The 57,671-nt window shown below is 32.4% G+C and carries 59 protein-coding genes (1 of these 59 running past the window's edge); 13 read left to right on the forward strand and 46 right to left on the reverse strand.

Annotated elements, in window-relative coordinates; translation table 11 throughout:
• Positions 1 to 157: 157 nt before the first annotated feature.
• Positions 158 to 970: a LysM peptidoglycan-binding domain-containing protein gene (locus NSR03_RS09610; RefSeq protein ID WP_021339391.1), complete on the forward strand. Its 813-nt coding sequence runs from the start codon at positions 158 to 160 to the stop codon at positions 968 to 970.
• A gap of 320 nt (positions 971 to 1,290) precedes the next feature.
• Here the strand turns inward: NSR03_RS09610 and NSR03_RS09615 are convergent, their stop codons facing one another.
• From NSR03_RS09615 to NSR03_RS09635, 5 genes are all read right to left on the reverse strand, one after another.
• Positions 1,291 to 2,298: an inorganic phosphate transporter gene (locus NSR03_RS09615; RefSeq protein ID WP_002508369.1), complete on the reverse strand. Its 1,008-nt coding sequence runs from the start codon at positions 2,296 to 2,298 to the stop codon at positions 1,291 to 1,293.
• A 13-nt stretch (positions 2,299 to 2,311) separates the two neighbouring features.
• The gene (locus NSR03_RS09620; RefSeq protein WP_002508370.1) at positions 2,312 to 2,929 is read right to left on the reverse strand and encodes a DUF47 domain-containing protein; all 618 of its coding nucleotides are present in this window, start codon (positions 2,927 to 2,929) and stop codon (positions 2,312 to 2,314) included.
• 564 nt (positions 2,930 to 3,493) lie between these two features.
• Entirely contained in the window at positions 3,494 to 4,522 is a 1,029-nt protein-coding gene (locus NSR03_RS09625; protein WP_340719218.1) for a sensor histidine kinase, read from the reverse strand.
• A complete protein-coding gene (locus NSR03_RS09630; protein WP_002508372.1) occupies positions 4,515 to 5,189 on the reverse strand; it encodes a response regulator transcription factor in 675 nt (224 codons plus the stop codon). Before NSR03_RS09630 ends, NSR03_RS09625 begins: the two co-directional genes overlap by 8 nt.
• A gap of 16 nt (positions 5,190 to 5,205) precedes the next feature.
• Positions 5,206 to 6,123, reverse strand: a complete 918-nt coding sequence (locus tag NSR03_RS09635; RefSeq protein ID WP_069820620.1) for a 3-beta hydroxysteroid dehydrogenase — start codon at positions 6,121 to 6,123, stop codon at positions 5,206 to 5,208.
• A 121-nt stretch (positions 6,124 to 6,244) separates the two neighbouring features.
• On the opposite strand from NSR03_RS09635, the gene NSR03_RS09640 reads away from it, so the two are divergent.
• The gene (locus NSR03_RS09640) at positions 6,245 to 6,751 is read left to right on the forward strand and encodes a GNAT family N-acetyltransferase (protein ID WP_002508374.1); all 507 of its coding nucleotides are present in this window, start codon (positions 6,245 to 6,247) and stop codon (positions 6,749 to 6,751) included.
• Positions 6,752 to 6,981: 230 nt separating this feature from the next.
• On the opposite strand, the gene NSR03_RS09645 is transcribed toward NSR03_RS09640, so the two are convergent.
• From NSR03_RS09645 to NSR03_RS09700, 12 genes are all read right to left on the reverse strand, one after another.
• On the reverse strand, positions 6,982 to 8,013 hold the full coding sequence (locus tag NSR03_RS09645) for an alpha/beta hydrolase (protein ID WP_021339389.1): 1,032 nt from the start codon (positions 8,011 to 8,013) through the stop codon (positions 6,982 to 6,984).
• A gap of 273 nt (positions 8,014 to 8,286) precedes the next feature.
• A complete protein-coding gene (locus NSR03_RS09650) occupies positions 8,287 to 9,354 on the reverse strand; it encodes a YkvI family membrane protein (protein WP_069820619.1) in 1,068 nt (355 codons plus the stop codon).
• A 466-nt stretch (positions 9,355 to 9,820) separates the two neighbouring features.
• The gene (locus NSR03_RS09655; RefSeq protein WP_002508377.1) at positions 9,821 to 10,321 is read right to left on the reverse strand and encodes a hypothetical protein; all 501 of its coding nucleotides are present in this window, start codon (positions 10,319 to 10,321) and stop codon (positions 9,821 to 9,823) included.
• A gap of 172 nt (positions 10,322 to 10,493) precedes the next feature.
• Positions 10,494 to 10,856 carry a dihydroxyacetone kinase phosphoryl donor subunit DhaM gene (gene dhaM / locus NSR03_RS09660; protein WP_069820618.1) on the reverse strand — a complete coding sequence of 121 codons (363 nt, stop codon included), beginning with the start codon at positions 10,854 to 10,856 and terminating at the stop codon, positions 10,494 to 10,496.
• A 2-nt stretch (positions 10,857 to 10,858) separates the two neighbouring features.
• Complete coding sequence (gene dhaL / locus NSR03_RS09665; protein WP_021339386.1) at positions 10,859 to 11,434, reverse strand: dihydroxyacetone kinase subunit DhaL; 576 nt, start codon at positions 11,432 to 11,434, stop codon at positions 10,859 to 10,861.
• Positions 11,435 to 11,474: 40 nt separating this feature from the next.
• On the reverse strand, positions 11,475 to 12,440 hold the full coding sequence (dhaK, locus tag NSR03_RS09670; protein WP_021339385.1) for a dihydroxyacetone kinase subunit DhaK: 966 nt from the start codon (positions 12,438 to 12,440) through the stop codon (positions 11,475 to 11,477).
• A 167-nt stretch (positions 12,441 to 12,607) separates the two neighbouring features.
• Positions 12,608 to 13,624: a FecCD family ABC transporter permease gene (locus NSR03_RS09675; protein ID WP_002508381.1), complete on the reverse strand. Its 1,017-nt coding sequence runs from the start codon at positions 13,622 to 13,624 to the stop codon at positions 12,608 to 12,610.
• Entirely contained in the window at positions 13,621 to 14,622 is a 1,002-nt protein-coding gene (locus NSR03_RS09680) for a FecCD family ABC transporter permease (RefSeq protein WP_002508382.1), read from the reverse strand. Before NSR03_RS09680 ends, NSR03_RS09675 begins: the two co-directional genes overlap by 4 nt.
• 9 nt (positions 14,623 to 14,631) lie before the next feature.
• Positions 14,632 to 15,435: an ABC transporter ATP-binding protein gene (locus NSR03_RS09685; protein ID WP_069820617.1), complete on the reverse strand. Its 804-nt coding sequence runs from the start codon at positions 15,433 to 15,435 to the stop codon at positions 14,632 to 14,634.
• A 457-nt stretch (positions 15,436 to 15,892) separates the two neighbouring features.
• Entirely contained in the window at positions 15,893 to 16,729 is an 837-nt protein-coding gene (locus NSR03_RS09690) for a YitT family protein (RefSeq protein WP_021339384.1), read from the reverse strand.
• A gap of 568 nt (positions 16,730 to 17,297) precedes the next feature.
• Complete coding sequence (locus tag NSR03_RS09695) at positions 17,298 to 18,527, reverse strand: NupC/NupG family nucleoside CNT transporter (protein ID WP_021339383.1); 1,230 nt, start codon at positions 18,525 to 18,527, stop codon at positions 17,298 to 17,300.
• A gap of 386 nt (positions 18,528 to 18,913) precedes the next feature.
• The gene (locus NSR03_RS09700) at positions 18,914 to 20,635 is read right to left on the reverse strand and encodes an ABC transporter ATP-binding protein (protein WP_046465059.1); all 1,722 of its coding nucleotides are present in this window, start codon (positions 20,633 to 20,635) and stop codon (positions 18,914 to 18,916) included.
• A 240-nt stretch (positions 20,636 to 20,875) separates the two neighbouring features.
• Between NSR03_RS09700 and pbp4 the strand changes: the two genes are divergently transcribed.
• Positions 20,876 to 22,168 (forward strand): penicillin-binding protein PBP4, encoded by a 1,293-nt coding sequence (pbp4, locus tag NSR03_RS09705; RefSeq protein WP_069820616.1) that lies wholly within the window; start codon positions 20,876 to 20,878, stop codon positions 22,166 to 22,168.
• A 230-nt stretch (positions 22,169 to 22,398) separates the two neighbouring features.
• On the opposite strand, the gene tagD is transcribed toward pbp4, so the two are convergent.
• From tagD to NSR03_RS09725, 4 genes are all read right to left on the reverse strand, one after another.
• Positions 22,399 to 22,797, reverse strand: a complete 399-nt coding sequence (gene tagD, locus NSR03_RS09710) for a glycerol-3-phosphate cytidylyltransferase (RefSeq protein ID WP_021339380.1) — start codon at positions 22,795 to 22,797, stop codon at positions 22,399 to 22,401.
• A 92-nt stretch (positions 22,798 to 22,889) separates the two neighbouring features.
• A complete protein-coding gene (locus NSR03_RS09715; RefSeq protein WP_069820615.1) occupies positions 22,890 to 23,948 on the reverse strand; it encodes a glycosyltransferase family 2 protein in 1,059 nt (352 codons plus the stop codon).
• The gene (gene tarB, locus NSR03_RS09720; RefSeq protein ID WP_031266024.1) at positions 23,945 to 25,036 is read right to left on the reverse strand and encodes a teichoic acid glycerol-phosphate primase TarB; all 1,092 of its coding nucleotides are present in this window, start codon (positions 25,034 to 25,036) and stop codon (positions 23,945 to 23,947) included. The genes NSR03_RS09715 and tarB overlap by 4 nt, the downstream gene beginning before the upstream one ends.
• Positions 25,037 to 25,188: 152 nt before the next feature.
• The gene (locus NSR03_RS09725; RefSeq protein ID WP_002508391.1) at positions 25,189 to 25,989 is read right to left on the reverse strand and encodes an ABC transporter permease; all 801 of its coding nucleotides are present in this window, start codon (positions 25,987 to 25,989) and stop codon (positions 25,189 to 25,191) included.
• Between the two features lie 394 nt (positions 25,990 to 26,383).
• On the opposite strand from NSR03_RS09725, the gene tagH reads away from it, so the two are divergent.
• Positions 26,384 to 27,178 carry a teichoic acids export ABC transporter ATP-binding subunit TagH gene (tagH, locus tag NSR03_RS09730; RefSeq protein WP_002508392.1) on the forward strand — a complete coding sequence of 265 codons (795 nt, stop codon included), beginning with the start codon at positions 26,384 to 26,386 and terminating at the stop codon, positions 27,176 to 27,178.
• Positions 27,179 to 27,256: 78 nt separating this feature from the next.
• Here tagH and tarA read toward each other — a convergent pair whose 3' ends face one another.
• On the reverse strand, positions 27,257 to 28,003 hold the full coding sequence (gene tarA, locus NSR03_RS09735) for an N-acetylglucosaminyldiphosphoundecaprenol N-acetyl-beta-D-mannosaminyltransferase TarA (protein WP_021339617.1): 747 nt from the start codon (positions 28,001 to 28,003) through the stop codon (positions 27,257 to 27,259).
• A 242-nt stretch (positions 28,004 to 28,245) separates the two neighbouring features.
• On the opposite strand from tarA, the gene NSR03_RS09740 reads away from it, so the two are divergent.
• Positions 28,246 to 28,995 carry a M50 family metallopeptidase gene (locus NSR03_RS09740; RefSeq protein ID WP_021339616.1) on the forward strand — a complete coding sequence of 250 codons (750 nt, stop codon included), beginning with the start codon at positions 28,246 to 28,248 and terminating at the stop codon, positions 28,993 to 28,995.
• 103 nt (positions 28,996 to 29,098) lie between these two features.
• Here NSR03_RS09740 and NSR03_RS09745 read toward each other — a convergent pair whose 3' ends face one another.
• Positions 29,099 to 29,743, reverse strand: a complete 645-nt coding sequence (locus NSR03_RS09745) for a metal-dependent transcriptional regulator (protein WP_002508395.1) — start codon at positions 29,741 to 29,743, stop codon at positions 29,099 to 29,101.
• 120 nt (positions 29,744 to 29,863) lie between these two features.
• Here NSR03_RS09745 and NSR03_RS09750 point away from each other — a divergent pair, with 120 nt between their 5' ends.
• From NSR03_RS09750 to mntC, 3 genes are read left to right on the forward strand one after another with little or no spacing between them, the layout of a single operon-like run.
• Positions 29,864 to 30,586 carry a metal ABC transporter ATP-binding protein gene (locus NSR03_RS09750; RefSeq protein WP_002508396.1) on the forward strand — a complete coding sequence of 241 codons (723 nt, stop codon included), beginning with the start codon at positions 29,864 to 29,866 and terminating at the stop codon, positions 30,584 to 30,586.
• Positions 30,587 to 30,609: 23 nt separating this feature from the next.
• On the forward strand, positions 30,610 to 31,446 hold the full coding sequence (locus tag NSR03_RS09755; protein ID WP_107510615.1) for a metal ABC transporter permease: 837 nt from the start codon (positions 30,610 to 30,612) through the stop codon (positions 31,444 to 31,446).
• Complete coding sequence (gene mntC, locus NSR03_RS09760; RefSeq protein ID WP_021339614.1) at positions 31,443 to 32,375, forward strand: manganese ABC transporter substrate-binding lipoprotein MntC; 933 nt, start codon at positions 31,443 to 31,445, stop codon at positions 32,373 to 32,375. Before NSR03_RS09755 ends, mntC begins: the two co-directional genes overlap by 4 nt.
• 756 nt (positions 32,376 to 33,131) lie before the next feature.
• On the opposite strand, the gene NSR03_RS09765 is transcribed toward mntC, so the two are convergent.
• From NSR03_RS09765 to NSR03_RS09805, 9 genes are all read right to left on the reverse strand, one after another.
• On the reverse strand, positions 33,132 to 35,183 hold the full coding sequence (locus tag NSR03_RS09765; RefSeq protein ID WP_021339613.1) for a cation:proton antiporter: 2,052 nt from the start codon (positions 35,181 to 35,183) through the stop codon (positions 33,132 to 33,134).
• A 422-nt stretch (positions 35,184 to 35,605) separates the two neighbouring features.
• Positions 35,606 to 36,052 (reverse strand): Na+/H+ antiporter subunit G, encoded by a 447-nt coding sequence (locus NSR03_RS09770; RefSeq protein ID WP_002508400.1) that lies wholly within the window; start codon positions 36,050 to 36,052, stop codon positions 35,606 to 35,608.
• Complete coding sequence (mnhF2, locus tag NSR03_RS09775; protein WP_021339612.1) at positions 36,027 to 36,329, reverse strand: Na+/H+ antiporter Mnh2 subunit F; 303 nt, start codon at positions 36,327 to 36,329, stop codon at positions 36,027 to 36,029. The genes NSR03_RS09770 and mnhF2 overlap by 26 nt, the downstream gene beginning before the upstream one ends.
• On the reverse strand, positions 36,326 to 36,808 hold the full coding sequence (gene mnhE2, locus NSR03_RS09780; protein ID WP_002508402.1) for a Na+/H+ antiporter Mnh2 subunit E: 483 nt from the start codon (positions 36,806 to 36,808) through the stop codon (positions 36,326 to 36,328). Before mnhE2 ends, mnhF2 begins: the two co-directional genes overlap by 4 nt.
• Positions 36,808 to 38,313 (reverse strand): Na+/H+ antiporter Mnh2 subunit D, encoded by a 1,506-nt coding sequence (gene mnhD2 / locus NSR03_RS09785; RefSeq protein WP_021339611.1) that lies wholly within the window; start codon positions 38,311 to 38,313, stop codon positions 36,808 to 36,810. The genes mnhE2 and mnhD2 overlap by 1 nt, the downstream gene beginning before the upstream one ends.
• On the reverse strand, positions 38,300 to 38,650 hold the full coding sequence (gene mnhC2 / locus NSR03_RS09790; protein WP_002508404.1) for a Na+/H+ antiporter Mnh2 subunit C: 351 nt from the start codon (positions 38,648 to 38,650) through the stop codon (positions 38,300 to 38,302). The genes mnhD2 and mnhC2 overlap by 14 nt, the downstream gene beginning before the upstream one ends.
• Complete coding sequence (mnhB2, locus tag NSR03_RS09795) at positions 38,647 to 39,072, reverse strand: Na+/H+ antiporter Mnh2 subunit B (protein ID WP_002508405.1); 426 nt, start codon at positions 39,070 to 39,072, stop codon at positions 38,647 to 38,649. The genes mnhC2 and mnhB2 overlap by 4 nt, the downstream gene beginning before the upstream one ends.
• Positions 39,059 to 41,455, reverse strand: coding sequence for a DUF4040 family protein (locus NSR03_RS09800; protein ID WP_021339610.1), 2,397 nt, complete (start codon positions 41,453 to 41,455; stop codon positions 39,059 to 39,061). Before NSR03_RS09800 ends, mnhB2 begins: the two co-directional genes overlap by 14 nt.
• Positions 41,456 to 41,478: 23 nt before the next feature.
• Entirely contained in the window at positions 41,479 to 42,030 is a 552-nt protein-coding gene (locus NSR03_RS09805) for a tyrosine-type recombinase/integrase (protein ID WP_021339609.1), read from the reverse strand.
• Positions 42,031 to 42,178: 148 nt separating this feature from the next.
• On the opposite strand from NSR03_RS09805, the gene sroA reads away from it, so the two are divergent.
• Positions 42,179 to 42,385 carry a sigS mRNA-stabilizing protein SroA gene (gene sroA / locus NSR03_RS09810; RefSeq protein WP_002508408.1) on the forward strand — a complete coding sequence of 69 codons (207 nt, stop codon included), beginning with the start codon at positions 42,179 to 42,181 and terminating at the stop codon, positions 42,383 to 42,385.
• 16 nt (positions 42,386 to 42,401) lie between these two features.
• Complete coding sequence (locus NSR03_RS09815) at positions 42,402 to 42,620, forward strand: DUF2922 domain-containing protein (RefSeq protein ID WP_031266061.1); 219 nt, start codon at positions 42,402 to 42,404, stop codon at positions 42,618 to 42,620.
• Between the two features lie 140 nt (positions 42,621 to 42,760).
• Here NSR03_RS09815 and NSR03_RS09820 read toward each other — a convergent pair whose 3' ends face one another.
• The gene (locus NSR03_RS09820) at positions 42,761 to 42,994 is read right to left on the reverse strand and encodes a hypothetical protein (RefSeq protein WP_021339607.1); all 234 of its coding nucleotides are present in this window, start codon (positions 42,992 to 42,994) and stop codon (positions 42,761 to 42,763) included.
• A 230-nt stretch (positions 42,995 to 43,224) separates the two neighbouring features.
• Between NSR03_RS09820 and NSR03_RS09825 the strand changes: the two genes are divergently transcribed.
• The 3 genes from NSR03_RS09825 to sarA all read left to right on the forward strand — a co-directional run bounded on the left by NSR03_RS09825 (position 43,225) and on the right by sarA (position 45,946).
• A complete protein-coding gene (locus tag NSR03_RS09825) occupies positions 43,225 to 44,154 on the forward strand; it encodes a DMT family transporter (protein WP_046465056.1) in 930 nt (309 codons plus the stop codon).
• A 108-nt stretch (positions 44,155 to 44,262) separates the two neighbouring features.
• Positions 44,263 to 45,210, forward strand: a complete 948-nt coding sequence (locus tag NSR03_RS09830; protein WP_256092598.1) for an efflux RND transporter periplasmic adaptor subunit — start codon at positions 44,263 to 44,265, stop codon at positions 45,208 to 45,210.
• Between the two features lie 361 nt (positions 45,211 to 45,571).
• Positions 45,572 to 45,946 (forward strand): global transcriptional regulator SarA, encoded by a 375-nt coding sequence (gene sarA, locus NSR03_RS09835; protein ID WP_021339604.1) that lies wholly within the window; start codon positions 45,572 to 45,574, stop codon positions 45,944 to 45,946.
• Between the two features lie 266 nt (positions 45,947 to 46,212).
• Here the strand turns inward: sarA and NSR03_RS09840 are convergent, their stop codons facing one another.
• The 13 genes from NSR03_RS09840 to NSR03_RS09900 all read right to left on the reverse strand — a co-directional run.
• Positions 46,213 to 47,025 carry an alpha/beta fold hydrolase gene (locus NSR03_RS09840; RefSeq protein WP_021339603.1) on the reverse strand — a complete coding sequence of 271 codons (813 nt, stop codon included), beginning with the start codon at positions 47,023 to 47,025 and terminating at the stop codon, positions 46,213 to 46,215.
• 208 nt (positions 47,026 to 47,233) lie between these two features.
• Positions 47,234 to 47,944, reverse strand: a complete 711-nt coding sequence (locus tag NSR03_RS09845; protein ID WP_002508415.1) for a hypothetical protein — start codon at positions 47,942 to 47,944, stop codon at positions 47,234 to 47,236.
• Between the two features lie 151 nt (positions 47,945 to 48,095).
• Entirely contained in the window at positions 48,096 to 48,602 is a 507-nt protein-coding gene (locus NSR03_RS09850) for an SA0570 family protein (RefSeq protein ID WP_021339602.1), read from the reverse strand.
• A 132-nt stretch (positions 48,603 to 48,734) separates the two neighbouring features.
• Entirely contained in the window at positions 48,735 to 49,532 is a 798-nt protein-coding gene (locus tag NSR03_RS09855; protein ID WP_069820613.1) for an alpha/beta fold hydrolase, read from the reverse strand.
• 3 nt (positions 49,533 to 49,535) lie between these two features.
• Entirely contained in the window at positions 49,536 to 50,234 is a 699-nt protein-coding gene (locus tag NSR03_RS09860) for an HAD family hydrolase (RefSeq protein WP_021339600.1), read from the reverse strand.
• Between the two features lie 74 nt (positions 50,235 to 50,308).
• A complete protein-coding gene (locus NSR03_RS09865) occupies positions 50,309 to 51,259 on the reverse strand; it encodes a FecCD family ABC transporter permease (RefSeq protein ID WP_021339599.1) in 951 nt (316 codons plus the stop codon).
• A gap of 140 nt (positions 51,260 to 51,399) precedes the next feature.
• Entirely contained in the window at positions 51,400 to 52,287 is an 888-nt protein-coding gene (locus tag NSR03_RS09870) for an ABC transporter substrate-binding protein (protein WP_021339598.1), read from the reverse strand.
• A 199-nt stretch (positions 52,288 to 52,486) separates the two neighbouring features.
• A complete protein-coding gene (locus NSR03_RS09875) occupies positions 52,487 to 53,257 on the reverse strand; it encodes a MerR family transcriptional regulator (RefSeq protein WP_021339597.1) in 771 nt (256 codons plus the stop codon).
• Between the two features lie 60 nt (positions 53,258 to 53,317).
• Positions 53,318 to 53,953, reverse strand: coding sequence for an endonuclease III domain-containing protein (locus NSR03_RS09880; RefSeq protein ID WP_021339596.1), 636 nt, complete (start codon positions 53,951 to 53,953; stop codon positions 53,318 to 53,320).
• 167 nt (positions 53,954 to 54,120) lie between these two features.
• Positions 54,121 to 55,788, reverse strand: coding sequence for an arginine--tRNA ligase (argS, locus tag NSR03_RS09885; protein ID WP_021339595.1), 1,668 nt, complete (start codon positions 55,786 to 55,788; stop codon positions 54,121 to 54,123).
• Positions 55,788 to 56,201, reverse strand: a complete 414-nt coding sequence (locus tag NSR03_RS09890) for a DUF1934 domain-containing protein (RefSeq protein WP_021339594.1) — start codon at positions 56,199 to 56,201, stop codon at positions 55,788 to 55,790. The genes argS and NSR03_RS09890 overlap by 1 nt, the downstream gene beginning before the upstream one ends.
• 289 nt (positions 56,202 to 56,490) lie before the next feature.
• The gene (locus tag NSR03_RS09895; RefSeq protein WP_021339593.1) at positions 56,491 to 57,003 is read right to left on the reverse strand and encodes a YwhD family protein; all 513 of its coding nucleotides are present in this window, start codon (positions 57,001 to 57,003) and stop codon (positions 56,491 to 56,493) included.
• Between the two features lie 158 nt (positions 57,004 to 57,161).
• Positions 57,162 to 57,671, reverse strand: the 3' portion of a protein-coding gene (locus tag NSR03_RS09900; protein WP_172457955.1) for an HD domain-containing protein. The gene runs 807 nt beyond the window's last position; the window shows 510 of its 1,317 coding nt (coding positions 808-1,317); its start codon lies off the right edge, out of view; its stop codon occupies positions 57,162 to 57,164.

Consider the following 57,671-nt stretch of genomic DNA (forward strand, 5'->3'; position numbering starts at 1 on the left):
GTACTCAAATGTTAATAATATTACATCTTTATAACAACACCCACAAAACACCTGATTTTTGATAGTATGGAACGTGAATTGAGATTAAAGAAACTATCACATATATTTAATACATATCTGCTTTTGGGATATATAGGAATTGAAGGAGGAGTTCTTTTTGAAAAAGTTAGCATTTGCAGTAACCGCTGCTTCAGGCGCTGCAGCGGTTATTTCCAATCATGAAGCCGATGCATCAACACAACACACAGTAAAATCTGGTGAGTCACTTTGGACAATTTCACAACAATACGGTGTATCAGTAGATGAAATCAAACAAAGTAATGATATCAATAACAATATCGTATTTCCGGGACAAGTTATTGAAATTGGTGGAAGTGGTTCACAAGAGCAAGGCTCAAGTTCAAACTCTTCTTCACAATCATCTGGTGGTTCAACGCATACTGTAGAATCTGGTGAGTCACTAAACATCATTGCCAATAATTATGGTGTTTCAGTAGATGAACTTATATCAGCAAACAATTTGAGTGGATACATAATCTATCCTAATCAAACGTTAACAATTCCAGGTGCAACTGGTGGTTCTGGCGGTTCTGGTGGTACAACAACACCAAATCCAAATACAGGTAGTTCATCAGCAAGTGATGCTAATCTATACGATTGGGGTCAATGTACGTGGCACGTATTCAATCGTAGAGCTGAGACTGGCAAACCAATCAGCACATATTGGTGGAACGCTGATCATTGGGCAAACAATGCAGCAGCAGATGGTTATACTGTAAATAATACACCAAGCGTTGGTTCAATTATGCAAAATTACGAAGGCCCTATTGGTCACGTGGCTTATGTAGAACAAGTTAATCCAGATGGTAGTATTTTAATTTCAGAAATGAATTATAATACAGCACCAGGGACAGTGGATTATCGTACAATCCCAGCTTCACAAGCTTCAAGCTATAATTATATTCATTAATCTATGAATATAATATTGAATAAAAAGCAGTTAGACTTCTCTTTAGAACTCTAACTGCTTTTTAATTTGAAAAATTTTAAAGAAAATTACATATAATATCATTCATAAGCTCACTCAGTCGTCTTATGAGCGTACAAATATCTTTACTACCTCTTGTTAATATAACTTATAAAATGCTCATAACAACGCCACTGATGTCAATAAATAAGGAACACCAAATTATAAAAAGTAATAATTTGGTGTTCCTATTTTTGAGAATAGACAATCACGTCCAAACTCTTTTATTATTTCAAACGCTAATCATGCTATACCATGCCTACTTACAGGAAGATATTCACAACGAAATATACAAGGGCAGCAACAATTGCAGAAATCGGCATTGTAATAACCCATGTAACAATCATACGTTGTGCAGTATTCCATTTCACACCTTTAATACGATTAGATGAACCTACACCTAGAATAGATGAAGAAACAACATGTGTCGTTGATAACGGAAAATGTAATGAAGATGCTACAAAGATTGTTAAAGCAGATGATAAATCTGCCGCAGCACCATTAGCCGGACGAATTTTCATTATATTGCCACCAACTGTTTTAATGATTTTCCAACCACCAACAGCTGTCCCTAACCCCATAGCAGTAGCACAGGCAATTTTAACCCACAATTGTGGTTCAACAGTACCACTTGGTTGTAAGTTAGCTACGATTAAAGCTAATGTAATAATACCCATTGATTTTTGAGCATCGTTGGTACCATGTGAAAATGATTGTAACGACGCTGTGAAAATTTGGAAGAATCTAAAGTTTCTATTTGTTTTTGTTAAGTTTGCATTTTTAAATACGACTTTAACAATTGAATACATAATGAAACCTACACAAAAAGCAATTACTGGTGATATAAGTAAAACAGCAATGATTTTTGTAAAACCTTCATAGTGTAATACGGCAAATGACCCCTGAGATGCGATAGCTGCACCTGCAATGGAACCAATTAACGCATGCGAAGATGAACTCGGTATACCATAAAACCAAGTAAGCAAGTTCCAAAAAATCGCTGCAATGATAGCCGACAGCACCACAACAAGCCCATTTTCTAATTTAAATGGGTCTACAATATCTTTAGTTATTGTACCTGCAACTCCAGTAAAAGCTAATGCACCAATAAAGTTCATAACTGATGCTAATATAATAGCAGTTCTAGGCGTTAATGCACGAGTTGAAACAGCAGTAGCGACAGCATTGGCTGTATCATGAAAACCATTGATAAAGTCAAAGATAAGTGAAAAAATAACAATAGCTACTGTGATGATTAAAATATATTCCATTAGTTAGGACTCCTTAGCTATTTTTCATAATTATAGTTTCAAAGTTATTCGCTACAGCTTGACATTTATCTGCAATTTCTTCCATGCTTTCATAAATTTCTTTTATTTTAATAAGCGTTATTGGATCTGTTTCACTGTTAAAAATGTGTTTGATTGATTGACGTAAAATGCCATCACAATTTGTTTCAAATTCTTTAATATTAATAGAATGAATACGCATATGAGATAATTTTTTATCAACGAGTAAACCAACAGCTAATTTCATTTCTGCAATAGCTTTTTGGATATTATCAACAAATTCAGCCATATATTCATCTGTATATTCAATTGAATACATTTCAAACATCGCTGACGTTTCTTCTATTGCATCTAAAACATCATCAATTGCATTACATAATGAAAGGATATCCTCACGTTCAATTGGTGTGATGAAGGTCTGGTTTAAATCGGAAATCACTTGATGCATTAATTCATCACCGTGTGATTCATATTTTTTAATATTGTCTGAATAAGCTTTCAGATCTAAGTGCGTATTAAAATCCATTTTCCCAAACTCAATTGCAGCTCGATCTAAGTTAAAGACCATTTCTTCAAGTTGCACCATGAACTTATCTTTTTTCTTGTTAAACATCCAAAAAATCCTCCATTTACAGCGACTGTTTCCAATCAGCTTCAATAAATTTAAAAAATCAAAACTCTTTTAAGACAAATTAAAATTGGCAAGATTTACAATTCACTCATCATTTCATTACTTAATGTGCCCTTACCTTCATGAAAATGAGTCTTTGCTTCTATACCGGTTAAAAAATCTCGCAAATGTTGATTTGTCCTTATATGAAAATAGCACAAAATTTACAATTCCACAATTAAATTTACAATCTCTTAACATTTAGAACTTGTAAGAATAAAATATTCTTTTAAAATATAATCTTGTAAAATATATTATAGTCCCCATTTCAAATTGGCGAATTCCATAATTAACGTTTTATATTCATAATAAAAAAGCATTGAAAGTTAAAAAACTTCAATGCTTCAGAACAAGGACAATTACGATTAATTGTATTCTTTTCTTTGAAAATGGAAGTGATTGGGCTCAAGTCCATCTTAGTTAATAAAGCACTAGTCGAAGACTCCCAGATGAGACTGTGCTGACGGAAAGTGTACACAAATTACTTCCAAAAGCCGTAAGACTTTATCAATGCTTTTCAGATAGTCTTGCAATAAGTTCATTTTGATTAGGAAACATAAATGTAGCCTTTGTTCCTATTTGTTCTTCGGAAGTGATATCTACTCGTATTCCTAATTTGTCTTTAACGTTACCTACTAAATATAAACCAATGCCCGATGAAGTAGTCTCATTACGGTAAGCAGTGGAAGTAAATCCTTTATCGTAAATTCTCGACAAATCTTTCTTACTAATTCCTCTACCTTCATCTATAATTTCAAGTGTTATATGTTTATTAACTATATGGGCTTTAATGTGAATTGTACTATCCTCACTATATTTGATGGCATTAGATAAAATTTGTCTTATCATCATCCGACACCATTTTGTATCTGTATAGACATCGTAGTCCGCTTCAAAATCAAGATCGTAATCAATGCCTTTAGATTGACTAATATACCTTGTGATTTGTATTTCTTCTATAATAAGACGTTTTAATGCTACATGTTCAAAGTATAAATCATTATTTTGAAACTCTAATCTCGTTAAAAATAATTGTCTGTCTAACATTCCATTAATTCTCGACCACTCATAAAGCAAGGCGTATTTTCTCTCTACATCTCGCTCTTTTTCAATAAGTAGCTTCATTGCTGTTACTGGTGTCTTAATGTCATGCACAAAATCAGTTAATGACGCTTCAGTTGTTTGAATTTGTTGTTTTTGAGTTGTAACTAACCTTTTCTGACTAGTAATTTGATTATATAAATAATTTACCATCTCTTGTTGAAAGGGAGTATCAGCAAGAGATTTATGTTTTAGTTCTTCAGGCTCGATGTTATTGTACAAGTGTTTGAAAAATTTTACTTCCTTTATATATGTATATAACAAAAAAATCACTGAGATTCCTAAATTCAAAATAATAATATAAAAAATACTACTTACACTGATATCGTAATCTAAATATGCGATAAATAGAAAAATGAAATGTAATAATATGAGCCAAAGTATCCAATTTAATCGAGAACGAAGGAAAATTAATAACCATTTAATGTTAGCCATGCGCCATATACCCTTTGCCTATTTTAGTTTCAATCGCATCATTCATATCAATATCAGCTAATTTTTTTCTTAAACGATTCACGTTTACAGTTAACGTGTTATCACTTACAAATGCTTCATCATCCCACAATGCTGTAATCAAAGTATCTCTAGTAACGATTTGATTTTGCTTTTTCACTAGCATTTCTAAAATAACCATTTCAGTCTTAGATAAATAGATTTGAGCATCACCTTTACTAATGCTGTCTTTAGATAAATCTAAAGTCGTTTCTTGCCAAGACAATACACGCTTCTCCTCAATACTGAATTGATAAACACGTCTATATATAGCTTGTAGTTTGGCAATAAGTACACTCGTATTAAATGGTTTTTGGACATAGTCATCTGCGCCTAATTCCATACTCATAACTTGATCCATTGGATTGTCGCGTGAAGATAAGAAAAGAATAGGTGTATTGGAGACCTCTCTAATTTTTCGAGTCCAATAAAAACCATCATACTTAGGCAATTTAACATCCATAATTACAATTGCAGCATTCACTGCTTCAAACTTTGACATAACATCATTAAAATCACTGATGCCATGCACTTGAAAGTCCCATTGCTCTAATTCTTCGCTCAGTTCTTTAAATAATGTCATATCATCTTCTACTAATAAAATGTCCACATGATCACCTTTTCAATTATTTAGTATATTTTATTTCTTCTCCTGACTGTATACGACCATTGAAATGCTTAATACGACAATCTATTTCAAATCCTCTCATCATCAAATCTTGAAATGGCGATTGGAACAAGTAATACGCCGGCCAAATGAGTTTAGGAATATAATCATATAAATGAACAATTACAGTTTGTGTACCTTCCAGTTTTCGAAATTCTAACTTTCCTTGTTTCGTTAAATTCGGTTTCACTATCGATCCACCTACTAAATTCAATGTAATCATATCACTTTCTGTTATCGTTTTATGAAGTACAAGTATTGGATTGCGTTTATCTTTTATATAAACAACAAAATTATCGCCCTCATTATAAGTATGTAGCATCGTTCCTTTAGTTTTATTTAACCAATCAAAATAATACTCCACCATCTGATTTAAGGTCCAGTTCATTGGCAGTTGTACATTAAGTGCACGGCGTACATCATCATACTTTGAAACTTGTAACTCCACTGCAACATGAGGTCGAGAAACTTTTACTTCTGTTTTTTCGACTGGCGTTCCATACGCTGACAATCGCTCTATCGACTCATTATCAAAGCGACTACCACTAATATAAATGATTTTTTTAATTCCTTTTTTAGCCGACGCACGCCCAAAATTATCAGCAGCAATTAAATTCATATCTCTAGCTGTTGCTTTTGTCAGCTTTGCTGAATGCTTGGTTGGATCTAAATAATAGATGGCCATATCCATACCTTCCATTGACTCAAGGACATCATTATAATTATAAATATCTTTTTTTAACCATGTTACTTCTTGAAACTCATCTTCTTTAGGATATTTCGACATCGTAAAAAGCGTTGCGTCATCTTTAATGGATTGTATTAAGTTTTTTCCTATATAGCCTGTTACACCTGCTAATAAAATATTAGGTTTCATAGTTATACTTCCTTTATATTAATTTGGCCCAATTCAAATATCTCCTAGTAAAATCATGCTAATGATGTTAAGTTATACTATAACTGAGTATCAGCAAAATAGAAATAAGGAGTGGACACTTATGGTTCATCAAATTCGTGAAATTGGTATCAATGATATAGATCCATTTGTAAAATTATTAACTACTATCTATGATGAATCTGAATATTTAATATATAATCCTGGTGAGTATGCTCCATCTAACAGTGATGCTGTTTCAAACTTGGAACATTATATAACATCACCGTCCAATGCAATATATGTTGCCGAAAATAATGGTGAACTTGTTGGGTTTTCAATCGTAACAACTGAAAAATTTGAACGTACACGTCATGAAGCCAATTTTTCCATGGGTGTTATTAGACACTATCGAGAAAAAGGACTTGGTCAATCACTTATTAATTCTATTGAAGCGTGGTGTTTAAACCATAACATTCGCCGAATCGAAGTTTCTGTAGTCCCTGAAAATGAAACAGCAGTAGCTTTATTTAAAGCTGCTGGATATCAGATTGACGGCGAACTTCGAGATAAACTTTATATCGATGGACGTTATTTCAATAAATATATAATGTCTAAGTTATTACTTTAGTCTACCTCAATGTTTATATATTAAACGTTTCACTATTATAGTTTAATTATAAATTAATAAATTGGAATAGAACAGAAATCTAATTTTTCTAATAACATTTCGTTATATGAATTAAGTCTGACAAAGAAGACTAGAACTAAAAACAGCTTATAGTATCCATTACAGGAGATCTATAAGCTGTTTTTTGAATTTATTTATATAACTTTATTACTTCGAGCTAACTTAACACATTAGTAAGGATTCAATTGAACCCCATCAGGATTTTTTGATTCAGGTTTTAATTCCCTCTCTACACCAGAAGCACTTGTGTTTCTACTTAAGAAACTCAACGTATCTTTCATATTTTGCTGTGACTCTGGTAATTGCATATGAAATTGGTATTGATGTCTTAAATTATGTGATCCATCATAAAACAGTTTATCCACTGGAACATCTTTTTCTTTTAGTTTTTTATAAAAATCAATATTTTGACTATAAAATGGATCTGCATCCCCTACTGATAAAAATGTTGGTGGATAATCTTTTGTCACTTGGTTTATCGTAGACATTTCACTGATATATTTAAATTGTTGTTCCCAATCTCTCTTACCAGTGTAACTCTCCATAAAGAGCTGTATTCTTGGAAATTCTGTTTCTTTCACGGTTTTCATATCATAAAAGCCACCAAAAAAGATTGCTGCTTTGATTTGATCTGGTTCAAATTGTTGATTAAACTCCATATCTTCTCGTAATGATTCATTTGTTTGGATAGCTGTAAATTGACTGGATAATTGGGCACCTGCTGAATCACCACCGAAAACAACTTGATCAAAATCTATAGGTAACTCATGTTTGTTCTGTTTGATAAACTGAACTGCGCGATCAATTTGTTTTAACTGTGTCGGGTATTTATAGTCAGGTGCAAGTGCATAATTAATATTCACTACAATATAACCCTGTTCAGCAAATTTTGATAATAACGGGTTTTTATATTGTTTATCTCCTGCAATAAATCCTCCACCATGTAACCAAAAAATGACAGGCAATTTATTATCTTGATCTAATTCAGTAGGTGTTAAAATATCTAAGCGGCTATTGGGTATCCCACTACTATAAGTTATATTAGTAAATGCATTTACATTTTCATTATTAATTTGTACTTTTTCTTTAAATTCTTGGGCATTTTGTCGGTCATATTGTTGCTTTAGTAATATTGCAATCACAATTGCAACGATAACAAAAACAACAATAGCGATAATTGTCCATTTATGTTTTTTCTTCATGCTCGACCTTCCCTTTCGCATGCATTGTATCATAATTAATTAGTACGTAGTAGTATTTATTTGAACGATTATATTAGACAAAACTGCTATTTTCTTTATTTTAAAACCAAATTAATAAACTACCATTAATAATTATAAAATTTTCTCTATATAAGTTAATATCATATTTTAAAACAAAAAATGGCTACTAGATATCCAATAGGATTCTAACAGCCATTTATTAAATCTAGGATTTATATCCTGATTTTATTTATATACTTTATTTCATCACAATTACGCTATGTGATCTTTATTTTGATTTTTTCTTGAATAGTATTTAATAAGTACTGCAATAACTACAACTAAGCCAATTACACCCATGATTGGATATAAGAAGTTAATTAAATCTGCGAAACCTACGAAACTTAATGCATAAGCTACGAGCACCATTGCAACTATAAACACATGATAATTTTTACTATATGGCTCTGTAAATCTTGCAGCAAACGAATACGTTAAACCAAGAATTGTATTGTACATAACTGCTAACATAATAATCGATAATACCAAACCAATCCATGGATTAATTTCATTTGCTAACGTTAGTGTTGGAATCGAAGCCTCTTTAATTGTTGGATACTCTGATTGTAATGCAAAGTTGATAAGCGCTAGTAATATTGTGTATACAACACCACCAAATAACGCACCTGCACCAGATATTTTTCGTTTAGAAGCATCGCCACCGATTGCAACAATTGTACTAAAACCAACCGCGAATGCTAATCCACCATAAATAATACCGTAAAGAATACCTTTCCAAATACTCGCCTCTGGAACTGTTTTGTTCACTTCTGCAAAGGAAATATTTCCATTAAATAAGTAAAACATTGCAATGATAACAACTAAAATAATTAAGAATGGCGTTACCATACCTAATGCACGTACAATTTTGTTAAAGTCCATTAATAATGTAATATAAATAGCAATCACCATAATTAATGCACCTAACCACGTTGGTATGCCAAAACTTTCTTCAAACGTTGATCCTGCACCTGCAATCATTGTGACTGAGATACCAAATAAGAAGAAGATAAGTAAATAATCAATAATCTTACTAAATACACCACCGAATAAATAATCTAAAGTGGATTCATGATTTTGTGCATCGAATGCAGTACCAATCTTAGCAACTTGTCGACCTGCAAACCCTAATATCAATCCTGATATAATAACTCCTAGATACGACCAAAGCCCATAAGGAGTAAAGAATTGCATTACTTCTTGTCCCGTTGAAAAGCCAGCACCTACTACGATACCAACATAAGCGAAACCAATTTTTATAGCTTCTTTATTCAAGCCCATGTGATTTATAACCTCCTCTTAAGTTAACACATTGAATTATTATAACGCACTGTCATTATTTTGCAACACGACAAATTTTAAATTAACACTATTAATTATTTTTTACACTAATCATCTAGTGAATTTACATACATTTAAAAATTCACTTTAATTTTTAAATATAAATTAAAACTCTGTATTAGCGGGTTTAAAACAGATTAAAGCTTTTGTTTTTGAATTTTTATACATTTACCATACACTTATTATCACCATTTTAAAACTCTAAATTTTTTTGATTTTTTATTGCTTTCAAGTTAACTACATGTCATAGCATTTAAATCGTCGCTGTATTTCTATAATCTCAGTGAAAATTTATTATGTATATTATAATTAATAAATTTTTATAGAAAAACAAAATTAAAAACCGAAAAACTCAATTAAAAACTGAGCTTTTCGGTTAAATATGTTTTATTGCTAAGCATGTTAATTAATGTGCATTTTTATAGCGATTTAATTCATTGAAGTCTACAACGACATTATCCATACGTTTAGCCGTTTCTTTAAGCACATTACGCGCAACACTATTAGACGGATCTAATTTAAGTATTTGTCGAGACACATCAAATGCTTTCTTATCAGAAATGACTGGTTCGGGAACTGCATGTAACAATAACATTTGTAATAAACTTTTCACTTCTTTACTGTCCGTAAGTTTTATGGATGATTCTGCATGATAATAAGCTGAATCCAATGCACCTTGTAATTCACTTAATGGATAAACTAATAATAGAAAAGCCAAATCATGCATTTCTGCAGTTTCTTCTACTTTCATCATATCTAAAATACATGTATAAAACATGACGCTTTCTACTTCATGTGCACTTGAAATGTAAGCCTCTTCAAATTCCATAAAATCTGTCTGGGACATTAAACGTTTTACTGACTCGAATTCGCCGTTTAAGACATGCTTTTGTATTAAATCTTTCATGGCAATGTCCTCCTAGGTATCCAGATTTCTATAACAGTTAGGTTCTATTCTACCACATACCATTTATATATTCATATAAAAATGAATCTTTTTGCCATATTAATTGAAGACCTTATAATATTATAATTACCTAACCTATATCAATAATCTATCGGTATGAACAAGTGAATTTTTATCCGAAATTGCGTTTCAATTCTTCGACAATTTCTTCGATAGAACCGCCTACTGATAATTTAACAGCAGCTGTAAAACTACCTTCAACAATTGGTGCATCGACTTTTACTACTTGATACTTACCTTCATACATTTCAATAGTTAAATCTAAGTTCATTTCTGCGGAGCCAATATCATAGAAACAAAGTGCATCATCGTCTAAATCATTAATCATTTCTTGAATATGATCGTAAGATGTTCCAATTTTACCTTCAACGCCACCTTGTATTAATATTGAAACATCTCCTGCCATTTGTTCCAATAATGCTTTTGTACCGTTTGCAATATCTTCGCTATGACTCACAATTACAATTTTCGTCATAATTATTCATCTCCAATCAATGCGTTTAATATATAAACACTACTCTGTGCACCTGGGTCAATGTGACCTTTCGATTCTTCTTTAAAATACGATGCTCTTCCTTTTGTAGCAACGATATCTTTTGTTTCGTCTGCGTATGTTTGTAGTACATCTGCATTTAAAGTTTCGCCTTGTTGTACCGCTTCATTTGCACGTTCTATAACGTCATACATCGTTTTTTCATTTAATTCAACTTTACCTCTTTGCTTAATCGCTTCAGAAAAAGAATTCAATACTTCTTTTAAGTTTGTGGCGTCTAACTCATCACCAACAACTTGAGACATTTTCACAAAACTAAAACCATACAATGGACCTGAAGCGCCACCAATATTAGACATCAAAGTCATACCTGTAGACTTCAATAAATTTTGCATGGAACTATCATCTATTTTCTCTGGTAATGCTTTAAATCCTCTAACCATGTTCACACCATGGTCGCCATCGCCTATTGCTCGATCTAATTCTGTTAATAATGTTTCTTTTTCTTCAAACACTTCTACTAAATTAATTAATCTTTCCTTTAATTCACTTACATTCATTTGCGTTCAACTCCTTATCGTATCTATGACTAATCAACTATTAATTAAAGTAAGGACTTGCTGTAGACTGAGTTAATGCTGTTAACACTTCTTCAGTATATGGGACTAATGTTAAGGATAAGCCCTGCATATCTAATGCAGTCATATAATCTCCCACAAACCAATGTACAACATCAATGTGCTTCTCTTGGAAATTTTCTGCTACATATTTTGCTGCTATATTAAGTTCCGATAATGGTGTAGCACCCATACCATTCACCATAACGATAAGTTTTTCTGAGCTTACTTCTTCCATTAAAGCTTTAATTAATCGTTCGACAATTTGATCTACAGTTTCTACTTTTTCTCTAGATAATCCTTTTTCTCCATGGATACCTACACCGATTTCCATTTCATCACTTTCAATATCAAATCCATATTGCCCAGTTGTCGGTACCATTGGCGCAGTTAAAGCCATTCCCAACGTCTTAACACTTGGTAAAAATTGGTCTACTTTTTCTTTAATGTTAGTTAATGACTCACCCTGGTCTGCTAAATAACCTGCATATTTATGTGCTAATACTGTACCAGCAACGCCTCTTCTTTTTTCATCATCGCTTACTGCAATATCGTCCTTAACAATGACTGTTGCCACTTGTATGTCTTCCATCTCTGCCATTTCTTGTGCCATTTCAAAATTCATAACATCACCAGCATAGTTCTTCACTATAAGTAAAACACCGTCTCCATTATCAACTGTTTTAATTGCACTTAGAATTTTATCAGGTGTAGGTGATGTGAATACTTCACCACAAACAGCGGCGTCGAGCATACCTTCTGCTACATAGCCAGCATGTGCAGGTTCGTGACCACTTCCACCACCAGAAACTAGAGCAACGCCTTGCTTTTTCTTATCTTTTCTTACAACAACAGTATCTGCAATGACTCCAATTTCATTATTCGTTAACGAAAGTCCGTCCAACATATCTGTTAAAAATTGTGTTTTATCTTTAATTAGTTTTTTCATAGAGATGACCTCCTAATTTGAATGTTCATTTATAGTATACCCTACACATGAATGCAAACGCTAATATATGAAAATTGATAATGATTTCTTTTGAAATTATTATCAAAAATATTTAAATAAAAAAGCTTGAGACATATAATTATGCCCAAGCTCCTTTTTCATTTAATTTATACTGATTTGGTTTTATACATTAAATATAAGAAATAAGGTGCACCAATGATTGCGACCACAATCCCAGCTGGGATACCTGAAGGTTGTAATATCACTTGTCCTAACGTATCTGCTAACACAAGTAAAAATGCACCTATTAATATTGAAATAGGTAGAAAGAGTTGGTGTCTTGGACCAACAATCGATTTAGCAATATGTGGTCCTAATAAGCCAATAAAGCCAATTGAACCAGCTACCGAAACAGCAGTAGAAGATAATATAACTGCAACAAGCAATAATACGATGCGTTCTCTGCCAATTTTTACACCTACACCTTGAGCTATATGTTGATGTGTATTTAATAAATTTAAAACATTAGACTTAAATAATAAAAATGGAATCAATATGAGAACCCATGGTATAAATGCAATGACAAATGCCCATTCATCTCCCCATATATTACCGGCAAGCCAAGATGCAATAAACTCTGACTGAGCTTCATCAAATGTGGACATTAAAGTCATTGAACCACCACTTAACGCAGTAGCCATACCTACCCCAACAAGTACCATACTTGCAGGTGTAATTCCTTCGCCTTTATTATAACTAAATGAGAAGATGATAAATGCTGTTAAGATGCCACCAATCATGCTTACGATTGGTAGTACGTAGACAAAATTTCCAGCATCTACATTTCCTATAACCATAAATAGCGCTATGGCGAAACCACTACCTGCATTAATTCCTAATATACCTGGCTCAGCTAATGGGTTCTTGGTAACACTTTGGATAATCGCACCACTCATAGCTAATGCTGCACCAGCTAAAATCGTAATAATCATCCGTGGCATTCTAAATTCCATTAATATCAATGTATCGGTATATGCGCCTTGACCAACTAAAGTCTTGAAAAATGTACCTATCGACATTTTATACTCACCTGAAGTCATACTCCACGCACAAGCTAGCAGTACAAGTATGATCAGAATCACCATTGTTAACCATTGTTTATGTCTCAGTTTTGGATCTATCATGAGAAGCGACCTCCTCTTTTAACTAAATACAAGAAGTAAGGTACACCTATAAAGGAAATAATAGCTCCAACTGGTGCTTCACCTAACATACGTGCAACCGTATCAGCCACAAGCATCAACAAGCCACCAACCAATGCTGTGAGTGGAATAACACGGGCGTAGTCTGTACCGACTATATATCTCACAATATGTGGCACCATCAAGCCAACAAATGCAATTTGGCCTACCATAGCAACAGCTACACCAGCCATCACCATAGATAAAATTAAAGTGATAGCACGTGTAAACGCCACATTCTGTCCTAAGCCTCTAGCCAATGTTTCACCTAAATTTAAAATCGTTAACTGTTTACTCATACTAACCATAATGATAAGCGCCACCAAAATAAAAGGTGCTGCCCACATCAACTGATTCCATGTTGTTCCAGATACGCCGCCAGCACTCCAAAACGTCAAACTTTGGTTCAATCTAAATAATAGCGCTACGCCTTGACTTAAGGCTGTTAGTAACGCACTAACTGCTGCTCCGGCTAATATAATTCTCATCGGGTTAAAGCCATCGCTTCTTGATCTTCCTATCATTAAAACGAAAAAGCCACCTATGAGTGCACCAATAAAGCCTGCTAACATCAATATGATGAATGGTGCAGATGGATAAAATGCGAAGGTAAGCGCCAACATAAATGAGGCACCAGCATTTAGACCAATTAAACTTGGATCTGCTAAACCATTTTTAGTAACACCCTGAATTACAGCGCCTGAAGTTGCTAAGGCAACCCCTACTAAGATTGCTCCGAGATCTCTTGGAATACGTATTTCACTTATAATATTATGCTGTTGGTTTTTAGGATTATAATTGAAGATTGCCTCGAATATAGTAGATATATGGATTTTTGCATCTCCATATAGAATCGACACAATTAAAGCAACTACTAGTAATATAAACACTATTATAAATGTAGTTGTAAAATTCAACTTACCCTTTTTCTTTGTGGTCATCATTAGCCTCTAAACTTCCGAATAACTTTTTCTACATAAATCGTACGTCACTAGCATAGGTTTCCCTGTTCTTGGGTCCGTGCTAATTTCAACATCTATATTGAATACTTTTTCTAAAATTTCTTTAGTTAATACGTCTTCAGTCTCACCATTAGCAATAATATCTCCATTTTTCATAGTGATTAAATGATCTGAAAATCTCACCGCTTGGTTAATATCATGTAACACCATAACAATAGTACAACCTTGTTCTTTATTTAATTGTGTAATTAACTCTAAAATTTCTAATTGATGTGAAATATCTAAAAACGTCGTGGGTTCGTCTAAAAAGATTATATCTGTACGTTGTGCCAATGCCATAGCTATCCATACTCTTTGACGCTGGCCTCCACTTAAATCATTAACAGGACGTAGTCTGAATTCATATGTGCCTGTAACTGATAACGCCCAATCGATTTCTTTTTTATCTTCTGCTGAAAGACGTCCAAATCCTTTTTGATGAGGGAAACGTCCATAGGATACTAACTCTCCCACTGTAAGACCATCCGCAACTTCAGGAGATTGTGGTAAAATCGCAATTTTTTTGGCAATATCTTTGGTTGCTTGTGCGTGTAAGTTCCCACCATCTAACTTAATTTCGCCACTTTTAATAGGTAATAATCTCGATAATGCTTTCAATAATGTCGATTTCCCACAACCATTCGGCCCTATAATTGATGTGATTTTACCGTCAGGTATATGGACATCTAAGTTTTCAACAATTACATTTTCCCCATAACCGATAGTAACTTGTTCTCCTTCTAAGCGACTCATAAATTCCCTTCTTCCTATATAAATAAGCATAATGTACTATATATGTTTTTACATTTAATTTGTCTCAATTCATCGTAAATATCATTAATTCAATTTAACAAATGATAATCATTATCACAGATGGTATTATATCATTTTTTATATATTATGACTATTAAATCTCATCCTTTTTAACGCTCTTTTTGATTAATTTAATATACATTAAAAAGAGACAATATCCCTTTTATAATCTTATATAATGTTAAATTACGGTAAAAATAACTAGTTGTTTCACCATTAGTATAATAACTTCAATATCCACCAGACAGCTATCTAGATAATCTAACAAAACCCATAAATCACAGGTTTAAGCTGTGACCGCAAAAGGCGTACTAAAAAAATTGCCATGAGGTCAGGAGACTTCATGGCAGTAAAAAAATCTTTATTTATATTTCAAGCACTTATATTTTAAAATAAGTTAATGTTCATCAATCAAGAAACCATTACCATAAACATCACGCACATCATGAATAACTAAAAAGGCTTCCTCATCTATATTTCTTATCAAACGCTTCGCCTTGGTAACTTGTGTTTTAGTAATTACAACATAAAGTATATCTTTATCTTGTTTAGTGAAATAACCTCTACCATTTAAAATAGTCAGTCCACGCCCAACTTGTTCATCAATGACTTTTGCTATTTCGTCAGGATTGCTTGAAATAATTGTCATTGCTTTCTTCGTATTTAGACCTTCTATTACATATTCCATTACTTTCGTACCAATATATAATGAAATAACTGTTACTAGCGCGCTAGAAATTGGAATTACTGTTAGTGAAATTGCTACTACAATTAAATCAAAGAATAGCAATGCATATGGTGTACTTATATCCAAATATTTATTAGCAATTCTTGCTAAAATCGTTGTTCCAGCTGTTGTACCACCAGCAAGTACAATAACACCGATACCCAAACCAACGCATAGACCACCAAATACCGCATTAACTAATATATTTCCAGTTTCAATTTGCCAACTTGCTGTTAATTCTAAAAATATCGATATTAATATTGTAGCCACAATCGTTAAATACATACTTCTTTTACTTAAAAATTTATAACCAATTGCAATAAGCACAGCATTAAATACAAAATTGGTAATACCAGGAGAAATATGAAAGGCATAGTATAGTACGATTGCTAAACCAGTCACTCCTCCTTCACCTAAATCAGCAGATATAATAAATGTATTTACCCCTGCCGAGAATGCAAATGATCCAAATAGGACTAATATTAAATCACGTACTGTTTTATTCACCTACACGACCCCCTTGTATTTGCTTCAATCAATTGAATGTTAGCAAAAAATGACCAATACCACAACATCCACCAGCATAAAAACACATGAAAATTATATTCAAAAAGCAATTATAAAGCGAATTATAAAATTAAGTTTTTTCAATTTTTAAAAATTCTGAATTTTCGGTTTACTTTAGCGCATTTCTTTGCTATAATAAAATCTATCTTCTTATTGATAGCCAATAAGAAGCCATCTCCTTTGTGTTGTTTATAGTAACAAACAAAACAATTTTTGCTCGAGTATATTAATGGTACCTAGTCCTTACTATTAGTATATAATTAATTCATTTCCCGTAAAAGCCAAGTAATGATGAATGTGTCTCCTCACTTCATTTACTTGGCTTTATTTTTATGTGAAATGTTAAACTATGAAGTATTTTCAAAAACGTAAATACTACCCACAAAGTTTTATTGACTATAATTTTAGAAAATTGATAAACCACTTGTTGTAAAAGCGTGCATAGAAAAATGCCAACAAAGTCTCCGACTTTGTTGGCATTCTGAAACTATATTTTATCTACAACTTCTTACCAAGCAAACAATCCTACAAACCCTGCAGTCATTAATGACACTAAAATACCTGCAAGTAATAACATTGGTACGTATTGAGATACGAAGTCTGATGTTTTTTTATCAACAATACCTTTTAAAGTACCTATGATCATACCGATTGTTGAGAAGTTCGCGAATGATATCAAGAATGTCGTAATAACAGCTCGTCTATGAGGAGAATAAGAATCTATTACATCTTTAATTTGCCCCATTACTACAAACTCATTCGTTACAATTTTCTTCGCCATTTGTTGTGCTACAATCCATGCTTCATCCCACGGTAAACCAAGCAGTAATGCGAATGGATACATGAATGCACCTAATATTTGATCTAAGCCAAAGCTTCCTTTAAGACCTGCCCAACCACCTATAATACCTGTTAGCAAGTTGATAAAGCGATCAATCAAATCAGAAAGTGCTACAAAACTGATAACGAATGCAACAATAATTAAAATTAATTTACCTGCATTTAAAACTGAATCTCCTAAGAATGAGAAGAATGGTTGACGCTCTATTTCATCATTGCGAATACTGTAAATAATATCTTCTTTTTCCTCTACAGATACAGGATTTAAAATCGAAGACACAATAATCGCATTAATGATATTTAATGGTATTGCCGTCAATACTAAATCTCCCGGCACCATAGACACATATGCACCTACTATAGCACCAGATACCGAACTCATCGACATCATTGCGACTGTTAGTACACGCGTTTCTTTCATTCGTTTCAATTGTTCATTTGATACTGCAAGTGCTTCAGTATTACCTAAAAACATCATTTCTATCCCAAAGAATGATTCGAATTTAGGTTGGCGCGTAATTTTAGCTAATACCCAGCCAATTGCACCAATTAATTTTGGTAATATATTGAAATACATCAAAATATCAAATAATGGAACAACTAATAATATAGGAAATAACGCACTTACTGCCATATCCATCGCGCCGGGTTCTACCCAACTCGCAAAAGCGAAGCCAGTCCCTGCATGGGCAGAATCAATTACCCAAGAAATTCCATTTGCTAAACCTTGTACAGCTGTTTTTCCCCAAGTAAAAGACATAAAGAACCAAGCTAAGAATAAATTTAAAACGACTAATATCCCAATCGATTTCCATTGGATATTTTTTTTGTTTCTAGAAAATAGTACAGCAAGCCCTAAGAAAACAAATAATCCAATTATGTTAATCACTAAAAACATAATACACCCACCATTCCTTTTTAAATCGATGATAACAATGAACTTCTAAAAGTAACTTGTTGCTATGTATCGGAATAACTAAAGCAAACACATTAAATGATTGTCAAAGCAGATAATGGCACATTTATAACAATCCTTAATGTGTTTACTTTTATATTACTTATCCCTGTTTAGTTAATTCAGTTATTTATATATTTAGTTATATACTTTTCAAGTTATCGTTTCTTAATAATGCACAATAATTATAGCATGTATGGACTTTATATAAAATAACAATTTTATAGTTCGATTATCACAGTGAGAAACATAATTTCAAACGGGAAATGTCCGCATTTTCTTATGAAAGCGAATACATCAATGTGGTTTTCAAACGTGTTTTTCGCTTTTTACTTTTTTGATAAATTTTGCGTGCGTACAAATTGTTGATATTTTTCGTGATTTTCCATTAATTCTTGATGGCTTCCTTTACCTGTAACCTCTCCACCATCAATAAAGATAATTTGTTCTGCTTTTTTAATAGTAGAAAGTCTATGTGCAATAACAACTGTCGTACGATTTTCCATTAGTTCTTCTAATGCATCCTGAATTTTACGTTCACTTTCACTATCTAAATTGGCAGTAGCCTCATCTAGTAATAAAATATCTGGATTTTTAACAAAGCTTCGTGCAATATCTATACGTTGACGCTGTCCACCAGATAATTTCAAACCACGTTCGCCCACTATCGTATCGTAGCCATCATCAAATTGTTCGATAAACTCATGACAATTGGCTAACTGTGCATAATGGATTAGCTCATCCTCTGTCACTTCACGGTTGATACCGTACAAAATATTATCTTTAATCGTACCGTTCATTAATGCGTTAGATTGCATAACGTAACCAATTTTCTCACGCCAATCTCCTAGTGAGATATCGTAAATAGATTTACCACCATATGTAATGTGACCCTCTTCAATTTCATACATACGTTCTATAATATTAAAGATTGTACTTTTACCTGACCCCGATGGCCCAACGAATGCTGTTACTTTGCTTGGTGGTATATCAAAAGAGACATTTGAAAGTATCGGTTTAACGCCATATTTAAAATCAACATTTGCAAATGTTAGGCTACCATCAATGATTTCGCTTCCTTGATTTGACTCCAGTGGTTCGGTAGGTTCTTCCATAATTTCATAAATACGGCTACTAGCACCTACTGCTCTTTTATAATCCGTCACTAAAGTAGATAAATTAACGAGTGGCGCAGAAAGTTGAATAACATAGAAAATCATTGCAATTAATGTTCCAGCCGTAATCGCACCAGTAGAAATTCTAATCGCACCAAAACCTAAAATAATAGCTATCGTAAGTAACATGATCATTCCAGTTATAGGTTGTATGATAGCTGTAATTTTTGCTTGTTTTAAACCTAAAAAATAAATTTCTTTCAAATTTTTATGCGCATTATCCAATTCAAGCTTTTCAGTACTTGATATTTTAACTAAGCGCATTTCTGTTAATACGCGGCCAAGCAAACCACTAAAGTTAGCAATTTCTGATTGCGTTTTTTTAGATATATTTTGCATAATCTTACCTAAAGGTATCATGATAAGAATAAATAATGGGATTGTGATAAAAGTTAATAATGTCATTTTCCAATCCATTATAAAAAGCATAATTAACGAACCTATAATTGTTAATAATGAAGGTAATAAATTGGGCAATTTACGCGAGATAAATTCATTTATTACTTTTGTATCATCTGTTAAACGACTCATTAATTGACCGCTTTCGTTTTGATCAAAGAATGGCATTTTCAAATGAATAATATGTCGCCATAGGACTGAGCGAATGGCATAAATAATCTTTTCACCAATCTTACTTAATAAATATAAGCCTAAACCACTCAGTAACGCATTTATGATAAATATAGCTATAAATGCGGCAATGAACATCCAGTTAATATCTTCAAAAGAAAATTCATCAACAAGTTTACCAGTGAAAAAAGGTACGGCTAGTCCTGTGATACTACCTAATGAAGAAATTGTTACAGCAATCACAATCAGCCCCACTGGCCAAGATAATTTTTTAAATAAGTAGAACAATGGATTCTCTTGCTTCATGTTTATTACCTCTTCTAAAATTATTTTGAAATTCAGTTACTATTTAATGAAAATGAGCAGTTCACCATAATAGTAATACAGATGTTACGCATACAACTCCACACAACAAGGTTTCATACAATCATTTATCTATAGCACAACAAGGCTAAAAACCATTGTTATAACATTTTATTATTAACCTAAATGTGCTAAGATATTTCTATTGCACTAAAACTGAATATATTAAGAGGGAATGTAATTATGAGAAAGTTAATTCTGACAATCATAACTGTACTCTTCGTTGGTACAATTATAACACCTTTTGCCGATGCAGAAACAGTAACACCTACTCAAGCGGCAAACCAATATGGTCAAAGTGTTTCCGAAGACTACCAACCAGAAGGTGCAGTTAATGTTGCACAAACAGGTCAAATTCTTTATCAGTATCAGATGGATAAAGATTGGTACCCTGCTTCAATGACCAAGCTGATGACAATGCACCTCACACTTGATGCAGTCAATAAAGGAAAGTTATCTTTAGATGATACTGTAAAAATTACAGAAGATCATTATCGAATGTCCACTTTACCAAAAATTAGCAACACGAAACTATATCCAGGTGAGACATACACTATCAAAGAATTACTTCAAATAACAGTCTCAAACTCTAGTAATGCTGCTGCACTTATTTTAGCAAAAGAAGTTTCTGGTAATGTTTCAGGTTTTACAGACGCAATGAATGAAAAAGCAAAATCTCTAGGCATGAAAAACACTCATTTCGTTAACCCAACAGGCGCAGAAAACACTCTGTTAAAGGATTTTACGCCAGAGAAATATAAAGATCAACAGAGTTCTACATCAACAGCGAAAGATTTTGCTATTTTATCACAACGTGCAGTTCAAGACACACCAAAAATCCTACACTTTACAAAACAACTTGCACCTACACAACACGGCGTTACTTATTACACCTTCAATCATTCACTTGAAGGTGCTGATATGAGTTTAGAAGGTACTGACGGTTTGAAAACTGGTTCAAGCGACATCGCAGATTACAACCACACCATTACAACCGAACGTGATGGTTTTAGAATTAATCAAGCTATCATGGGAGCCGGCGATTATAAGTCGCTCGGTGGAGAGAAAGAACGTAATAAGATTGGGAACGCCTTAATGAATATGTCTTTTGATCAATATAAACGTGAAAAGATATTATCTAAAGGTGAACAAGAAATTAATGGCGACACGTATTATGTAGAAAAAGACCTTTATGATGTGTTACCAAAAGAGTTTGATAAAAATGATTACAAACTCGTGGTGGAAGATGGCAAAATACATGTTGATTATGATCGAGAATTTATTTCTGATAAATATGGTCCACCAACAGTAAGTGTGAAAAAACCACTCGTTCATAAAACAACTACAGTTGTCCAATCATCATGGGATGACCATCCAATACTAACATTGCTGGGTACGGTCTTAATCATTACTGCACTTGCAATTATTGTTTATCTCATTTTAGATAAATTCAGAAAAAAATCAAAACGTAAATAATTAGTCTTGCTCGTTGAATAGCACTGCTCCTATTCAATACATTTAACTTAAAACCACTTTCATTAAATTCGATTTAAAATGAATTTATATGGAAGTGGTTTTTTCAATATAAAAACCCAAGTCATCTCAATTTTGTGTAAACACAAAAACGAGATGACTTGGGTTAGTTAACTTTAATATTCAGTTTTAAAAAGTGATGCCTTCGACAAAAAATCTATATCAAACTCACTTTATTTTTCTGCGTCACCATAAAGCTCTTTTTTAATTTTAGTTGTTGAGATACCTTCTGTACGATTTAAGTAAATGACTTCACATTTCTCTTTCAAGAAATCAAATTCACCTTCCCAATCGTGGCCCATAACGAATGTATCTATTTCATAACGGTCAACATCGATTTCTTTTTGACCCCAACCGCCTTCAGGAATGACTAAATCAACGTAACGAATTGATTCTAACATCATTTTACGTTGTTCGTAATTGTAATATGATTTTTTATTTTTTACACGATTAAACTCATCCGTTGATAATGCTACAACTAAGTAATCGCCCATTTCTCTCGCTCTTCTCAATAATTCTATATGTCCGTAATGTAATAAATCATACGTACCATAAGTAATCACACGTTTCATAAGTATATCTCCCTTTACAGAATATTAATTTAAAATTTACATTTTTAAAAATTATAGCATATTGCTCAAAAGTTTACGAATTCTGTCATTTTTTAGCGTTTTAAATAATATTTTAATTTCATCTTTCCTCTTGATTTTGCACGCTTTGGCAGCACTTCTACTTTAAAACGATAATAATTAGGTCTACCGATTCCAACACTTAATAGTGTTTCTCTCCATTGTTGATAAAGTGCTTTATTCCATTTTTTACTCCCTTGCTCAACTACTTTAATTATTCTAAACATAGCCTTACCAGAGTAATCTGTTTTTTGCATTGCGTTGATATATGTTGTTACACTATCTAATAATTTTTTAGTAATCACATTATTCTTTTCGATATACGCTTGTAGTAAATAACTTACTATTAATTCATCCATTCGATAGCTATAATACGTTCTTTCATCTTTAGATGACAACAAGTCCATTACACGTGTTCTTACTTTTAAAGCATCTAACATGTAAGATTCAAACTGTTCTGCACGTTGATTTGTAACAGATCCTTCTATTTCATTGTATCCATATACAATATTAGGTAATAATTGAATTTTTTCCGCCTTTTTATATGCTGTTATAATAAAAAAATGTTCTTCACAAAAAACAACGTCTTCATCAAATCTTAAATCAGCAAACTGTGCACTAAACATTTTCCCACCTGGACCAATTGACTGCATGATATCAGGACATTGCGCTAACTCTACCTTCTCTAGCTTTTGAATTTCTTGATGCGTATATATTGGTTGCCACTCACCATGTTTACCTTTAGCTATTTGACCTAAAACGATATCCACATCTTCCGCTTTTTGATAAAAATCTGCCATAAAATCAATTCTACTCGTTAAAAATTCATCATCAGCATCTAAAAACATAAATACGTCACCAGTCATATGCGCAAGTCCTTTATTTCTACTTGCAGCTGCACCTTTGTTCTCCTGGTTAATTAGCGTAATATTTGGGTACTCTTTTTGTAATTGCTCTAGAACTGTTCTACTCTCATCGGTAGAGCCATCATTGATACAGATAATTTCATAATTTTGTTTCGTATCTACCGATGCAATCGCTCTACGAATTGTACTTGCTGCATTATATACAGGAATTATTATTGATATTTTCATAGTTTCACCATTTCCTCTATATAGCGAATGACTTGCGTTAAACTATCTTTAGCATTGTACTCATGCCAAGTTTCAAATAGTGGAGACCATACTATACTATTTTCTTGTAGTTTACGCACTAACTCATCTTCACTATAAGCTTTATATTGGGCGGGTATGTCATAATAAAATGAATTCAAACCGCGTTCCTTTTCATATTGCTTCTCATCGTATACATAAAATAATGTAGGTTTATCTAAAATACTTGCTTCAATTGCCAATGAACTATAATCACTTATAATCACATCTGCCATAATCATCAGAGATTGCAAGTTAATCGTTGTTTGATTATCGTTTGCTATAGAGGGATGTAATTTACTCAATAAAGTATAGTTCGGCAGTGCAGTTTCAAAATTCACTTTATCAATATTACGGTTAGATTGCTTATGTTCTCTATATGTCGGCACATATACTGCTACTTTTCCTTCTATACCATATTGTTTCTTAAGCTCTTGCTGTCTTTTTTCAACATTTAATAATGTATAAGGTACTAATCTTGGCAGGCCTGTTTTTAAAAACTGTTCGTCGGCGGCTTCAAATGCATCTTTAAAACAAGTGACCATAGGTTCTCCACCAACTAAATATTTATCTGTTGCTCGGTAAACCTTTTGATACTGATGGACCATTGGTTTATTCGATAAGTCCACTTGGTGATCTTGGAGCCCAAAGTTTTTAAGTGCACCAGCAGCGTGCCACGTTTGAATCACTGTCTGATTCGTCTTTTTCTTGAAACCACCAAACATTAAATAATACGTATCAATTATTATCACCTTGGCAGTGCTTAATGCTTTAATATGTTGAAATACTTTTTTATTACCTGCAGGTAGAAATGTCACATTTTCAAATTGTTGTATATATTTTCTATTTTCTTCGTTACCTATTACTGTAATTTTATATAATTTTCTATTTAACGCTTCTACAATGGGCAATACATCTTCTGCAAATGTCATCATGACCACGATATGATTATTCTTCAGCTTTTTTTTATTATAAATTAAATTTAATAAGCTAATGATAAACATATAAAGCTTTTTGATTATCTGTCTCACAAATTCCACCGCCAATTTAAATTTCGACTCTTATTGTTTACATTATATCTGTCTTGCACTAAAAATTATAGAAAAATCCTTTAACAACTATTTCAGTCATTAAAGGATTCATGTTAGCTCAAATAATATGAGTTAGTATTTTAAATTCAGATTTACATAAAGTCTGCAAATTGATCTCTGTAACGCATATGCATAATAGAACCTATTACGAATAAGAAGATAATAATAAACATATTGTAAAGCGTTAGTTCCCAATGCGTGATAAAGTACCATTCTTTATGTAGCACTGCAGAACGATATGCTTCTGCAAGATAATATATAGGATTTAATTTCATTACATCTTTCACAATACCTTCTGGTGGCACAATCAAAATAGAAGATGCAAAGAACACCATTCTCATTAATGCTTGAATCGCTTGTTGTGTATCTTTCACGAGTACACCAAGCGTTGAAGTGAATAATGCAATTGCTGTTGTAAGAATTAGTGCGAATGGCACATATAAAAACAGCTGCAACGTATAAATCGTAGGATAGTAACCTGCTAACATACAAAGTAAAATAACTACAACAAGTAACGCAAGATGTCCATAGAATCTACTCATTACAATATACGATGGGATAATCGATAGTGGGAAATTCATTTTTGCCACTTGATTATACTTAGTCGCTATTGATTTTGTACCTTCTAATATACCTTGGTTAACAAAGAACCACATGCTAATACCTACGAGCAACCAATAAATAAATGGTACACCATCTACTGGGCCGTTATCTCTAATTCCTAAACCAAACACGAACCAATAAACCATAATTTGCATTGCTGGATTAATCAATTCCCAGGCCGTGCCTAAATAGTTGTTTGTATTAGTGATTTTCATTTGGAACTGAGCCAATCTCTGAATAAGATAGAAATTTTTAAAATGCTCTCTAAAAACTACCCACACTGCATTCATTTTAATAAACCACACTTTCAATCGATTTACCTTATCACATTCCATTTGCGATGTTACACTTAAATTTAATATACGCTTTATTATCTATCTTAACAACTTTCATTTACTATCGTAAATCAGAATAGCTAAAAAGTGCTATAAATGATATATTTTTGTATACTAAGTGATGAAACAACGTTAATGAAAAATGAGATATAAGCTATCGTAACTTTATATTTTTCATTAATTTATCTTTATAGTTGATTTTATAACGTAAGTTCAGTAAAATTTAACAACTGTATAAAACTTCACTTCGTTAAATTGTACTCACTTACTTTACAATAGGTTTATAAATTTAACAACTAATATAATATATAATACAATAAGAGTAACTGTAAATAAGGAAGGTAAAATTATGAATGTATCGGTTGACATTAAAAATGTGACTAAAGAATATCGAATTTATCGTAATAACAAAGAACGCTTAAAGGATGTCCTTCTTCCTTTTCACGAGAATAAGACTTTTTATGCCCTAAATGACTTGTCCTTAAAAGCATACGAAGGTGATGTCATAGGTCTTGTTGGTATCAACGGTTCCGGAAAATCTACACTGAGTAATATGATTGGTGGATCATTGTCACCAACGAGTGGCGGTATCAACCGTGAAGGCGATGTAAGTGTAATCGCTATTAGTGCAGGATTAAATGGCCAACTTTCAGGTGTTGAAAACATCGAATTCAAAATGTTATGCATGGGCTTTACTAGGAAAGAAATCAAAGATTTAACCCCTGAAATCATTGAATTCAGTGAACTTGGAGAATTTATTTATCAACCCGTCAAAAAATATTCTAGCGGGATGCGTGCAAAATTAGGCTTTTCTATAAATATCACTACTAACCCAGATATTCTAGTCATCGATGAAGCTTTATCGGTTGGTGATCAAACGTTCGCCCAAAAATGTTTAGATAAAATATTTGAATATAAAAAACAAGGAAAAACTATCTTCTTCGTAAGCCATAATATGAAACAAGTCCGTGATTTTTGCACTAAGATTGCTTGGATTGAAGCAGGTAAACTTAAAAAGTTCGGTGAATTAGACGACGTATTACCTGAATATGAAAAATTCTTGAATGATTTTAAAAAACGTTCTAAAGCAGATCAAAAGAAATTTAGAAGTGATCTAGATAATTCTAGATTTGTAGTTAAATAACAGTAGGCTCACAACTAGTTTTATGAAAAATATAAAAGCGTAAATTGCAGAGAATTCAAACTGCAATTTACGCTTTTATTACTTTTTACGGGTTTCTTTAATTACTTTAAAAACAAATCGAGGTATTGATTTCATTCTTCCTAAGCGTTTCCAGTCTATAATCAGACGGTAAACCCACTCTAAATTCAAGCGTCTAAATAATGCGGGCGCTCTTTTCTTCGTGCCACTAAACACTTCTATTGAGCCACCTACGCCCATCAATACTGTTTGAGTAAATTTATTCATGTGTCGTTCAATCCAGTGTTCCTGTCTAGGATATCCCATCCCCACAAAAACATAATCAGGATTAAATGAGGTGATTTGTCTTAAGACCATTTCATCTGTTAAATCGAAAAAGCCATGATGAAAGTCAAAGTGAATGTTTGGATATTTTTGTGCTAAATTTTGTTGTGCTTTGATAACAACTTCATTATTAGAACCTAGTAAAAAGACTTTTTGATAATTCGCATTAGCGATTTTTAAACATTCTTCCATTAGTTCAATGCCAGGCACACGTTCTTTCAAGGGCGTTCTAAGTAACTTAGACGCTTTTACAACGCCTGTACCGTCTGGAATAACATAATTCGCGCTATTAATTAAATTACGATATTTAATATTATCCGTAGCGTAATCCACTATTTCTGGGTTTGCAGTAACAATAAATAAATTTTCTGGACTATTGGATAAGAAAAAATGTTTAACATTCTCTCGCATGTCCCTTAAAGTAACATTATCAAAATATACCGATAAGACATTTACTTTATTTAATTTGTTGCTCTCCGTCATTGTTGGTGATCTCCTAACTCAAAATACATCAAATGTAATTTAACATTTAGTTATTATTGCAATATTAACACATGACGCGTTTTACAGATATTTTAAAACTGTTCTTACTTTTATTCTTATAATATACATCAAAGGTCTAAATGCTTTCTTGTCTAAATTACTTTATACTATAGATTATGCTATGACAACCTTACTTTTTTTATGAATATGAGGTTGTTGAAATATTAAATCGAGGTAATCATATGACAAAAATACATGAATTTTTCAGTTCAGCTATTCAGCTCAATTTATATTGGGTTATGATTATAGCTCTACTTTATATAATCATTCATAATTATCGTAATAAACCGATAAATCGAATTTTGGATATTTATTTAAATTACATCCCTGTATTAACACATGAATTTGGACACATTTTATTCAATAAATTAAGTGGTGGGAAAGCCAAAGATTTAGTTATTGTTGCATCGCCTACTGAACGTATTGCTACGTCGCAACAAGGATTCGCTGTGACTCAATCAAAAAGTCGTTTCGGTCAATCTATCACTACATTTGGTGGTTATATCATGCCACCACTCATGTTATTTTTAGGTTTCTTAGCTATTGAATTTCAATACCCTAGTTTATTTATAAGTGCATACTTAGTTATATTTATTTATTTTTTAATACTAACCTCAAGAAAGATACTGCCAATCTTCATTGTTATTTTACTTATTGCACTACTCTATTTTTTATTCCAAAGTGATAATCAATTGATGATGTTTTACATTGTGAGCCTTACATCTCACTTTATATTGGGTGTCTTATTAGGCGAAGTCTTGCAATCTTCAGTCACTATTTTTAAACTGACATTTTCACAACAACCTGTATCTTGGGATGGTAGTACTTTAAAAGAGTTAACACATGTCCCTACCTTTATTTACAGCATGATATGGATAGCGATTAATATCTTCACAATTTATCAATTATTTCATGGGTACTTTTTTACTTAAATCACTGAGCTTGAGATGATGTTTCTAACATCTACCTCAAGCTTTTTTTATTTTTTTAAACAAAAAAGTGGATGCTAAAAGCTACCCACTCCATAAAAATCATTTATATTTCAGCGTAAATATGCGCTGCATTATCATAGCTTAAAATTGTCACATTTTCGTCTTTTTGAACAATAATCACTTTATTTGTATCGTCTTTATTAATGATTTTAATTTCTTCATCAATTAATATATCTTTGCTCGATAAATATATGAGTAATTCAGTACGATCACGAACACGTTTAATTGTCACCTTATCGTCAGCCTCAAATGAAAGTAAATTCGTAGTATAAAGTTCTTTGTATTTACTATCACGTGGTATCACGCCACCGTGTGGACAAGTAATTGGATAATCCAATAGTTTATCCAAACGTTCTACAAACAAATTAGATACTTTGTGCTCTAAAACTTCTGCTTCTTGATGTACTTCTTCCCAATTATATTTCAATATTTTTATTAAAAACAATTCAATTAAACGATGACGTTTAATGATATCCAACGTGTATGTTAAACCTTTATCTGAAAGCTGCACACCTTTATATGGTTTTGTTTCAACATACCCAGTTTTTTCTAAACGGTGAACCATTTCACTGACTGAAGGTGGTTTGATGTTTAAATATTGGGATAGTGTCTTATTTGAAACAAAAAAATGATCACCATTGTGCGTTAAAATCGCCTTTAAATAGTCTTCTTTTTCTTCAGTTAGCATTATCTCACCTCTCAACTCATTCACTTCATTGTATCACGAATCGACTTGACACGCTAAATCTTCATGGTATACTATAAGATAAATTAGGTTAGCCTAAAAATATTGTTAAGGAGGTCTAATATGTTAAGAGTTAAAAACCTAAATCTAACTTTAGGGAATAAACATGTCTTAGAAGACATTAATTTAAACATTCCTATAAAAGGCGAGATTATTGGCATAATGGGGCCAAATGGTGCTGGGAAATCATCTTTACTCAAATCTTTTATTGGGGAGTTTAAATCTACTGGGACCGCCCACTTAAACGATGATTACATACATAATTCATTAAAATCTATCACCTATATTCCACAAAAAGCGCATATTGACTTAGATTTTCCAATTGATGTCGAACATGTTGTTATATCAGGCGCATACAAAGATATCGGTTGGATTAAATGGGTAACGTCAGAAACTAAAAAAAGGTTAAATCAATTGATGAAAACCTTGGAATTAGAAAGTTTACGTCATCGTCAAATTTCACAATTAAGTGGTGGTCAATTACAGCGTGTACTTGTCGCACGTGCGCTAATGACGGAAAGTACACTTTATTTGTTAGATGAGCCCTTTGTCGGTATTGATTTCCATAGTGAACAAATCATTATGACACAACTACAAAAATTGAAAAGTGAAGGTAAATTACTTTTAATTGTCCATCACGATTTATCAAAAACTGAAGAGTATTTTGATCGTGTCATACTTTTAAACAAAACAATTCGTTATTTCGGTGACAGTAGTACTGCAATGCTACCAGAGAATTTAAATAGTACATTTTTAAATTCGAACTCAAAAATTGAAGCGACTTAAAACAACAGAAAGGAGATAAATTTATTATGGAATTCGTTCAACATTTACTCGATTATAAATTTTTAAGCAATGCCTTAATTATTTCAATCGTAGTTGGAATTGTATGTGGTACAGTTGGCTGTCTCATCGTCCTTAGAGGACTTTCGCTAATGGGTGACGCAATGAGTCATGCTGTGTTACCTGGTGTCGCCCTATCTTTCTTATTCAATATCCCTATGTTTATTGGGGCATTAATCACAGGTATGATTGCCAGCATCTTCATTGGCTTTATTACGAAAAATAGTAAAACCAAACCTGACGCTGCTATCGGTATCAGTTTTACAGCATTTTTAGCGATGGGTATTATTTTAATCAGTTTGATTAACAGTACCACTGACTTATACCATATATTATTTGGTAACTTACTCGCTGTAACTCAATCAACATTTTGGTCAACAATTGTTGTTGGTGTACTGGTTATGATATTAATCATACTATTCTACAGACCGTTAATGGTCTCAACATTTGATCCAGTATTTAGCCGAATGAGTGGTCTAAACACCACTATAACTCACTATTTTGTAATGTTATTACTATCACTTGTAACTGTAGCGAGTATTCAAACTGTCGGCATTATTTTAGTTGTCGCGTTATTAATTACGCCAGCCTCAGCAGCGTTTTTAATTGCAAAAAAATTACATACAATGATGATTATATCAAGTCTTTTTAGTACAATCAGCGCGATTGTTGGCCTCTATTTCAGCTATCTTTATAATTTGCCAAGTGGCGCAACAATTGTATTATGCGCATTCTTGATTTACATCGTTATTTTTATATTAAGTAAATTACAAATTTTTAATAAGAAGGGACAAACTATATGAAAAAAATAATAGCAATTGCACTCGTTTTCATCCTTTTTTTAAGTGCATGTAGCAATGGGAGCAATGAAAAAAGCGATACAGCTTCAAATGATAAATTAAAAATTGTTACGACAAATTCAATATTATACGATATGGTCAAAAATACTGCCGGTGATAATGTTGAAATACATAGTATTGTGCCAATTGGCCAAGACCCTCACGAATATGAAGTTAAGCCTAAAGACATCAAAGCACTAACTGATGCAGATGTTATTTTTTATAACGGTTTGAACTTAGAAACAGGAAATGGCTGGTTTGAAAAAGCATTAAGTCAAGCCAATAAGTCAACTAAAGATGATTCTGTAGTAAGACCTTCTGAAAATGTAAAACCACTGTATTTAGAAGGTGGCGAAGGTGACAAATCAAAACAAGACCCTCATGCTTGGTTAAGTTTAGACAATGGTATTAAATATGTTGAAACAATCAAAGATACAATATTAAAACACGATAAAAAACATAATGACGAAATCAAAGCTCAAAGCGAAAAGTATCTTGGAGAACTAGAACAACTTAATAAAGAAAGTCATGATAAATTCAATGATATTCCTAAAGAGCAACGCGCAATGATCACAAGTGAAGGTGCCTTCAAATATTTCTCTAAACAATATGACATCAAACCTGGTTATATTTGGGAAATTAATACTGAAAAGCAAGGTACACCTGAGCAAATGAAACAAGCAGTTCAATTTGTAAAAGATAATAATTTGAAGCATTTACTTGTTGAAACAAGCGTTGATAAGAAGAGTATGCAAAGTTTAAGCGAAGAAACGAAAAAAGACATCTTTGGCGAAGTATTTACTGATTCAATCGGTGAAAAAGGGTCTAAAGGTGATTCTTATTACAATATGATGAAAGAAAATATCGAAACAGTACATGGCAGCATGGAATAAGTCGATAGGCTATTTAACCTATTATAGGTGAATAGCCCCATGTCGTTCGTTACCCTCCTTATAACGTACGGCATGGTGGTATTCAAGCCTTAAATCATCTCCTTAGCTCCATCAATGGTAGATTCCTCCCCCATTGATGGAGCTTTTTTTTAGCGAAACTTCTTCCTAAAAGGAAGTTAGTTTCGCTTATGCATAAAGACTTACTTTCCAATTCATTGCGATTAGTAAGTCTTACACATATGCTTTAGCATATGTGATCCACTACAACAGCTCAGGCGTTCCTTAATCTCCTACAAGGAAATTAGTTTCGCTTATACATTCGCCTTTAAGAATGTATTACTCAATCGTTTAACTCATTGATGTTATTCTAAATAACTTTTGAATAAGTAATATCTACATTAGTATTACAGGGTCTATTGATGATCTTCCATTATTTAATTTAAATATATTATTACTGTTTAAAAATGTCAGTAATTTGAGCCGAAGAATACAGGCTGAGTGCTGTGCCCGTGGAAAGCGTAAAAAAAGTGCCAACAAAGTCGGAGACTTTGTCGACACTCTGAGAGGCTGAGACAAAATACATGTCTCAGTCTCAATTATTATATTAGCGGTGGCTGACTGAACTGAAAATGCGGTTATATTAAGCTCTTGTATTCCATTTTCTAGTTAGCTTTGCTGGGTTGGCTCATACGACGAAATCTTGTTAGAAAAATTAGATTTCTGTCCCACTCCCTCATGCTATTTAAGAATCATTCATTAATCCGTTAAACTATCTACAATAATCATTTCATCATAATTTATTGCTTCACGTATTTTTAAAGCAGTAACTTCGCTTACCTCTTCATCTTCAACCATTTGATTCAATACACGGCGTTGTTCTTTAAGCGCCGTTAATTTAATTTTTGTTATTGAATTCTCGCTTTTTGCATTAAAGAAATTAGACGGCGTTAAGTTATCTATACGTATAAGATAACTATCACAGATCATACCTACTTCTAATTTATTATCTTCAGTTGTTTCTTTAGCTAAACGACTTACGACGCGATAATGTACTGTACGCATAACATTAGAGATTTCTCGCAAGTTGTCAATGATGGATAATGAAGTAGCTGCATTGGTCTTAACCTTACGTTTAATTCTGCGTTTTAAAATCATTGCTCTAAGTTCAACTTTTATACGTTGAAGTAACGAAGCTTGCTTATAGACTTGCGTACGTTCAGAATAACGCATATAGTTTTCTAGAACATTAGTAGTAATATCACCATTCTCTACTAAACCGTTTAATGTATTATTTTCAACCGCAAATGCAATATTTTGTAGTCTTTGAAGTTCCTTCGTATTTTCATCTTCGTTTTCCACAGTTTTTAAAAATGCTAATTTCTCATGATAATCCTTGATTACATTACCATATTGAAAACTAGATTCCACAGATGACATTTGATTTAAATTATCAATGACTTTTTCTAATATTAAAACACGTGCCTGCTTGAAACTCATTCCTTTTTGTTTCGGTTTTTCAGCATTTGGTGTAACTAATGGTAAGACAAATTGCGCAACAATCAAACTAATAATCACCATTCCAGATGCTATAAAAAGTAAATCATCTCTAAAAACAAAAGAATGATGATCTGCTAACACATACGGTAGAGTTAAGGCAATTGCTAACGAAATTGTGCCATGAACGCCGCACACCGTCATGACAAACGCATACATGCCACGTTTTGGAGGTGCTTCTGTCGGTTTCTGATTATCTTCATTATAAGAAATCATTTTTTGGAATGGACTGACTGGTAAGTAAAAGTAAGGATATAATATGAATACCCATAAAAATCTAAATAAATATATCGCAAGTGCAATTAAACAAGTAACGACAATTAAGAAAATTAAATTATGAGGTTCATTTTCTATAATTCTTCCTACTACTTCAGGTATTAAGTATCCTAAAATAGAAAATACAAAACCATTTAATGCATAACCTAATATATTCCAGGTGTGGTTATAACTCATTTGCAATCTCGTACGTGCTTGAGCAATACGGTCACGCTCAAAACCATGTACTAAACCTGCCACTACAGCAGCAATGATACCTGATGCATGAAACATTTCTGCCACAATATATGTCACAAAAGGTGTAACAAGCTGTATAAAAGTGAACATATTAATATTTTCAATACCACGTCTAGATAACGTTACTCTAAATCTTACTAAAGCTACCCCAATAAGAAGCCCAACAATAAAACCGCCTATTGAAGAAACAAGAAATTGTTCAACAGCATGCGTCACTGAAAACGCACCTGTAACAAGTGCTGCTACAGCAATTTTAAAAGATATGATACCCGCAGCATCATTTAAAAGTGACTCACCCTCTAAAATTGTCATAGATCCTTTTGGTAACACTTTCCCATTTGTAATAGCTTGAACTGCAACAGCATCTGTAGGGCATAATATCGCAGCAAGCGCAAAAGCTGCAGCCATTGGTAATTCCGGCCAAATCCAATGAACAAAAAGCCCTACTACAATTACAGTAGTAATGACTAAACCTAATGCCATCATTAGTACCGGTTTAATATAACGCCTTAAGTGGACACGCGAAACCTTAACCCCTTCTACAAAAAGTAATGGTGCAATTAATGCAACCATAAACAGTTCTGAATCGAAATGAAGTTCAACAGGTACAGGAATCACATACACCAACATACCGAGTATAATTTGAATAAAAGCTAAAGGTACTTTCGGTATAAAAATGTGTACAAGTGAGCTAACGATTACTAGTGCTAAAAAAATGAGTATCGTCTCAAATATTTGCAAGGTTTCACCTCTTTTCAACTTAATTATTTTTTCATAATTGTTGAGGTTGAAACAATAAATAATATCGTTTTTTAAATGAACATACCGTGTCTCAAACTCTTACACTTAATAACAAATAGTATAACCCCTATCACCTATTTGATTAATATTTTTAAAATTAACACAATTACAAATATATATTATTTTATCATTTTTTTACCCTTTGCTTAAACGTATTACACTTGGGGAGTTGAATTTTCTTTTATAACTCTCATATACAGTCTAATGCACAATTAAATAGTATTGCCTAATTTAATATTAAAATCACAATAGAATGCATATACAAAATAGCCCTGATGCATACGCGTTCGAGACAACTAAAAAATGATGAGGCTGCGACATATACTTATGTCCCAACCTCATCATTTTTTAGAATTTATATATTAGTAATCGTGTTCTTTTTCATATGTTTTACGTCTTCGTTCTTCACGATCTTCTGCACGTTTTTTCAACATATCAAATGTATTATTTTCTTTAGAACTCAACAATATATTTGTTTGTCTTGGCGCGTCACTTTTACGATACATGTAAGCCCCTGTACGATAAGCGGCACGTGATATTAAGTGTCCTCCGACTGGCGACGTTAAATTAATAAACACCAATGCCAAAATAAGTCGCACGCTTAAATAACCTTGTGAAGAAATAAAATAGATAATAACGCCTACAAGTGTCAGTAATACTGAAAGTGTAGAACTTTTAGTCGATGCGTGACTTCGTAAAAATACATCTTGAAATTTTATTAAACCTATTGCACTTATTAATGCGATAATACTTCCTAAAAACATCATAAATGCTGCGATTAAATTAACGATTTCGCTTGTTATTTGCATTGAAGACGTGCCCCCCTTCTATAAATCTAGAAATGGAAACGGTGCTTACAAATGAAATAATAGCGATTAATAGAATTGAATCAAGGAACGAGAATGTACCAAAGACAATACTGAGCATACCTACCATAGACATAAGTATGGCACTTGCGGTATCAAAAGCAACTACCCTATCAGCAGTTGTTGGTCCTTTAATCAATCTAAATAAAGTTAATAATAATGCAATTCCAAACAAAATCAGAGCACTTGTAATGAAAAAATCAATAAGGGATTCTATCATTCTGCCACCTCCAATATGAGTCCTTCATATTGTCTAATACTTTTTAACAATTTTTGTTTTTCTTTGTCTGACACATCAATTGCGTGTATAAAGAACTTTTGTTTTTCTTTTGAGATTCTAATTACTGTTGAACCAGGCGTTATAATAATTAAAATTGTTAAAAAGCTAACTTCCCAATCACTACTTAACGTTGTTTCATAAGTTACCAAGCCCGGATTTAAATCTTTAGTTTTAAATAATATATAATTGATTGTTGTCATACTAGACGTGACTAGTTGATATAGATAAACAGCTAAAAATTTAATCGTTACCCAAACTTTTTTCAGATAAAATTGCTGTCCAAAAAAGCGGTGTAAAATATAGATAACTAATAAGCCAATAAGATAACCTGAGGAGAACGTTGATGCTTTAAAAGATTCTTCATCTTGAAAAAGCACCCATAAAAAAGCAATGACAATATTAAGCAAGACTTGTTGCATTATTTATCCTCCTTCACTAAATGAGGGTTAACCATTTTTTCATATAGTCCATCATCCATATTTAAATGTGTCGCATTATCTGTCACTTTGAAAATCAATGGCGCTGCAAGTCCCATAGCGAGTATCACTGCTGTCAATATCCCAATGAGACCTTTACGATACGTAGGTATCTTTTTAAATTCTGTTTCTTCAGCTTTCTTCTCATTACCTAGATACATCGTAAAGAAGATTCTGAACAAGCTAAACATTGCAATTAAACTTGTAATTATCATTAAAGCTAAGCCAATATAATTACCATTTTCTATAGCACCTTTAAAAATGAATACTTTACCAGGGAAACCACTAAATGGTGGTACGCCTCCGATAGCTAAGATCATAACTACAAAAGCCACACCAAAAAATGGTTCTTGTTTGGCTAGACCATTTAAATTTCTATATTGTCTGTATCCAGTAATATAGACTAAACTACCAATAATAAAGAATAGCAATGTCTTAACGACAATGTCATTGGCTAAATAGAAAATAGCGCCATTGACACCAGCGTAGGTATTTGATCCTAATCCTAATATGATAAATCCAATTGAAAGTATAACTTGATATGCTGCAATCTTTTTAATATCACGATAAGCAAGTACGCCAAATGCTCCAATCAGCATTGTAATACAAGCTAAAAATACCAGTAGTGGATGCGTAATGCCTTCATGACCATCAAAAATCAATGTAAAGAACCGGATTAATGCGTAAGCCCCTACTTTAGTCATTAATGCTGCAAACAGTGCTGCAAGTTCTGTATTTAAAACTGCATAGGCTTTAGGTAACCACATAAAGAGCACTAATGCTGCTTTAGCACCAAAGGCAATTAAAAAGACCATAGACACAATCGTTATAGCACTTTTGTCATTCATCTCATTCAATCGCTGTGCTACAAGAGCAAAGTTTAACGTACCTGTCATTTTATAAAGCAACCCAATACCTAGAAGTAACAACCATGATCCAAGTATATTAAGTACCACATAAATAATTGCAGCACGTAATTGCTCAATTGATTGTCCTAATGTGATAAGTACGAAGGATGCCAATAACATAACTTCAAACATGACATATATATTGAATAAGTCAGCTGTTAAAAATGAACCTATAACACCTACAGTTAAGAATAAGATGAAACTTGGTAGATAATAGCGTATTGCTCTTTTCTCTGTTCTACCAAAACCATAAGCCATAATTAACGTAACAACGAAACTGGATGTAGTAACCATCAATAAACTTAATGAATCACCAACAAATTGAATACCAAAAGGTGCTTCCCATCCTCCAAAATCTAAGGCAATAGGTTTGTTATACATTACGTGAATTAATAAGAACAATGAAATAACGGTTGTAACAGCCATCGTTCCAATTGAAAAAATTCGAGACAATCTGCTGTTAGTACGGATGAAGACAAGGGCTAATGCACAAACTGCTGGGAGAAGTAACGGTAGTATTAATAAATTACTCATTAGCATCGTCGTCATCACCTCTCAATACATCAATTTCATCTTCTTTTGTTACACGATACGTTCTATATACAAGTACTAATAGAAAAGCTGTCATTGCAAAGCCAATTACAATCGCCGTTAACACAATTGCCTGTAATAAAGGATCAACAAAGTTTTTACTGCCTTCTCCTATCAAAGGTTCAACCATATTCTTGCCATACTGACCCATACTCATAATAATTAAATTGCCTGCATGTGTGTAAATAGATATACCTATAACGATTCTTATTAAATTGACTGATAATATCATATACGTTCCGATAAATATTAAAAAGCCAATAACCATTAATAATATAAGATTCATGATCGACCACCACTTATAGATAACATAACCGTTACGACAACACCTACAACAGATAATACAATACCTGCTTCAAATAACGTTACGGTCGTTAAATGGACTTCACCTAACAAAGGTAATTGTACATATGCGTCAGTTTGGTAAAGGAACGGTTTACCAAAAAACATAGGTACAACTGCAGTAGCAAAAGAAACTAATGAACCTATGATCATTAATATTCTAAAATCTAAAGGCAAAGCAACTAACACTTGTTTAACATCGAAGGCCAAGAACATTAAAATAAATGCTGAGCTAAATACAAGACCACCAATAAAGCCGCCACCTGGATTATTATGACCTGCCAAAAACAGATAAAATCCAAAAGTTAACAATATAAAAACGACAATCTTGGTTACCGTTCGTAATACAACATCATTCTCTTTCATCTTGACCCCTCCGTTCTTTAAAGTTAAGTAATGTATAAATTCCTAAACCAGCAATGATGAGCACCATACCTTCAAATAAAGTATCTAGTGCACGGAAGTCACCAAGAATGGAATTTACAATGTTTTTGCCGCCTGACAACTCATATGCATCATGGTAAAATGTCGAAATTGTAGGCATCGAGTCACTTTGTTGTGCAATAAATACAAGCATGACTACAATCACTGCCATCAATAGCGATACAATAATTTTGACCGCTTCACGTTTTTTGTGAACTTTTGTACGCGGTACGTTGGGTAGTCTTGAGAAACTAACAATAAATAATATTGTTGTAATCGTTTCGACAACTAATTGTGTTAATGCTAAATCTGGTGCTTTCATTAAAATAAAGAATATCGTTACACAATAACCGATAATTCCATTTAAAATAACCATTGTTAAACGTTGACGTATAAATGTTAAAGCAATACCTAGTACAAATACAACAATTAATGTGATCACTTCTAACGGACCAAATTCACTCACATGAATTTGTTGCACTTTTGGAAATCCTGTTTGAATAACTCCATATACCACAACCATTATAAAAATAAGTAAAGTTAATGTGATGTAATGATTTAAACGGTTATTCATTAAGCTACGGATTCCATATCCTGAATAATGTTCAAATTGTTTATATGACCCTAAATATAGATCTGTAATTGATGTTACTTTAATCTTATTAGCATATTTTTTCCAATCGATTTTAAATGCTGCTGTGAAGCCAACAATCATTACAATCAAACTTAAAATCAACGGTAAATTAAATCCGTGCCACTGCGATACATGTGGCGCTATTTTATCTACATTTTCTCCAATTGTGATACTTCGTAACGCCGGTAAAATAATATAATGTCCAAATATATTTGGAACAAAGAATATAATCGGTAACAAAATCATCATAATTGCAGAAGGTAGTGTGAACATGAATGGTTCATGCGGATTTTTTATCGGTAAATCTGCTTTCTGATAGTCTCCCCAGAAAACTTCCTTAATCAAGTAAACTGCATAAATCAAAGTAAATATACTTGCTACAACGCCTATCACCGCAATAATTACCGTAAGGAATATATTGAATTGGGGTAATTGGTGTGCGCTCACAAGTCCGTCAAAGAACATTTCCTTACTCAAGAAGCCATTTAAAAATGGAATACCTGCCATCGATAAAGCAGAAAGTAACATTATTATATGTGTAATGGGAAACACTTTTCTTAAACCTGATAAGCGACGAATATCTCTTGTACCTGTCTCATGGTCAATAATACCTACACCCATAAACAGCGCACCTTTAAACAAAGCATGATTCATTAAATGGAATAAAGCTGCGAACAGTATTAAACCATAAATTTTAGAAAGTTCACCTGTTGGATGTTGAGCAAACCCTCCACCTAGTCCTACCATTGATACAATCATACCTAGTTGACTAATTGTAGAATAAGCTAATATTGCTTTCATATCGACTTGACGTATCGCATTGATTGCGCCAAAAATCATTGTGATTAAACCAACGAATGTCACACAATAAATATAGAAATCACTTAAACCTAATACAGGTGTAAATCTAAATAGCAAGAATATACCTGCTTTAACCATTGTTGCCGAATGTAGATACGCACTTACTGGTGTTGGAGCAGCCATCGCTTTCGGTAACCAAATGTGAAATGGAAATTGAGCTGACTTTGTAAATGCCCCTATTAAAATGAGAATAATAATAGGTATAAACAAGTCACTCTGGGCAATTTTATCACTCTGTTCAATAATTGAAGTTATTGAATTTGTTCCTGTTACAGTATAAATCATAATGAAACCTGCTAATAATGCCAAACCACCAAAGACTGTAATCATAAATGATTGTATGGCCCCAAATTGACTATCACCTTTATTGTACCAATAGGCAATAAGCAAGAACGAAGATACACTTGTTAACTCCCAAAACACATACATAAGAATCGTATTGTTAGCAGTAACGATACCTAACATACTGAGCATAAAAAGTAATAAATATACATAAAAACGTGGTAAATTGTCATGTTCTTTAGATAAATATTGAGTTGCGTAGTAAAATACGGCTAAACCAATGAGTGAAATTAATAAACTGAAGAATAAACTCAATCCATCTAATCTAAAATCAATATTGATATCTAAGAGTGTCAGCCACGGTATCTTAACCGTTACAAAATGTCCTGCCATCACTTGAGGTATTTGCCATAAAAAGTAAATCGAAGAAATAATCGGTGCAATTAAAGCAATTTGACCTGCAAATCGCTGGAATTTAGGATTTATTAGTGTGCACAATACCGCTACCATGATTATAATCAAGGCACCCAGTAAATATATTAAGCTCATCATATCCCTCCTTTAATTATATTTTATAAATTTAAAGCTATTGTTGTTTTAGTAGTCTTTGCAGAAATACCTATGAATTTCATCGTTTCAAAAGTTGTTTGATGACCTAAATATTTTTGAATAATAGAAATAGATATACCAGATTGATAAGCATGATAAGCAAATGTCTTTCTTAACGTCGTCAAACCAATATGTAACATGCCTAACTCTTCAGCTGCAACATGGATAATACGATATGCTTGTTGTCTTGATAGACCTTTTAAAGTTCTATTTGATCGAAACAATAGCTCATCATTTTTCAGATCTTCTTCTGTAATAAAGATCATTAATTCATTCCTCAACGTGTCGGGTAATCTAATATGAATATTGGGAGCATGGTCCTCTAGCCAATACTGCTTAATATCATCGTGTTCGTCTTTGACGTCTGACACACAAAGATTTAGTAGTTCGGAAAGTTTAACGCCAGTATGTATTGCAAACTTGAATAATAAATAATCTCGTTTCGACTTATTACTTAATACTTCATACATAGACTTTATCTCTTTTATATCCCTTATAGGGTCCACTTGATTCATATATTCACCTCTTAACAAATTGAATGTTTCTTATTTAATGATATATGATATTTATGTCACATGGAAGTATTTAAACCGAATTTCCCAAAAAAATTTTGACCATTTTAGGATGTTTATTCGATATATATAGTGAAAGGAGGTTAAGCAAATGAATCAAATCAAACAGCTTGGAGTCACATTAACTCGCGTTTTGTATGATCAAGATGGAAAAGCTTCAAAGTTCAAGCGTCATTTCGCAAATTTAAATACCGAAGCAACGCCAGAACAAATAAAAAGCTTCAAGTCTATTATTGAGCAAATTACTGGTGAGCACTTTGACACTATCGAAGTTATTAAAACTGAAACAATTAATTAAGGAGGAGAAAGAAATGATGTCCCAAACATTAGAACTTATTTTCAATGATGCTGTGAATAAAACAATCAAATTGCAAATACCTAAGATCGAACATTCGGTAAACGAAGGTACGGTTAAGGAAGGAATGAATAAATTAATCACGCTTGATATTTTGAGACCAAAAACAGGCATCCCTACAAAAGTTCATTCTGCGCATATTATAGATAAGACAACCAATGTTCTATTTGAAAATTAGTTAATTCTATTATAAATATATTTACTTAGGTGATTAACTAAAAAAGGCTTGAAACAATTGTTTCAGGCCTTCTTTTTACACAGAATAATTGACGTTTTAAACTGCCCACCAATTAATCTCACTATTATTGATTTATACCATTAATCTCTATAGGGTCTTAATCTAACCGTATCACCAAAAAATATCTTTTTCTTACCTAACTTCTTGCATATTGCATATTTATTATACACTTCAACAATTTGAGCTAAATTTTTATAAGATCTTCTTGGATTCAACACTTCTATAAATTGATTTTTCTTAATGCCATCATTACTTCCTGCCCCAACAAAAAAAGTTTCCTCATCTGTTAGTCGAATTATGGAAAGCTGTTTCAATATAATTAGTCACTCACTTCTTCAAAAGCTTTTATTATTATAAAGTTATTATTACTTCATAGTTGTTAATCTTATTTCCCAAAAACCATTAACATACGTATTCTATTATATTTTGTGTGTTGTGTACATCATAATAAACTAAAAAGCTATTTTCTTTTAAAGAATTTAAACATAGGAAAAGCATAACCTTTCCTATATAATGTAATTATCCTAATAGAAAGCGTGATTTAATGTTTCTTTTATATATTATTGGGATTATCGCAGGTATGGTTGTTCCGTTCCAAACTTCAATTAATTCTAGACTAAGCCTTTATACAAAGTCTTCATTCTATGCGTCAACAATCTCATTTGCAACAGGTACAATCTTTTTAATCATACTCAATCTTATAACTAATCCTCATGTTTTTACAGCACAATTTTACAGTAACCAATCTTTTAGTTACATATGGTTTGTCGGCGGTATGCTTGGCGTCATTTTCCTAACTGGGAACTTACTCCTTTTACCCCGTTTAGGTGCATCTCTTACTGTAGTGCTCACTGTAGCTGGTCAAATCATTATGGGTGTGACAATCGACACATTTGGCTGGTTTGGAGCTGATAAAGAAGCCTTCACAGCATTTAAAGTACTGGGTATTATATTTTTAATTTTCGGTATCATTCTGATGAATTATGTTCGCAGAAACCCTAAAGACAAAAATAAAAATAGTTCAATTTATATTTGGTTGTTTATTGGGTTTATATTTGGCTTCTGTCCACCTATTCAAACTGCTATTAATAGCGCATTGGGTCAACAAATAAATTCCTCAGTAATGGCTTCACTGATATCATTTACAGTAGGTACAATTGTATTATTTATTTTGACTTTAATTTTCAATAGAAGTCTTAAACTTGCTACTTTCACACCTAGAGAAGGTCGTCTTAAACCTATTTACTTTATCGGTGGTATCCTTGGTGTGATTTTTGTGACTACAAACATTATTTTAATGCCTCACTTGGGCGCTGCATTGACTACAATTATTGTTATGCTAGGTCAAATGTTAATGGGTGTTATTATAGATCATTTCGGCTTGCTGGGCACTTACAAAAATAAAATTACTAAGAGAAAAGTTTTTGGTATTATTTCTATAATGATTGGCATTATTTTATTGAGATTATTTTAAAAATTGTTCACTCGAGTCATTTACTTTTAACATTTAGTAAATGACTTCTTTTTTTATAACAAATTCTTTGTTTTTCGCTGTATAATCAAATCATCAATACATCAAGAGGTGACATCATTGAAGAAAATCATTATTTTATTTACTGTGTTGATAATACTTTGTAGTATCGGCGCCCTAAGTTTTTACTATTTCAAAATTAAAATAACCACGAGTAAACCAGAGCATCATATTGACACTTTGAAAATAACCTATAACAAACCCTATACCTTTATAGGAAGGCAAGAGCCTGCTCAACGATTTCCAGTTCATTATGAGCCCCATAAAGGCTATATTAACGATTGGTTCGTTAAGTCACATGACAAAATAGAAAAAAACCAGCCTCTGTTTGAATATTATAATCCACGTATTGAACATCAAATTAGTAGCAAGCAAAAATACCTTTCACAATTAAAGCAAAACAATAAATCCTCCACTACCCCGGTACATTCAGAAATATTACGTCTACAAAATCAAATCGCACAACTCCAAGAACAACTTCGTATCACAGTTTATGCTCCAGCGTCTGGCATCGTTCATATTAATCAATCATGGTCTAATCAAACTAAATCTCCTGTTATGCAAATCTATGATCCTACTACAGTAATCAAAGCTGAAGTTGATGAAGTGATAATTGATAAGCTTCATTTAAAAGACAAAGTTTCTATTAAAGACAATAATCAGCAAACATTTGACGGTGAAGTGAATTATATTTCTAATTTCCCAATAAATATAGACATATCAACTAAAAATTCCAAATATTTAGTTGAGCTAAATTCAAATTCTGCCGCTGTTTTTGGTAAACATTTCACAGTAGAAATACCTAACCACATTATTGAAGTTCCCAAAACAGCAATATATGATAAGCAATTTGTTTTCATACAAAAAAATAAAAAATTTATAAAACGAGTTATTAAAACACAAAATTCGGGTAATAACAAAGATGTACTAATTCTTGAAGGATTAAATCAAGGAGATGTCATAGCTAGAAATGCCGATACTGTGCTGTCTAAAAATTAGACGTACACGTTATAAAAAGTTATCATTTTAAAATATGATAAGATTATTTAGCCTTTTTATCATATTATGGTAAATTGAAAAACAGAAAAATAAATTTCGATTAGTGTATTGGTATTTAAAGAATTGAATTAATAATAGAAATCATTAACGTAACGCTTAAACATGTTTTTGTTTACTTTCTATTTTTATTTAGTTATAATAAACTAAATAATAGTGGTTTTAATATATTTCACTTAAATATAATCGAGCCACAAATTATGACAAACACTTTGTATTTAACTTTGAATTAAGACAAATAATCATACAAAAAAATTATTAATATGTATATTTGATTGGGCATTTAGAATAGGGAGGAATTAGGATGGCTATCACCAAAATCAATGATTGCTTTGAATTATTAGCTATGGTCACATATGCTGACAAACTAAAAGGTATTATCAAAAAAGAATTTTCAGTAAGTTTCGAGGAGTTCGCTGTATTAACATATATTAGCGAGCACGAAAGTGAAGAATATTATTTAAAAGATATCATTAATCACTTGAATTACAAACAACCACAAGTTGTTAAAGCTGTTAAAAACTTATCTCAAGAAGATTATTTTGATAAGAAACGTAATGAGCAAGATGAAAGAACTGTATTAATCTTAGTTAACACTAAGCAACGTAAAAAAATCAATGAATTATTAACTCGCGTTAATAGTCGAATTAAAGAAGCTAACGACGAAAAAGAAGTTTAAGCTAATTTAAATTTCTATAATATATTCAACTTATTTTTTAAAGGGGAGTGGACATGTATTTATGTCCACTCCCCTTTTTTATATGTACTTACCTCATGTTATCAACACCACTTCAAGATCTTCATTTCATACAAAAAGTAAAAAATACCGCTGATAAAGTCCTAAGACATTATATCAACAGTATTTCATAAAAAAATAAAAAAATTGCAGTATCTATGCTCTATAAAATAACAACGTGTATTTTATAACGACTTTGCAAAACCCCTTTATACTAAATCATTCTTTTGATATTTCAAAGCATCAATAAAATCTAAATATGCCTCCACAAAATGATCGGGCTCTTCAATATGTGGCGCATGACCTGATTGCTTAAATTCTAAAATAGTTAAAGTTTGAAACGCATGATTATATCTATCCGTTGATTCTCCCATATTTAAGGGGTCATATCTTCCATTAACTAGTAGTGTTGGAACATTAACATGTTCAATCTCAATGTCTTTATTAAAAACTGGAAATCCCATTATTGCTCTTGTCGCAACAGCACTATCTTCGGCTGATTGTCTACTATAAATGAGCTGATTTTGAAACCACTTTTTCGCTTTTCCTTGATTTTTATACATATACGGTAACAATAGAATAAGTGCTTCAGATTTATCAAAGCCTTCTATTTCATCTTGATGTTCTATCATTAATTTATTTAACCCGTGTACACTGTCTATAAGATTAGATGTAATTAAAGTTAATGATGTCACCATTGATTCATATTTGTTAGTAAAACTTTTAGCTATTAAGCCACCCATATCATGTCCAATTAAATGTGCTTCTTCAACTTCTAATTTTTTCATTAATATTTTTAAATCTTCAACATGATCTTCTAAATTAAAGGAGTTCGGCTTAGAAGATTTACCATGCCCTCTCACATCGTAAACAATAACATCAAATTTATTTTTCAATGCATCTTTCAAGTTATATAAAGAAGCCATATTGCTATCTAGTCCATGTATTAATATAACAGGAAAACCTTGACCCTCACGGATATATGCTATCTCGTTGTTACAACTTGTTTCGATTTTTATCATTATGGGCCACCTCCCTTTTCAGAAGTAATATACCCTTATTTCGTGTTTATTACGCTACTATTTTTGTTTTTGTCAGAATATATCGTTTATAAATTTATTATTTTTCTATTCCAGCTATTAAAAAAAGCGCTTCAAGATGTTAACGAATTATTTCAGTTAACATTTTGAAGCGCGTTCTAAAAATATATTTATATAAACTATTTTAACTTTAGTTCCTAGATGAAATACGTATTGTGTAATAAATAATAACAATTAATAGCAAGAACCAAATAACGATAGATCCAATTTGAGCAATTTCAGGACTGCTAATCATCGCGTCTATTGTTTTTTGACAAAGTAGTAAACCAATACCAGTAAATTCTAATCTTCTAAAATAAAGACCAGCAATACTAAATATAATACCTACAAAAAATACAGCTTGGTGTCCGTATACAGTTACTGCTACGATACCCAAATTCATATTAAATGCGTGTGCAATAATGAGTATAAAAGATACACCTGCAACTACCAAGCCTATTATTCTTTCGAATTTATTACTATAAAGATAGTTTTTCCAATCAATACGTAAATATATAAAAATCGAAATTGGTAAAATAATTAAACAATAAAAGATAGACAATCCTGTTGCTGCTTGGAACGGCACAAATTGTTTATCATATAAATACGATAGCAATATAAAATTCAGTATAAAAAACACAATAGGATTCAATTGCAATGTAAACAAATTACGTTGTATCGTCAAAATTACTTCAGCGGGTGATTTTTTTCTATATTCAATATAATCTTCATCTTTTTCTTCAGATTTCTGAAAATCTTTTTTCAATTTCACTTTAATATCATCTATTAAATTTGGTGAAAGACCTTTATGAGTGAAGTAATCATTAATGTTTTCCACTAGTACTTTGTCGTTAACTCTCATGACAAGCTCCTTTAATAATATTTGAACTATATCTACTATAATTTAATTTATAATCTCATACTTACACTTATTTTAACAATAAAATAACCGACAAGTATATAGCTTTACACTTGCCGGTCAAATTATTCTTTTTAAATGCTATAAGCAATATTTATTCACCAATATCTATACGATATAGTTTAATGTTTTTATCACTTGGAGATGATGAGCTGAATTGATATGAAACTTCATCATCTTGCACATAGCCAAAGTTACCAGTTACATTATTATAATGCTCACGTGCGACCGCATCTTTGCTTACTTCATTTTTAACTTCATCATAAGCTGGGCCATCAGTATCATTATAACTCATAGAAACACGAGTAATTTCGCCTTCATTTTTCTTACCATCAGTAGCTACAACAAGTACACCATTGTCTTTTTTAAATTCGTAATAATGTTCACTGTTATCAGGTCGATGAGAATAGACTGGCGTATCATTATTTTTCAATACACTTTGAATAGACTCGCCTAATGTTGCGCCTTCTAATGTTGTATCTCCTTCTTGTAATGCCTTAACATTTTGGATAGAGTTACCTGAAGCCGCATCCACACTACCTGCACCAATTCCAGAAAACGCTAATCCTGAAACTAAAACTGCCGCAAACATTTTTTTCATAAGCGCTCTCTCCTTCTATTTAAAAGTTATTTTGTGCTCATCAACAGTGTACTATAAATATTACGTAATTAACAGGGATGTTACAAAAAGATTACATATTCATATCTTTTGTAATATAAATGTGCGGCTATTCTATATTTTTGTTTTTTCATTTGCTTTAATAAACTCTCCCACAACGTCGAGGAACTTTTCTTGCTGTTCTATAAATGGATATAAACCTGATTTTTCGAACACTTCAAACGAAACATCCCCGATATAGTCACCCACTTCCTTAGATTCTACAACGGTTGTTCTTTCACCGTGTTGCCCAGCGATAATTAAAGTTGGTAAATGGATTCCCCCTAAATAATGCATTATTTGATTATTATTAAATGATTCCTTTACTGCTGTTAATTCAGCTTTCGTAGCAATTGCATTGGTATCATCTACTTGTTTTAAAACCTTTTTAGCTGCGCGTTTTGAATAATATAAATGCTTATCAAAAAACTTTTGTTGCGCTTCTTGTTCCCAATTACGTACTTTATCTGAATATTTGCGATACAAACGTTCTTCAGGTGTTATTTCATTAAGTAGCGTTGGATTCACTAATGTCAGTGTCGTTGCCATCTCTGAATATTGAGCAACAAATGAGGCTGCAACTGATCCGCCTAATTCATGGCCAATTAATGAACATTCTGGAATATATAAATAATCTAATAGCGCTTTAATATCTTCTGCATATGTTTTAAATTCAATACCATTTGGTTTATCTGAGTAACCATGGCCTCTTAAATCAATAAGCACAACCTGATGTGTTTTATTAAAAGCATTTTCAAGTTCATTGTAAATAGATAAATTATCTAAGGCAGTGTGTATCATTACAATAGCATTGCCCTCACCACTTGTTCTGTAATTCAAAGCGACACCATCTTTTGTTGTAAATAAATTCATTGATTATCTTCCTTTCTTCGCTATAGATAATATTTTTAATAATTCTTCAGTACTTCTAATCGTAAAATCTATTTCTTCAGGTAATGGTTCTACTTCAACATCATCGTCTTCCTTGAACCAAACGCTAATCATTCCCATCGCTCTCGCAGGTGCAACATCATTTAACGGATCATCACCCACATACATCGTTTCTTCTGGTTTTGTCCCTAATTGGGATAACATATCTTCAAAAATCTTAGGATGTGGCTTACGATAACCTACTGTTTCAGATGTAGACAAATAGTTAATCGCATCTTCTACACCTAAAGTATGCATACGAAATTGTTTAATTTTCGACTTTCCATTTGCGATTACACCCGTGAGATAGCCATTACTTGTTAACTTTTCAAGTGTATAAAGCGTGTCGTAATAAGGAAATACATAACGATAAAAATGCATTTCAAAATCATTAAATAAGTCTTTCCACGTTAAGCGATCAACATGAAAATCTTTAATAATTGCTTTGTACAACTCTGGTTTATCATGATCTTCATCGTCATCTAATTCTATAAATTTTTTCTTAAAATCTTCAAGTTGTATACGTACTAAATAATCATGAAACCTTTCATACTGTTCTTCTATAAATTTTTCGCGTGATTTTTTTCGATCTAAAAGTGTACCTTCTAAGTCAAAGACGACCGCTTTTACTTGTGTTAAGTCCATCATCATTACCTCTTTAATTCAAACTTTTACTTTAATTCATGCTTAACTGTATATATTCATCTATTTATACTTCGTTATTCATACATGCGTGGTTGTGTAATCAAGATATAGAATAATACTGGTATACCCAGTAAAGCGAGTATAATACTTGCAGGCACTTGGAATGGTTCTAAAACAACACTTCCTAACCAATCTGAAAGCACCATAATTGTACCACCAATAATCATATTAAGTATCATTTGTTGCCCTAAATCATAATGACCACTGTGTCGCCGCACAAGTTGTGGTATAACCATACCAATAAAGCCAATAATACCAACAAAAGCAACGATTACTGCAGTTAAAATTGATGCAATCAACAACACGCTATATGTCATGCTTTGAACATTTAAACCTAATGATTTGGCTCGTAAATCGCCAAGTTGTAATAATTTAATTTTAGAAATCATGCTTAATAAAATAATAACACCAATGAGTAGCACTGTGCCAATGTATACCACTTCGTTATATTCAGCTGAAGAGAATCCACCAAACATATAATTGACAATATTATTCATTTTATTTTGATTAAATATAATGAGTATATATAGAAAGGCGTTAAATAAAGCCCCTATCATGATACCCGATAATATCAATGTTCTAATCGGATACCCCCTCGACATCGCTATCGTTAGAGCAAGGACTAAAATCAATGTAATAATACTGAATGCAACTGAAAATATTGGCAACCAAATAAATGACATTCCTAGGACGACAGCCAAGCCTGATCCAAATGTTGCCCCGCTCGCTAACCCTAATGTAAAACTATCTGCTAATGGATTATTTAATAAGGTTTGAAACATATGGCCTGCAAGTGTTAAACCAATACCTGCAAGCAATGCTTGTAGTGTTCTTGGTATTCTAACTTGAAAGAGGATAGTTTGGGTCAGTGCGTTGCCGATATCCCCAATACTCCATAATAAACTTAGCAATATGCTAGCAATGAGTACTGTTAGCCATATTATGATTGATTTATAGTACTGCATTTTTTTGCCACGCTTTCAATGAAATCTTTCAATTATTACAATATCATCTGTTAATGCTTAACACTACACCTGCCTCTATAAATGCCAGGAATTTCATAAGCTCAAGATTGTACGGTAATATGGTTATAGCGATAAATATGCTACTCTTTGTATATGGCTTCTTTTAAAGCTTTTAGTCCATCATCAATACGTGGACCGGGACGCGAAATTTCATCGCCATCCACAGCTTCAACCTGATTTTGTTGCACTGCTTTTATGTCACTAAATCCACCACGATTATTTAATATTTTTTGATATTCGGCTTTAGAAATACCCATTGTCGAAATCATAATATCTGGATTCTTCTTAATAATTGCTTCTTTACTTACTTTTTGCCAACCTTCTAAATTCGAAAAACTATTCGTTGCGTTTAATTCGCTTAACATATCATCAAAAAAAGTGTTATTACCCGCTGTAAATATTTCTGGTTCAGAAGATACTTCCATAAACACTTTTTGCGGTTTAGCATCTTTTGGTACAGATGCTTTCACTTCTTTAATATTTTGTTTTGTCTCTTTAATGAGTGCATTTGCCTCATCCTCTTTACCAGTCACCTGCCCAATTTGTTTAAATGTGCTATACATTTCAGTAATTGACTGTGCATCTTTCACGTAGACTATTTTAACGCCACTATCTTTAAGCGTATTTAATATATCACTACTTGTCGCTTTCTGGGATTCATGCGCTAAAATTAAATCTGGTTTTGCTTTTAATAAGGATTCTTTATTTAATTTCATTGCATCAAACTGCTGCTTATCTTTAACTTCTTGCGGATAATCATCAACAGTGGAGACACCCACAATATTATTTCCTAATCCTAATTCATACAATATCTCCGTATTACTAGGCATCAACGATATTATCCTATCATAAGATTGTTTGTCCGAATTCTTTGCTTTCTCTTTCGTTTGGTCTTCGTTTGTTCCACAAGCTGCTAATAAAAATACTAAAACAATAAAAAGATAAAATATTTTATGAGGTCTTTTCACGTCGTAATCTCCTAGTTCATATTTTTCTTTATCATATCAAAATTCAGCCCAATTTTAATTAACAAACCTAAATTTTTTCTATAAATACACATTTAATGGTGAAATCACTAAAAAAACACCAAACGACTGCTATCAGTCATTTGATGCCTAATTAAGCGTTTATGTCATATTTTATAAACAACTTCAATGGAAGACAAATTTAACTTAAATTATCTTCTTTATTAACAAATATACGCATTGTTTGAATTAAATAATGATGGAAATCATCGTTTCGATTTTTGTTAATATTCTTTATAAATCGCTCATCTTGTTCATACGTATGTGCCATATATTCGATAAATTGATCATCACAATTAGGCACTTGAATCGATAAAATACATTTGAGTTCTTCAATATTGTCAACTGCTTGATTAGGTGTAACACCTTTATTTTGTAGTTGATTCATTTTATTAAAAAACGCTTCAAGTTGCTGTGCTATTTTATCATAATCAGACTGTTGTTGATTTTTAGTTTTTCGAGCGTTATTTTGTTCAAATGCTTGGTAGTAATTAGAATCTTTATATTTGCTGTATGCTTCACGCTCATATTGTCCGGTTAAATCAAATCCATTGAAATCTTTAATCTCCAACGCCTCATATTGATGGTTTTCAAAATGTTCTTCTAACTTTTCTAATATACGATTGAATTGATTACGTTTGTCTAAAACAATTTCATAACGAGTACTAAGAATTTCATTCTTTTCAGTTATAGTGCTTTCAAAATATTGTTTTATTTCTTCTAACGTTAATTCTAGCGCTCTTAAAAATAAAATATGTTGTAGTTTCGTTAAATTTTCCATGTTATATGATCTGTAACCTTGCTCATATACTTGATTTGGTATTAATAGACCTATCTCATGGTAGTAACGTAATGTACGTGTACTTATACCCGTGATATTTGCAATGTCTTTCGGACTAAATTGTTGTTTCATTTATCTCGCCTCCTATAACGCAGTATGTAGTATAACGTTACGTGAAGGTCAACCTCTTTTTTAATTTTCAAAATAAGCATCTAAAAATGTATATTTTGTATTTATTTTACCGTTAAAATAATTTTTACCAAAATTATCTAACAATGCGTGGAATTCGTTAGCATCTTGATTTGAAAAATCATTTGGTAGTTTAATGTGTCGTTTTAATTGTTCATAACTGTTTGTTTGCGTATATCCTAATTTTCGATATAGCCTCCTTGAATAACTGTCTGCAATAAACTCAACGCCTCCAAAGACATATACAATGAGTACATCAGCTGTCTCACTGCCAATGCCTTTAATTGCTATCAACGCTTTTCTCAAGTCTTGTTTATAATGATCATTAATCTCCTGGTAATCAAAATCATAGTGCTCCAACCAAGTTAATAAAGAGAGAATTGTTTGCGCCTTATTTTTATAAAATCCACTCGATTTAATTAATATTTGTAACTCTTCTATCTTTAAATTCAAGATGTGTTGTGGTTCTAAATGTGTTGCTTGCTTTAAAGATTCAATTGCATATGCTGCATTTCGCCAATTCGTATTCTGAACGAGAATCGCGCCCAACATAACTTCTATTTTTGATTCTGCCGGCCACCAACCCTGTGGACCCATGTGATCATATAGTAGTTGATATAACGTTTTTGTATCCAACATAGTATCCCCCATCCCTCTTCAACTTTAAGTTTTATAATTATTTGTAAGTTAATTTATTAAAAAAGAGCGAGCAACAATTTGTTATTGGATAAGTTGCTAAACTATCTAATCCATACAAATCTATTACTCACTCTCGTTAAGTGAATCTTATCATTTTAAACTTTTACTTACATAGATTCTGGTGCATTAACACCGACTAAATCTAATGCATTATGCATTGTGATTTTGACTGCATTAATAAGCGCGATTAACGCTGTTGTCTTTTCAACATCATCTGTTAATACTTTTTCCGCATTATAGAATTTATGGAAGTGAGATGCTAACTCTTGAATATAATTTGTAATTCTATGAGGTGCTCTTTGAACTGCTGAACTTTCAATCATTGTTTCGAATTCAGCTATTTTTTTCAATAAATCAATTGCTTTTGCATTTGTGATATATGAAAAATCCGCTTCTTTTGAAGGTTTAATCCCTCTTTCTTCAGCTTGTTTCAAAATCGAACAAATACGTGCATGTGCATACTGTGCATAATACACTGGATTGTCTTGAGATTCTTGTTTCGCTAGTTCCATATCAAAGTCAAAATGTGTATCCGGACTACGCATTGTTAAGAAATAACGCGCAGCATCTACGCCAACTTCATCCATAATTTCACGTAACGTAATTGCATTACCTGTACGTTTACTCATTTTCACTTCTTGTCCATCTTGCATTAAGCGAACCATTTGCATAATTTGGATCTCAAGGCGATCTTTTTCTACACCGAATGTTTCTAACGAAGCTTTCAAACGATTGATATAACCGTGATGGTCTGCACCAAATAAGTTGATTAACACATCGTTGCCACGTTCTATTTTATCAAAATGATAAGCGATATCTGGCAAGAAGTACGTGTAGTTGCCGTCTTTCTTAATTAATACTCTATCTTTATCATCTTTGAAATCAGTCGTACGTAACCACGTTGCACCATCTTGTTCATACGTATAGCCAAGGTTTGTCATTTTATCTAAAACTTTTTTAATTTCGCCTTTTTCGTATAAAGATGTTTCACTAAACCAACTGTCAAAGTGTGTATTGAAATCAGACAAGTCTGTTCTTAATTTTTCCATCTCATAATCGACACCGAGTTGTCTAAACGTTTTTATACGTTCGTCCTCTGAAAGGTCTTTTAACTCAGGTTGTTTGTCAGCTAAATCTTTACCGATATTAATGATATCCTTACCGTGGTAACCGCCTTCTGGCATTTCAAAAGAATCATCACCAAGCGCTTCGAAATAACGTGCTTCAATTGAGCGCGCTAAATTCGTAATTTGATTACCAGCATCGTTGATATAGTATTCTCTAGTTACTTGATAGCCTGCTGCTTCTAAGATATTTGATAATGTATCTCCGACTGCTGCATTACGGGCATGTCCAATATGTAGGTCTCCTGTTGGGTTTGCAGAAACATACTCTACTAAGATACTTTTACCATTAGCTTCTTCAGTATGGCCAAATTTGTCGCCTTTATCCATTGCTTCAGAAATGATTGCAGTTAAATACGAATTGTCTAAATAAAAATTAATAAATCCAGGACCTGCGATAGCTACTTTTTCTACTTTAGCTTTTGTTGTATCTAAATTATCTACAATAGCTTGTGCGATTTCACGTGGATTGCGTTTTGCTATTTTTGTTAAGACCATTGCAATATTTGTTGAATAGTCACCATTACTTTTATCTTTAGGAATTTCTATTTTGATTTCTGGAATTTCACTCGTATCAGCAAGTTGTGCCTGTTGGATACTGTTATTAATTTCTTCAACCAATGTTTGTTTGACTTGATCAATTATGTTCATTATGGTGTCTCCTTATAAGTAATTTCATATTGATAAGATCCCATTTTCTCTTCATCTTGAATTAAATCATAATGTACTTTCAATTTGCCACCGTCAGGCGTAACAAAATGTAAAATGGAATGTGTACGTACCGTTAGTGGGATGCGTCCGCCACTAATTTCATATAAAGTAATCGTATCTTCACCTTCAACGAAATGAAGAATCATTTTAATTTCACCGTTGCGAATGATTTTGACACCTGCTTCTTCAATTTTCACTGTCACATTTACAATAACATCATTAATTTCTTCTTGATATCGGATAAATTCAGCATTGCGTTTTTGCCAAGATCCTTGTGTATTTTGCGAAAATTTCTCTTTATTATCAAATTGTTTAACAATTTGTTTCGTCTGGATATTAACATTGTTTTCCAATGTGCGTTTCACCCTAATCTTTAAAATAATACAAACAATTATAGCATACTTGAAATAAGCAATACAGTTGCGAAAACAATTTTCAAAGCGTTAATTTCACACTAACTGAAAATATAGAATTTCTTTTTATCTACCTAAGTCAGCAGCAATATAAGAATAACTGAATAGATTTTACATGCAACACTTACAATTAAGTTGAATTCACATAATAAAAACAGCCAGAATTCAAACAATTCGGCTGTCTACTTAATCTAATACCAACATGGCTTAGATGTTACTTACATTAAATTTACTGTGTGTTTAATGCGTCATGCAAAGCTTGTTCAGAATTATTCCACATCTCTATATCATGCGCTTTAAGAAAATCTTTTAAAACTTGTTTATTTTCTTCACCGATGTGTTCAATTTCTATTTGACGTTTCATAGATTTATCCATCATATTGACGTGTTCGGGCATACTTTTATATCCTCTACGAATACTTTTATTCACCATTAAATAACAGCCTGTAACACCTGCGTAGTATGGACCATTTTCGCCTCGTTCAGTCGTAACCCAGCATAGCCAATACTCTTTGGCATCTTCACCTTCAACGACTTCTTTTTCTTTAATCCATTTAACACCTTTTTCAACACTTGCGCGCGCATGCATACCACCAATATCAATAAAGGCTTCCTTATTTTGAACATCAATAAAGACAGGCGCTACGTTATCTAAACTGATTGAACCGATATTCGTACCTTTATGTCCATCTAGTGGGTCATTCTTAATGATGTTAAATTTAAAACCTTTGCTTTCAGCCACTAGCAAACACCTCCCATAAAATAAGTTTCATAATTAATTGTAATATCTACGTTCTATTTTAAAACCACAATACGTCTCATGCTTACTTAAATGGTTTTTAAAAGTTGGATTCAAAACGACAATTTAATGGCGAACACTTTTCTACCATTGGTTAATCGCTAATTCAATTCATTTAAAATGCTGATAATCGCATTTCCTATATTTTCATCTTCAATTTCAGTAATAAACTCTTTAGGATAATATAGTTTATAATCCTCCCTGTTTATACCAGTAATACTATGAATGATCAATGACTGACTACTAATTTCACGTATTTTACCATTACGGCGCAATAAATGAATAGGTTGTCTATCTGACCCAGGCCTATCATAATCGTATGGTAAATCCGAGAACGATTCACTTACAAAATAATAATTTGGATCTATACCTGCTTGTATAAACAAATCGGTTAATTCTGTAATTGTAATAATAGAACCGTCAAACGGCATGTATTTAAATAAGTCACGATTAATAAAACGACGGGATAAATCACTTAAGATTGCATCATCTTCTTTCACCCATGCTTTTAAATAATACAGTACCACGGCTTCATCTAAATCCACGTATTGTTCAATTGTCATGGACTCTTCAAAGAACGGTATGAAATCTGTAGGATGCATTTTAAATGT

Origin of the sequence: Staphylococcus sp. FSL W8-1207 (assembly GCF_038003745.1) — a bacterium.
Taxonomy (GTDB): domain Bacteria; phylum Bacillota; class Bacilli; order Staphylococcales; family Staphylococcaceae; genus Staphylococcus; species Staphylococcus equorum.

Bases quoted from the DNA above. Each gene is read 5' to 3' on its own strand.
- tarA (WP_021339617.1), bottom strand. From the start codon at position 28,003: ATGACGGAGAGCAACAAATTAAATAAAGTAAATGTCTTATCGGTATAT.
- NSR03_RS09675 (WP_002508381.1), bottom strand. From the start codon at position 13,624: ATGATAGATCCAAAACTGAGACATAAACAATGGTTAACAATGGTGATT.
- dhaM (WP_069820618.1), bottom strand. From the start codon at position 10,856: ATGACGAAAATTGTAATTGTGAGTCATAGCGAAGATATTGCAAACGGT.
- mnhC2 (WP_002508404.1), bottom strand. From the start codon at position 38,650: ATGAATCTTATATTATTAATGGTTATTGGCTTTTTAATATTTATCGGA.
- NSR03_RS09860 (WP_021339600.1), bottom strand. From the start codon at position 50,234: ATGGACTTAACACAAGTAAAAGCGGTCGTCTTTGACTTAGAAGGTACA.
- NSR03_RS09725 (WP_002508391.1), bottom strand. From the start codon at position 25,989: ATGAATGCAGTGTGGGTAGTTTTTAGAGAGCATTTTAAAAATTTCTAT.
- NSR03_RS09825 (WP_046465056.1), top strand. From the start codon at position 43,225: ATGTTTCTTTTATATATTATTGGGATTATCGCAGGTATGGTTGTTCCG.
- mnhB2 (WP_002508405.1), bottom strand. From the start codon at position 39,072: ATGAAAGAGAATGATGTTGTATTACGAACGGTAACCAAGATTGTCGTT.
- NSR03_RS09645 (WP_021339389.1), bottom strand. From the start codon at position 8,013: ATGAAGAAAAAACATAAATGGACAATTATCGCTATTGTTGTTTTTGTT.
- NSR03_RS09655 (WP_002508377.1), bottom strand. From the start codon at position 10,321: ATGAAAGATTTAATACAAAAGCATGTCTTAAACGGCGAATTCGAGTCA.
- sarA (WP_021339604.1), top strand. From the start codon at position 45,572: ATGGCTATCACCAAAATCAATGATTGCTTTGAATTATTAGCTATGGTC.
- NSR03_RS09740 (WP_021339616.1), top strand. From the start codon at position 28,246: ATGACAAAAATACATGAATTTTTCAGTTCAGCTATTCAGCTCAATTTA.
- NSR03_RS09625 (WP_340719218.1), bottom strand. From the start codon at position 4,522: ATGGCTAACATTAAATGGTTATTAATTTTCCTTCGTTCTCGATTAAAT.
- NSR03_RS09695 (WP_021339383.1), bottom strand. From the start codon at position 18,527: ATGTTTTTAGTGATTAACATAATTGGATTATTTGTTTTCTTAGGGCTT.
- NSR03_RS09865 (WP_021339599.1), bottom strand. From the start codon at position 51,259: ATGCAGTACTATAAATCAATCATAATATGGCTAACAGTACTCATTGCT.
- NSR03_RS09700 (WP_046465059.1), bottom strand. From the start codon at position 20,635: ATGAAGCAAGAGAATCCATTGTTCTACTTATTTAAAAAATTATCTTGG.
- tagH (WP_002508392.1), top strand. From the start codon at position 26,384: ATGAATGTATCGGTTGACATTAAAAATGTGACTAAAGAATATCGAATT.
- NSR03_RS09800 (WP_021339610.1), bottom strand. From the start codon at position 41,455: ATGAGCTTAATATATTTACTGGGTGCCTTGATTATAATCATGGTAGCG.
- mnhF2 (WP_021339612.1), bottom strand. From the start codon at position 36,329: ATGATAGAATCCCTTATTGATTTTTTCATTACAAGTGCTCTGATTTTG.
- NSR03_RS09685 (WP_069820617.1), bottom strand. From the start codon at position 15,435: ATGAGTCGCTTAGAAGGAGAACAAGTTACTATCGGTTATGGGGAAAAT.
- dhaL (WP_021339386.1), bottom strand. From the start codon at position 11,434: ATGAATGTAAGTGAATTAAAGGAAAGATTAATTAATTTAGTAGAAGTG.
- mnhE2 (WP_002508402.1), bottom strand. From the start codon at position 36,808: ATGCAACAAGTCTTGCTTAATATTGTCATTGCTTTTTTATGGGTGCTT.
- NSR03_RS09855 (WP_069820613.1), bottom strand. From the start codon at position 49,532: ATGAATTTATTTACAACAAAAGATGGTGTCGCTTTGAATTACAGAACA.
- NSR03_RS09805 (WP_021339609.1), bottom strand. From the start codon at position 42,030: ATGAATCAAGTGGACCCTATAAGGGATATAAAAGAGATAAAGTCTATG.
- NSR03_RS09845 (WP_002508415.1), bottom strand. From the start codon at position 47,944: ATGAGAGTTAACGACAAAGTACTAGTGGAAAACATTAATGATTACTTC.
- NSR03_RS09680 (WP_002508382.1), bottom strand. From the start codon at position 14,622: ATGACCACAAAGAAAAAGGGTAAGTTGAATTTTACAACTACATTTATA.
- argS (WP_021339595.1), bottom strand. From the start codon at position 55,788: ATGAACATAATTGATCAAGTCAAACAAACATTGGTTGAAGAAATTAAT.
- NSR03_RS09770 (WP_002508400.1), bottom strand. From the start codon at position 36,052: ATGCAAATAACAAGCGAAATCGTTAATTTAATCGCAGCATTTATGATG.
- NSR03_RS09615 (WP_002508369.1), bottom strand. From the start codon at position 2,298: ATGGAATATATTTTAATCATCACAGTAGCTATTGTTATTTTTTCACTT.
- NSR03_RS09850 (WP_021339602.1), bottom strand. From the start codon at position 48,602: ATGAAAAAAATGTTTGCGGCAGTTTTAGTTTCAGGATTAGCGTTTTCT.
- NSR03_RS09635 (WP_069820620.1), bottom strand. From the start codon at position 6,123: ATGAAACCTAATATTTTATTAGCAGGTGTAACAGGCTATATAGGAAAA.
- NSR03_RS09750 (WP_002508396.1), top strand. From the start codon at position 29,864: ATGTTAAGAGTTAAAAACCTAAATCTAACTTTAGGGAATAAACATGTC.
- NSR03_RS09650 (WP_069820619.1), bottom strand. From the start codon at position 9,354: ATGGGCTTGAATAAAGAAGCTATAAAAATTGGTTTCGCTTATGTTGGT.
- NSR03_RS09815 (WP_031266061.1), top strand. From the start codon at position 42,402: ATGTCCCAAACATTAGAACTTATTTTCAATGATGCTGTGAATAAAACA.
- NSR03_RS09715 (WP_069820615.1), bottom strand. From the start codon at position 23,948: ATGAAAATATCAATAATAATTCCTGTATATAATGCAGCAAGTACAATT.
- mnhD2 (WP_021339611.1), bottom strand. From the start codon at position 38,313: ATGCTAATGAGTAATTTATTAATACTACCGTTACTTCTCCCAGCAGTT.
- mntC (WP_021339614.1), top strand. From the start codon at position 31,443: ATGAAAAAAATAATAGCAATTGCACTCGTTTTCATCCTTTTTTTAAGT.
- NSR03_RS09875 (WP_021339597.1), bottom strand. From the start codon at position 53,257: ATGAAACAACAATTTAGTCCGAAAGACATTGCAAATATCACGGGTATA.
- NSR03_RS09745 (WP_002508395.1), bottom strand. From the start codon at position 29,743: ATGCTAACTGAAGAAAAAGAAGACTATTTAAAGGCGATTTTAACGCAC.
- NSR03_RS09840 (WP_021339603.1), bottom strand. From the start codon at position 47,025: ATGATAAAAATCGAAACAAGTTGTAACAACGAGATAGCATATATCCGT.
- dhaK (WP_021339385.1), bottom strand. From the start codon at position 12,440: ATGAAAAAACTAATTAAAGATAAAACACAATTTTTAACAGATATGTTG.
- NSR03_RS09880 (WP_021339596.1), bottom strand. From the start codon at position 53,953: ATGTTGGATACAAAAACGTTATATCAACTACTATATGATCACATGGGT.
- pbp4 (WP_069820616.1), top strand. From the start codon at position 20,876: ATGAGAAAGTTAATTCTGACAATCATAACTGTACTCTTCGTTGGTACA.
- sroA (WP_002508408.1), top strand. From the start codon at position 42,179: ATGAATCAAATCAAACAGCTTGGAGTCACATTAACTCGCGTTTTGTAT.
- tagD (WP_021339380.1), bottom strand. From the start codon at position 22,797: ATGAAACGTGTGATTACTTATGGTACGTATGATTTATTACATTACGGA.
- NSR03_RS09640 (WP_002508374.1), top strand. From the start codon at position 6,245: ATGGTTCATCAAATTCGTGAAATTGGTATCAATGATATAGATCCATTT.
- NSR03_RS09620 (WP_002508370.1), bottom strand. From the start codon at position 2,929: ATGTTTAACAAGAAAAAAGATAAGTTCATGGTGCAACTTGAAGAAATG.